A 57,671-nucleotide genomic window follows, 5' to 3' on the forward strand; every position below is an offset into this window, starting at 1 on the left:
TTGATAATCGCTGCTGAAATATTCTCTGGATATTTTTGTAGAAACGAATAGAAATCCTTCTGAAAAGTATCTACTAAAAACTCTTTGGGAGTCAAATAATTATGTAATGCTTTTACAAGATTTGTTTCTTCCGGAAAGAACATGCGTACACATTCGCCAGCTTCTCCCATTACATAACTATAATTTGGCGGAATTCCTTGATCAACAAATTTGAGCATATCTACATACGAAATTGTACCTAAACCACCTGAAATATTCGCTATTTCATAAGCATAGTGCATAAACTCTTCTTCATCACACAAAGTAGTATGTTGATACGCTACTTCCAAATTTACAGCGATTTCTTTTCCTTGTACGACATCGGCAGAGTAAACTTTTCCGAAGTTTCCCGTTTTCACATTTGGAGCGTGTTTTTCTACCTGACTCAGTAATGCTAAGCTATCTTTTCCTGCAGTAGCACCAAAAAATAGTTGACTGGCAACATGTATTCCTTGTTTAAGCGAAAGAGAAGGTGTTTCTTCTGAAAATTGTATCGAAAGTTGTGTAGCATTGTATACTAAACTCGAATTGAATTCGTGTAGCGTACCTCCATGAAGTCGCACAATATTCTTATACGGGAGAGAGAAAGGCTTCACTTGATATCCAAATGCAAAATGTGCTTGCAATCCGTTGTAATCAAATTCTAATGGCACATTAAATACTTCAAAATTTTGAAAGTTTAGGAAGAAATGAAGTGTATCGTTCAATCGTAAACTAAAACTTCCATTAACGCCATATAAGTCACTAATAACTATTAAGTTGTTTTTATTTTTATCATAAATAAATAATTCAAAAGCTCCTCCTAAAAGATTATATATATTGGCAAGTGTCTCTTCTTCATGATAGTGTAATTTTTCTAAGAAATTAAGGATTTTCTCTCTGCTATGATCTGAAGAATACCAAATGATTTCTCGCTGTGCATCTTCAAACCAATACAATGTACTTCCTTGTTTTTCTTTTTGAAAAAGTTGCACTTTAAAACTGTTTCCATCAAAGGAAATATGAAAATTAGTGATGCTATGTTTTTCTAGTCTCACAAATGAAGTGTTTTAGCTAGTTTTTCGGCTTGCTGCCAATCTTCTAGGGTATCTATGTTTACATAATAAGCAATGTCAGATACAATATACGAAATCGATTGACCATATAAAGAATTTTGAGATTCAATTACATTTGTTTTTGTAATATAGATACTTCCATCTCTATGGTATGCTTTTGGTAATTCTTGTCGTCTTGAGATAATTTGTTTTTCTCCTGTTGCAATATGTAATATCCCTTTTTCATTGGCTTCAAATGTCCAATGAGGATTGTATTGATGTGGTACTTCTAACACTGAAACCAGCGAATCTGTCTGTTTTTCTTGAAATGTTTTCAAGGCTTTATCTAAAAAACCTTTGGGACGAAACGGACTAGTTGGTTGTAATAGACAAATAGCGTCAAACTCTTTTCCTTCTTCTTTTAAAAAAGCGATTGCATGTTGTAATACAGGCAAGGTAGGTGTGGTATCTTCTGCTAAATGTTCTGGTCTTTTAAAAGGAACATTGGCTCCCAATGATTTCGAAATTTTTATAATTTCATCATCATCTGTAGTTACTAAAACTTCAGAAATATATTTGCATTGCAATGCAGCGTCAATACTATAGTGAATTAAAGGTTTTCCATTGAGTAATTTTTTGTTTTTCCCTGGAACACCTTTGCTTCCTCCTCTTGCTGGTATAACGGCTAGAATTTTCATTAATACATAATCGTTTTGTGTGCTATCAATTCTGTATTGGCTAGAGCTTCTGCAATTTGTTTTCCAGAATTTCCATTACCATAAATATGTTCCGAAAGCCTTCCTTTTTGAGTAATTCGCTCTTTAATTGCTAATTTGATAGCTTCCGTATTATATGGAACATCGACCACATTTTTTCCTCGCTGACGACGGTTTTGACGTGTTCCAATGTTTACTGTTGGTACTCCTATGAATGAACATTCGCGAATACCAACACTTGAATTTCCTACCAAACAATCACTATTTTTTAATAAATGTAAAAAGTCATTCGGCTCCATATTTTTAAAGAAGCGAATATTTGAAGGTGCAAAATTTTCTCTGTAATACCGTATTCCGTTAGATGTTCCGTCCGAACCTGCATCTACATTTGGCCAAAACCAAAATGTAGGGATATTCAATTCATGAACAGCTTTTAAAGTGCATAAAACATCTTCTCGTGCCGATTCATATCGATTGGTTTCTGGATGTTGCATTACAACTAAGTAACCGTTAGAGATATCTATATTTGCCCCAACACCACCGTATTTTTTAATTGGATCAAATTGATATTCATTATTTTCTAAGACCTCTTTGGCGATATCGATTGATGGACACCCTGTATTGATTACATATTTCGGATCTTCTCCCAATTTGATGACACGGTTTTTAGCATCTGCGGAAGCGACTAAGTGCAAATCTGCCAATTTTGTATTAGCATGACGTACTTTTTCGTCAATATTTCCGGTGACTTCACCGCCTTGAATGTGAACGAGTGGAATGTTTTGATATGCGGCAGCAATACTAGTTGCAATGGTTTCAAAACGATCTGCAATGGTAATTACGGCATCTGGTTTTAGATTGTAAAATACGTTGGAAAGCTCCATCACGCCTAATCCTGTAGTTTTTGCCATTGCTGTTGGATTTTCACCTTCCAATACCATAAATACCTTTTCATTGATTTTGAAACCATCTTTTTCAATGACATTCACAGCATTTCCATAACGACCTAACAACGCAGAACCTGCCACGACGAGTTGTAGCTCCAAGTTTGGATGTTCTTGAATGGCTTTGAGCGCAGTTTTAATTCTACTATAGGAAGGTCGTGCAGTAACAACAGCACATATTTTTCGTTTGTTCATTTTTTTTAATTCAATAGTTGAATGATTTCATGCACCATACGCATTAATTTTCATAAAAATTCGTAATTATAGTACTTATTTTCTCTACTTCCTGCAATGAAAGTTCATAAAACAATGGCAATCGTAAAAGTCTATCTGAGAATTTTTCAACATTTTCCAATGTTCTTCCATCATGTTGATCCTTGAAATAGTTACTTTTATGCAAGGATTGGTAGTGAAAAACCGCATGTACATTGTGTTCTCGTAAATGTTTGATGAGCTGCATACGCTCTTCTAAGCTTTTACAAACTATATAGAATAAATGTCCATTGGAAGTAGTATTCTTTAGTTCGAACAATTGTATATATCCATTTGTTTCTAGTGATTGTAATTTTTTATAATAGGTATTCCAAATTGCTTTTCGCTTGTTTTGAATTTTTTCTAGATTTTCAAGTTGAGCAAACAGAAATGCTGCATTTAATTCTGACGGTAAAAATGAAGATCCAATATCTACCCAACCATATTTGTCAATTTCACCTCGAAAAAAAGCAGCTCTATTTGTTCCTTTTTCCCAGATTATTTCAGCGCGAGCTTTAAATTGTTCGTCATTAATGAGCAACATACCACCTTCTCCACATTGAATATTTTTTGTTTCATGAAAGGAATAAGTTCCTAAATGCCCAATACTTCCTAAAGCTTTGCCGTTATAAAACGAATCAATGGCTTGAGCCGCGTCTTCAATAACGTACAAATTATGCTTGGTTGCCAAGTTCATAATATAATCCATATTACATGGCATTCCTGCATAATGAACAACTACGACAGCTTTGGTTTTTTTTGTGATTACGGCTTCAATTTTCGTTTCGTCTATGTTGGGATCATTGTCTTTACTATCAACAAATACAATTTTCGCTCCGCGTAATATAAATGCATTTGCTGTTGACACAAATGTAAATGCAGGCATGATAACCTCATCCCCTGGTTGAATTTCTAAGAGAATTGCCGCCATTTCTAATGCATCCGTACACGAAGTTGTCATTAGACATTTTTTAAACCCGTATATTTTTTCTAAGAATTCTTGGCAGCGTTTGGTATATTTTCCATTTCCTGAAATTTTCCCATATTGAACTGCATCTGCTATATATGAAAGCTCATTTCCAATGATGTATGGCTTATTGAATGGTATTAGTTTATCTTGTTCCAAAATACTGTATCGAATTTTTGAGCGTTATAGTGTAAAGCCGGATTATATAAGCATTCCGCCTTATTTTGATTAAAAAGAATCTCTTTTTCTTTAGAGTCTTCAGTGATAATGTATAGTGCATTTAATAGCGTTATACAAGCATTTTTAAATACTATATCATAAATTTCAGTGATTTCTTGTTTCCAATCAACAGGAAACACAAATTGCGATATTATTTTACCAGCATCTACTTCTTCATTTACATAATGTGCTGTAGCACCAATAAGTTGAACGTGTTGTTTTTTTGCTTCTTGAACAGTCCGCATGCCAATGAGTCCTTTAAATGCTGGAAGCAACGAGTAATGTAAGTTTATGAACCCATTAGGGATTGTATCTAATATAAATTTTGGAATGATTTTATGAATGGTCGTTATGACAATATCTGGCTTTTGATTTTGTAAAAGTTGATGTAAATCGTTCCAACCATCATTTTTTAAGTTTAAGATTGTTGTGTTTATTTTTTTAGACATTGCATAGGTAGCAGCACCACATTCTCTATCGGCTACCACAGCGATTACTTCAAAAGGTGCTTGTAATGTTTGAATCGCTTCTGCCATGAATTTGAGCGTTCCACCGTTCCCAGATACTAAAAAAACAATCTTTTTCATCGCTATTTTTTTATGGTATAATTAGGTCGTTTTGTCGTTTTAAGATTGATTCTATATAGATATTCACCCACAATACCTAAGCCAAGTAACAAGGCGCTCATTCCTAATCCTATTGCGATGATTAACGTTGGAAATCCCGCAATTAAATCATCATATAATAATTTTCTAACCACAATGTATATGCTATATACAAGTGTTACGAGAAAAATAATAATCGATGAATATGATAGAATACGTATAGGAATGTTTGAAAATGTAAATAGAATATTGATTGAATGTTCTATGAGTTTTTTCATTGTGTAAGAACTCTCTCCTGCAAAGCGCTCTTTGTGTTCTACCGTAGTACTTGACACATTATTTGTAATCCAGCTTAAGTATCCATCCAAAAAGGTGTATGAATTTCGCATCTCAATAAGTTGCAATGCAATATCTTTTTTAATTAGTCGAAACGCAGAATAATCTTTGTGCAGGTTTTCAATTGCGTACGAAAGAACTTTTTTCATGATTCGGGACGTAATATTCCGAAATTTAGAATGCTCCAATGTTGCATTGACTCCATACACTACATCATAGTCTCCTTCTTGTTGTTTTTCTAATAGTTTTTGAATGTCTTTTGGTTGATGCTGTAAATCTTCATCCATTGTTACAATCAAGTCTCCTTCACATACTGAAAAACCAGCTATAATGGCATTGTGTTGCCCGTAATTACGTGTAAGTTCAATGAGTTTTATCTGCTCTGGAAACGATTTTTGTAACTTTTTTAAAACCGTTATTGAATTATCTGGCCCGCAATCATTTACAAATACAATTTCGTATTTGAGTTGAGCTTCATTACAGTACGAAACAATTTCAGAGTGTAAGGCTTCTAAGGTTTTCTCACCATTATATACAGGTATGACAATCGATATGTCCATATTAGAAACTTTTCATGAATTTTGGGGCATTGGGACCTTCGTTAAAAAGTAAGTCCAATATAGTTACACCATGTTCAAATGGCAAATATTTTTGCTGATATTCTGGGTATCCTGAATAATTTGCCCATTCTACCTCGATATTATTTTTTGAAAACAGGTGCATATCCATATAACTTTTTGCTGCAGGGCCTGATATATACGTTGTCGCTTTTAAGGTATTCAATATTTCTATCAATCGTTGATTTCGATCTCCTGCAAATGAAAGTTCCTTGCTCAAAATTATTTCGGTTTGAATCCCTAATAATTCATTAATAATTTTAATGAACTGTACATTTATGTGAGACAAATTGGTTTCAGTTGTTCCTAGATAAGCTTCTTCAAACACCTCTTTATACATAGGAAAGAAAGGTGTTTTACCATAATTTTGAACGATGGTTTTCCAATGTTTTTTTCGCCAAACATTTTTAAACGTTTCTGTCTCGTTAATTTTTTGTCCAAACTTACCACTTACAACTACAGGAATTGTAAGCCATTGTGTTCCGTTTGGAGTTTTTATGATATTTCGATTGCGCCAATCATTTTTAGTATATTGCATTTCGTCATACACTACAAAAACGTCTGCGGCATTAATCATATCAAAGTAGCCTTTCCAAGGAATATAGTTGGATTGAATAATTGTGGCTTTTTTAGCTTTCATGTATATCTTCTTCATTTAAAAAATCCCACTGTTGCATACTTCTCGTTAGCTTTTTACCTATGACTTCTTGAAATTTTGAAGCTACAATCCCGTAATTCTTTGGTTTTTTTGCCTCCAAATCGTTAAAAGTTAGCACATGTCCTTTCGGCAGATTTTTATTGATTGCTAATGATTTTTCGAAAATTTGTTTGAGCGATGTGTATTGCGAATTGTCTTTTTTATTGATTGGATGATTTATGGCTTCATCAATATTTCGAACAGCTTGTACCAATTGTGTTGTTTCTGAAAACGTTAATGATGATTGTGCATCTGGTCCAAACATGTTTTTATCAAATACTACGTGAAATTCCAAAATTTCTGCTCCAAGTGTTACCGCTGCAATTCCGGCCTCAATAGTAGACGAGTGATCAGAAAACCCAACAGGTACATGATAGCGTTCTTTCAATTCTTGGAGCACATTCAATCCAAATTGTTTGGGAACTGTTGGATAAGAAGTTGTGCATTGTAAAATTGAAAATTCACATTTTTTTTCTTGCAGAAATGCAACAGTTTCGTCTAATTCTTCAAAAGAGCTCATTCCCGAAGAAATGATGATTGGTTTTCCTGTACGGGTTATTTTTTCAAGGAGCAAAAAATTATTGACTTCTCCTGAACCAATTTTATAATACTTTACTCCTACTTTTTCTAACAAATCTACTGCGGCATTACTAAAGGGAGATGATAAAAAATCAATCCCAACTTCATCACAATGTGCTTTGAGTCCTTTCCATTGGTCTAAAGTAAACTCCATTCGTTGCCAGTATTCATAACGTGTAGCATCTTGTTGAGAAAATTTTACTCGAAAGGGTTCATGAATACTACTTTCTGCAGCAGCAATGTGAGTTTGGAATTTAATTGCATTTGCTCCTGTTTTTGCCACAGCATCAATATATGCATGTGCCATTCCTAAACTTCCGTCATGTGCTTGTCCAATTTCTGCTATGATGTAGGTACTTTTCATTGATGTAGTATTTGATTTTTGACGTGTGAAAGGTATTATGTTTTATAAGATTAGATTCGTTATTAAGCCATTCTTTATAATACTACTTTATAAATGGGTTAAAAACGATTGTAATTTTTTTATTTGTTGTTCAACTGTAAAATTGTTTAGAAATGTTTGTTGCGCATTGTCGCCTATAAATATCCGTTTTTCCTTGTTGCTATACAAATCAATGATTTGATCTGTCATTTGAGTCAAATCATTACTCAAAATACTATTTTCTTCATGTACAACTTCCGGATAACAACTAGCAGCAGCTTTAGTACTTACCAACACTTGAGCATACTTAAAAACCAAAGGAATCCGAGTTCGTGTTCCGGTATTATATTCCCAAGGAATAATATGTATATCATAAGATGTAAGAACTGTATGTAAATCTTCTACAAATCCGAGACATTCTATTTGAGCATCGTTGAGTCGTTCTTCTAACTCTTTTGAGGCATATTTTAAGTTCCCAATAACTTTTAGTTTGCAATTGGGTATTTTTTCTTTAATCGTTTGCCAACACACTTCTAAGAATCGTTCCAGACCAATACGGTTTGCGGTAGTTCCCATGCCTCCTAAATGTACAATCGATACCGCTTCTGTATAATTTTTATGGGGCGTAACTTGAGGATAGGTCAACGGAATATACAATGCTTTATTAGCTCCAAATGTTTTTAATTCGTCTGTTTCTGTATAGGATGCAGACACACAAGCATTAACTTTACGAATCAAATCCATTTCTACACGCTTTTTTTGATATACGTGAAATTTATGTTTTAGGTTTTGGTTTTTCTTCCGAAGTTTCCCCAGCTTGTATTCCCAATCGTGATGTGCATAGATTACAGGTATCTTTGTACTGCTATATGCTGCGAGTAAAGCTGTCCAGCGCCATTCTGCCCAAATCACATCAATTTGCTTTTCTGTACAATATTTATCTAAAAGCGAACTGTTTTGAGCATTTATAAAATGATATTCAAACATTTCGGGAGCAAATACTGCGTTGTATAGATGTTTTATGGAAGCTTTTGGCACTTCATAGGCTACTTCAAATAGAGCCACTGAATTATAAAAATCTGACACTTCCGTTAGATAGTCAGTTTCAACTTTTTCAGAAATTTTTGCTTGTCCACTCTCATATTTCCAATCCACCAATAGTAAATGCACAGTATATCCTATTTTACTCAATAGTTCTAAGTGACTATAATATACCGAAGCACCGCCATTGGCGTTGGGTGATATTTTGGTGTTATTGACTAGAAAAAGAATGTTCATGTTTATTTATCAGTATTTAAAATACTATCTATTTTTTTTGTGTATGTGTGAGCGCCCAATACGTTCAAATGATCTGAGTCTGTATAGTAAGTATCTTTTGTCAGGTTTAAAGATTTACCATCGATGTATAGTACATTTTTATTTTCTGAGGCAATATTCATTAATAATTCGCTAAGATATGTATGGTAATTAGCGTCAGAATTTGCATAATAATCGGGATGATATGGAGGCGTTATGTAAACAATTTTATACGTATGATTTTGTTGCAAAGAAGCGAAATCATTCAGCAATTGTACATTTTTTTGTAATAGTTTTTTTTGTTCAGTGGGTTTTCCTTCTAATTGTTCTATTCGGGCTTGTACTATTTCTATTGGATCTTTATAGTTTTTTCTACTTGGATGCCAGCCTAAGTCAGAAACCTCTTGATTGTGATTTTGTTTGTTTCCAAATAACATATTATCCACCAACTCTCTAAAAGGTTCATTACACAATAGGTAATTTTTAAATCCATTTTGCTTGTAAGCATCCAATCTAAAAAAGCGATAATACAATCGTTTTTCTTGAGTATCAATTGTATCTGATAATAAGCTGTATTGAGAAATTGGCACAATTACATATTGTAAGTTGGGCAATTGCGATTGATAAGCTTTCAATAATTCATAATCCGTTGATAGTTTTCTTCCTTTGTTAGCTACATTTATCATTCTGTATTGAGATACTTCTGGGTTGATTCCGAAGAATGAATGTGAGTTTCCTAACACCAGTATTTCTGTATCTTTTTTGTGTAATAAATCATATTTTAACCCCATTTGATTGTTATTGTATGGAAATACAAAAAACTCAAAAATGACCGCCAATGCTATAAAGATGGTTGCAAATATGATTATTTTTTTGATAAATTTTTTCATGGTCAGAATTGAAAGTATATAAAGGACGTTTGTTCTGCAGCCGACGCAAAATATACAATAATGATGGTTAATAGCACATAAAAGAAATGCCTGTATTTACCTTGTAATAAAATCATCACTTCTTCTTTTCTGGAAATCCATTCTAGCAACATAAAAATAGCTAAAAATAGAATGACTTTTTTATGTTGAATTGCAGTCCCAAAATTAGAAATATCAAAGAGTCTATAAGCAAATTTAAAAGAATCTGTAACTGATTCTGCTCTAAAGAAAATCCACGTTAGCGTTACAATTCCAAATGTCGCTAACATTTGCAGAGTTTCTTTGATTGTTGGAAACCATGAGTTTTCTGCCACAATGGTTGTTCGGTTACGTCCGCTTCCGTACACAACGATGGGCAATATGAATACAGCATTTAAAGCGCCCCATAAAATATATGTCCAATTAGCTCCATGCCAAAACCCACTTACTAAAAATATAATACAAACATTTCTAACTTTTAGATATTTTCCTCCTCTCGATCCTCCAAGCGGAATGTATAAATAATCTCTAAACCATGTTGTTAATGAAATATGCCAACGTCGCCAAAACTCAGCAATATCTCTTGAAAAATACGGATACATAAAATTTCGCATCAAATCAAAACCAAACAATCGAGCTACACCTATAGCAATGTTTGAATACCCACTAAAGTCACCATATATTTGAAATCCAAAGAAAATTAGTCCTAATAATAATGTGCTTCCCGACGCCGTTTCGTAGTTTTCGAAAATGTTATTTACTATAAGTGCACAGTTATCAGCAACGACAATTTTTTTAAAAAATCCCCAAATCATGAGTCGTATTCCTGAGGCCGCTTTTTCGTAATCGAAAACACAATTTTTATGAAATTGCGGTAACAGATTGCTAGCGCGTTCAATAGGACCAGCCACTAATTGTGGAAAGAATGAAACAAACGAAGCAAATGCAATTAAATCTTTTGTTGGCTCTAGTTTTTTCTTGTACACATCAATCGTATAGCTTAATGTTTGAAAGGTATAGAAAGAGATTCCAACAGGTAAAATGATATGCAATGAGCTTTGCTCTGCCTGAATTCCTAAACTATTCAACAATTCAATCCAGTTAGCCATGAAAAAATTATAGTACTTGAATACTCCAAGCATTCCTAAATTCATCAAAATACTGATCCACAATAATTGTTTTCTTTTCTTAGCAACTTCGTTTTTTTGTAATTGTATCCCAATAAGATAATCAACCAAAGTACTCAATATGATTAAAGATAAAAATCGCCAATCCCAACAGCCATAAAAGTAATAGCTCGCTATCAAAATAACGATATTCTGTGCTTTTCGTTGCTTGAATACAAACCAATACGCTATAAAGACAATTGGTAAAAATACTAAGAATGCTATGGAATTAAAGAGCATGTGCTGATCTAAAAGGTTTGTAATAGGCTTGAGTAGCAATTGCTAACATTTCGGAATCTCCTGAACTGTCTCCAAAAGCAATGATTTCATCATAAGCTGTTATGTCTACTTCTTGTTGGATGCGGTATACTTTTTCTGCTCCTTTACAATTTTTCCCTAAAAAGTGACCGGCAAATGTTCCATTAGTGCAGTATGCTAATTGTGTTGAAATAAGTTTTAAATGAAACTCATCGGCAAAATTTTGTAACCAAATATCAACAGAAGCTGATACAAGATACATTTCTGCATGTTCATTTTTTAATTTCTTCAAATATGCGAGAGCTTTGGGACGAATGATTTTGTGTAATTTTTGTTCTGAATACGTTTTTCCTAATAATTGCAATTCTTCTTTGGTTTTTCCTTTGCATAAAACCGCAATTATCGCTTCTTTTATTTTCCCCTTATCTCTCTTGATTACAATAGCTTTACTAATTTTTCCAATGCCTAACAACAATAACCAAGCTATTTTTTTAATTCCGTACATGGTACAGAAAAAATCTTTGAACGAATCCTTATAAGTGAGCGTTCCATCAAAATCAAATAGATATAATTTTTTACTCATTTAGCTGTAATTCGTTGTTTTCAATAATTACAATATTATTTATTTTCAATGGTTTTTTAAAGCTTTCAGCATCGGCTTCAATAAATTTTATTCCATATTCTTTAAATAATGCTTTATTTCCCAAATAATTATCAAAATCAATTGTAACCGGTTGTGGTAATTGTGACAATTCAGCAAGTGTTTCCTTTAATTGACTAGCATCTTTGTATTTTAATCCTAAACTTACTACCAATGTTAGTGCAGCATTGATGATAACCATGCCAAATAATCCTTTCAAAAAGAGGGTTCGTCCTTTATATCTTTCTAATGAAAAATATAAAAGTAATGGCGCTAGCCAAAAATAAGGTGTGTAACGTAGCCACCAACCTGCTTTGTTAAGAAGTATTAATCCGATGATTATACCTATAATGGCTTCAAATTTTGAAAGCCTGAATTTCGTTCCTATTCGAATCACATGATATATATAATACAATAATGAAAAGAGTAATATTCCACTCCACCACACACCAAAACTTCCTGTGCGTGGTGCTCCATTTCTATTTTTTTGTAGCTCGTTCTGTGTGAATGTGAACGGAATTTTGATATAGGAATCGCCTTTATTGCCAATAGAAGCCAAATTGCTTAGAACGAATTTTGATACACGATTTTTAGTATGTATAAGTGCAGGTTCATAATTATCAATAAAATCAATTTGTCGCTTTCCCATAACAGGATGCATTGGATGTCCTTCATGATACAAATTCACAATGTACGGCCCAATTAAAAAAGGGATTGATAGTATTAGAAATACGAATGTTTGTTTGATATGTATTCCTGCTTTTTCTTTTTGAAGGAAGATTCCATCTACCAAAAAGATTCCGTATATTACTGCTGCAAAGATAATTCCCGTAAATTTTATATTTATAAGCAACATGATACCTATAAAAACTTCCCAACGGTATTTTTTTTCTTTTTTACTTAATAGATACGCAAAAAAGGTAATGATTGTTGTTGCGTATAAAAAGCCATCAATTAAATTGGTCATTAACTGAATTAACATCACTGGATTGAGTGCAATAATTGACGCTATTATGAATGAATGTTGTACCGATCTTTTTTTCTTGAAATAGAGAAACGGATAGAGAAAACTAAGTATTAAAAAAAGAGTGTTAAGTGCTTTGACAAATGTGATTTTTTGAAAAGTGCTATATATGATAGCACCAATACTTTCATAAGCTTTAGGATAATGCTGTACCCAAACATAAATTGGGCTATCTTTTGGAAACGTTTCATAGATTGGATTCCATCCGTTTGCCATTTGTATGGTCATTTCTTGATGATAGGATTGGCCATCATATGTTAAATCCAAATATAAACTAGCCGTTCCCAATAGGAAAACCCAAAAAAGTAAAAAAAATAGATTGAGAAGAATTGAGCTCTTATTTATCCCAATTTCTTTATTAGCCATAACCCAAGCTGTCAATGCTATGAACAAACTCCCATAAAAAGTAAGGGAGATTCCTATTACAAATATAATGGTGAGCAATAGAAACATGTTTCCCACGAAAAGGAAAGTTAAGCGAGTAAATTTGGGTATGAATTGGGTAAAATTCATTGTTATTTTTTACAAATAATTGTGTAATGTGGGTATACAGCAATGGTTTGTTTTGATACATCAAGAATAGAGAAACCAATATCTTTTAAAATTCTTTGGGCGCTTTCACAAGTTATTTCACGGCCAATTTCTTGAGAAAATACAAGGTCGTGTAGTTTATTGCAATATACTAATATACTTGCTGCATCAATATCTTTTAAAACAAATACAGTTCCTTCAGAGATACTGTCATATATTTTTTGCAGAAAGTGTATTTGTTGATCTTTTGGAACATGATGCAATACATCATTTAAGAAAACCTTGTTATAATTTTTCATGCTGTCTGGAAAGTGAACTCCGTCGTATACAGAAAAATGATACTCTGCCTTAGGCGCATGTTTGGCAAACAATGCATTGGCGTTTTCTACTAACTCTTGTTTTATCTCAACACCGCTAATTTTTTGCACCTTTTTAAAATGCTGTACTAGCAATGCAAATTGACCTGAACCGCAACCAATATCAAAAAAATGATCCGTTTCATCAATATGACTCAATAAAGTATCTACAGGAAATATCAACGGGCGAAATTTTATCTTCAACCGATTTATAAAAGATTCATCTTTTGCTTTATCACTTAAATATGTAAGGTATTTATTTGATCCCATTAGAAATAAATTAAGAAATAAAATGAACTCAACCACATCAGTATAATAAATAGAATCAATGTGTCTTTTAGTAAGTATTTTACAGGCGATTCGGTATTATTATACACAAAAGTTTGCTGCAAATGTCGCAGCATTGCCAAAACAACAAAGATTGTTGTAATATAAATTTTGTCTGTCTTAAAGCGTGTGATTACTTGTTCATCAACCGTGTACATGATGTATGTTACAATACTAACTCCAAGAACTAAAATCATCGCTGCGCTAAGATATTGTTCATTGTAAGCTGCCAAAACCGTTCGGGTTTTATGAGGATCAGCATGAAGCAATTCACCTCTTCTTTTTGCAATGATAACATACAGCGCCATGAAAAAGGTGAGCATTATAATCCATTTAGAAGGCACTACTGCTACAGCCAAACCACCAATGACTATTCTAAAAACAAATCCTAAAGAGATAATAAATAGCTCAATAATAGCCATTTGTTTTAGCCAAAATGTATACATAAGATTTAGCAGTAAATATGTAAGCGTAACATATACAACTTCTATAGGAAGGTATATTGAAGTGATTACTAGCGCCATTACTAACACCGCCATGATAGCATATGCTTGTGATTTTGAAATGGCTCCACTAACCAAGGGACGATTTTTCTTGTCTGGATGCAACCTATCCTGTTCAACATCCTTTACATCGTTAACGACATATACCAAGCTCGCTGTGAGTGAAAAGTATAGAAATACAATTGAAAGTATGCTCAAATTGGATAATTGCAACAACTCGCCACCAAAAAATGCCGTAAAAAAGATGAGCAAATTTTTAATCCAATGCTTGATTCTTAAAAGATGTAGTACCTGAATCATGGAGCGTAAGTTACGTAGTTTTTTAGTTATCGTGGTTATTTTTGAGATTTTGTTGAATCTTTTGATATGCTTCTAGTACTTTTTGCTGTATACATTGATAACTTAAAGAAGTTCTATACTTTTTATTGTTTTCAAAAGCCGTAAGAAGCAATTCCTTATTTGTTAGGCTTTCTTTGATGGCAGTAGTAATCTCATGAATGTTTTCCGCATCATTGATTAACCAACCATTGATTTGATGTGTAATGTATTCTTCTGAAACATTTCCTGGATTGGTTTGAATAGGAAATGCTCCATATAACATTGCTTCTAGCATAGTATTCGGTATTCCATCTGTGATGCTAATACCAATAGCAATTTTTGCTGCTCCAAACTTTTTCATTAAAGAAGTATGTGATTCTTCAAAACCTCGTTTTGTATATGTAATTTGAAGTTGATATTCGCTTTGCAAACGTTCAATTTCTGTAACAACAACAGGATGTGCCGCATACACATGAATATGATATTCCTTTACCAAATGGATTGTGTTTTCCAATGCTTTTAATGCGTGTAAAGCACATCCTGCCCAATGATGGTATCCTTTTACTAGAATCAATTTTCTATTTTCAACAGGTGTTATCATTTCCTCATCCACCAAAAATCCGCCTCCTCCTGGATAACTTCCCAAAGCTTTTCCTAAAAAACCATACTGTTGTGCCAACGCAATATCTCGAACGTTGTCAGTAAATAAATAATCAATTTGCGCTAACAGTGTTTTGATTTTTTCTTTGTGAAAAGAATCATTGTAAAAATGATAGATATCACTTCCCCAAGTAGAACAAACCCATTTAAAGTGAATTTTTTTTCGAACTGAAATCAACGGATAACTTTCTGTTTGAAGTTCCATTGAATGCACAATATCTGGTTTTATTTCTTCAATTAATTCTTGTAATTTTTCGCTAGCTGTTACTTTTAAAAGCGGTTCTACTTTTTCATTAAGTCTAGGGAATTTTTTTTTTAGAAAAGTTTCTCCTTTCAAGCGACGTATTTTTCGCTTCTTCCAACCTGTAACATAATTTGTCCATTGTAACTCTTCGTGAATGGGTCTATCCAAACAATCAAACACATACACATCATGAGAAGAATCTTTTAATTGATTAATCCATCTCACTGCGTGTATGTATTGCATGGCTACAAATAGAATTTTCATGCGATTAGGTTATTTTTTCCGCAATATTAAAATGACAGATTCTCCAAATGGATATTTTCCTTCTTTGACACGCTTTACCAAACCTACTTTAGTAATTAACTTACGTATAATTTTTTCAACTTTATGCGCAAACGTATCGTTTACAAATATGTGCTTTTTTGTATAGAAAAGATTCAACACTCTTTCTGTAAGTCTGTTAGTCAAAAGGTTTTTATGTAATTTTTTAGGAACAGGTTCATTGTGTATGTCTACAACTTCTACATTAAAAATTGTTTCAAAATGATAACATGTATCATTAAACCAACGTGTTATATGATGAGGCGGAAAGTTCAATACATGATTTTTGTTGTTGGTCAAAATTGAATTTGCTGAAGGAATTCCGATAATGAGCAGTCCTCCTTTTTTTAATGTTTCTAAGCAAGCATTGATAAACTCGTTCGGATTAGGCACATGTTCCAATACTTGAAAATTACACACTACATCAAACTCTTCTTGATGTGTTTTTGCAAAATCTTGTATGCTTTGATTGATTAATGTAACATTTCGCTTTGCAGCATTCTCAATTGCTTTATCATTATATTCTAGACCTGTGTAATTTTTTGTAGCAAGCAAATCTGCAAAATAACCACTTCCCGCACCAATTTCGAGCACATGATGCGAAGGATCTATAAAATTTTTAGCAAAAAAGAACTCATATCTGTTACTATTGTAGTAAAAATCTTGTTTTTCCTGAAGTAACTCATAAAATGCGGAACTTCCATTACATATAGGTGTAAAAAAATGAAGATTACACGAATTGCATTTTACATACTGAATTGTTTTATGTGAGTGAAATTCGCTTGCAATAGAAATCCCCAGTCGATCTTTATACAAAGTACTGATTGCTTCCGTTTCAATTTCTTGAACAGTTTCTACTGTGTTCTCTTTACATAAAATGCAAGCTGTATTTTCTAGTATTCCCATGATGTACTTCCAAATGTTGATCCCCAATTTTTTGAAGGAGGTAAAATGTGTTCATTTTCCCAAAAAACAGGAAATGTGATTGCATCTTCTATAATATCAATATCATATTTTCCATTCCCTAAAAATAGTGAAACTGAATACGAAGCTGGTGCTAATGGAAGTGCTTTAATCACAATTGTGACTGTATTTTTCTCTTTCTTCGTTATTAGCTTGGTTCCGTATTGATTGGTATTAGAGGCCATGATAACTTGCCCTTTTTCATTTTTGAACAGGTAGCCAATCGAAAATTCTTTTAACGTATCCAGTGTAAGTTTTACGTGCATTTGAAACTCTTTCCCTGTAATGACTTTAGCATTTCCATCTCCAATTGTTACTTTTTGCATGATGGCTTGCATGCCTTTTTTACGATTTTTATGCGCTTCTAAGCTTTTGACATACGTTTCTTCAGAACCTTGTAAATAATGTTTAATCACATTCACAGTGTCTCCTTGCAAGACCATTTTACCATTTTCTAGTAATATTGATCTCGTACATAAATTTTGAATATTGGTCATGTCATGACTTACAAATAACACTGTTCTTCCTTCTCCTTTTGAGATGTCCTGCATTTTGCCAATTGCCTTTTTTTGAAATTCGGCGTCTCCTACTGCTAAGACTTCATCTACAACCAAAATTTCTGGTTCTAAATGTGCTGCTACTGCAAAAGCCAAACGTACTTTCATCCCTGAAGAATATCTTTTGACAGGTGTATTTACATATCGTTGTACTCCTGCAAATTCTACTATTTCATCAAATTTAGATTTGATCTCTGCCTTTGTCATCCCTAAAATTGCTCCATTGAGAAAAATATTTTCCTTCCCTGTCAATTCTGGATGAAAACCAGTTCCTACTTCCAATAAGGAAGCGATTCTTCCTTTCGAACGAATAACACCACTTGTTGGCATAGTAACTTTAGAAAGAATTTTAAGAAGTGTAGATTTTCCTGCACCATTTTTACCAATAATCCCTAACACTTCTCCTCTATGCACATCAAAACTGATATCTTTGATTGCCCAAACATAATCAGATTTTCCCGTTGTAGAGCGTTTATTTTCTTCTCCTATTCGTTTATACGGATCTTCTTTTCCTCTGATTTTATGCCACCAACGATTCAAATCGTGACTAATTGTTCCTGTACCAATTACCCCTAAACGGTATTGTTTAGACACATTTTCTACACGCAATATGACTTCCTTCTCCTTCATTATACAGTGTCTATAAAATTACGTTCTGTTTTGTTGAAAATGATAAGCCCAATTAAGAATATGAACAACGAAATTCCCAAAGTTGATAGCACATATTGAATAGAAAATTCACCTTCTGTAAATACCATATATCGAAACGATTCTACCACACGAGCTAACGGATTGTATTCTACTATCCATGAAATAGATGTTGGCAATTTTTGAATTACAATCGCCATTGGATACATGACTGCCGATACATACATTAAGAGTTGGATTCCAAACTGTACTAAGAAAGTCAAGTCCCTATATTTGGTAACCATTGATGAGATAATCATCCCTAGACCTAAACCTAACAACCCCATAATCAATACAATTACAGGCAGTAATATTAAATTTGAAGAAATAGTTCCTGCTTCATTATAGTATGCAAAATAGCCGTAAAAAGCTATAAATATTCCTATTTGAATTCCAAATTTTAGCAAATTGGACACTGTGATTGATAATGGCATAATCACTCTCGGAAAATACACTTTCCCAAAAATATTTTCATTTTTTTTAAATGTATCGGAAGTGGCTTTTAAACATTCTGCAAAATAGTTCCAGATGGTAATTCCTGCTAGATTGAATAGAAAAGCATTTACATTTCCTGTTTTAATATCAGCAATTCCATTGAAAACTAAAGTAAAGATTACAGAGGTTAGCAAAGGTTGAATTAAATACCACAACGGACCTAATATAGTTTGCTTATATAAAGTAACTACGTCGCGACGCACGAAAAGCATGAGTAAATCTCTATATTGCCAGATTTCTTTGAATTTGAAATCTAAGAGATTACTTTTTGAAGATATTTCAAATAACCAGTTTGTATTTTTTTGGGGCGTATCCAAACGTAGTTTTTTTTAGTTTACCAAATGTTTTCTAAGTCTTTTTTCGTGTACGTATGATTTCGTTCGACAAATGTAGTATCTGAATCATGCTTTAATTTAAGATTGCTTCCTTTAGAAAAAATTCTAGAAAGAATCCCAAAAGGTGTCAAAAAGATAAAGAAGACCAATGATAGAATAATCTTTGTGTTAATCCATCCTAAAACCATCGCAATTTTACCCCATATCCAAACAATTAAGCGTTCTAAAGGAGGTAAAAATGAAGCCGCACCAATTGCTAAAGCAACATAACGTATATAATCTGCTGTTTTTTGGTTTTCTAGTTTAAATTCAAAAAAAGCAGAAATTATTAGAAAACCAGCAACAATAACTAATATGACTTTTGAGTTATCTTCTTTCATTTTTTTAGAATAGTGTATAGATAAATGGCGCTATTGCTGATCCTCCACCTAAAACCAAGATTACTCCTAATAATAGTAATACAATAATCATTGGCAACAGCCAGAATTTTTTTCGTTCTTTTAAGAAATTGAACATGTCTTTCAAAAACTCCATAGTCTACTTATTTAATGCCTTCATAAATGTTGCTAATTCGTTGCCCATTTTTTTACTTCCTTCTGGATTAAAATGGCAATCATCATACAGATAGTCACTTGTTTTGGGAATAATAGAATCTGTTCTAAACACAGGTATTTCAAATGACGCAGCTTCTTGAATAGTGATAGCGTTAATACTATCTACTTTTTGTTGTAATCGCTCTGCATTGTATCGAACGCCTCCACGAGATGTCATCCAATGCCAGTTTTTTAGCGTCTCATCATTCGTATCCCAACTCACTACTTGCGTCGCAAATATAAGCTTTATATTATTCGCCTGACAAATACCTATCAATGATTTTATTTTATTTGTATAATTCCCATAATCAGTTTCAGGCAACTGATTTACTACAGGACGAGCTTGTGTTTTTTTGACCTTTTTTTTATAACTAGAAGTTATACTAATTGTTTCTAAATCACTTTCTTCATTTTTGAAAACATAGTATAAGCGTCTTGGAATTTGAAACTCATATAGAAACATGCCTAACATTTGTGTAAAACTAGTTTCTTTTTTTTCGTTCTTTATCACATTTAGTTTTAATGGATTTTTATCTAAGAGCAAGCGTGTTACATCATTAATTCCGCAAAAAACAATTATTTCATCAGGTTGCAAATGAATAATTCGATGAACCAACATCGAGATATGATCCTGAATATTATCTCCTGATTTACCCGCGTTATACACTTTGACGGTTTTATTTTGGTATGCAACTTGGTTTAGGTCATTTTCTAAAACCTTTGTCCATACATCTTCATCATCTATATATAAACTTTCTGTAGAACTTCCTCCAATAGCAAAAATTCTATATTCGTTAGCTGGCTTAGGCATTTTTAGTTCTTCTCCTCGAAATCCTATATTATTGACTGTGAATTTTGTTTTTTGCTTATAGCTCTCAAAACCTAAAAGGCCCTCTTCGGCAGCAAATTCTAATTGCAAATTCGGGTCAAATTGCGATTCAATATACATGTTTCCTATTGGCGGAAAAAACATGTTCTTTTTGGCGTTTTCATACGGATCAGGCACTGGAAAAAACCACAGAATTCCTTCTACTAATACCAAAAGTACTAGTAATATAATTAGGTTATATTTAATTGTTTTCCACACAGATTTAGTCTAATAAAAATTCTTCTTTCCAATCGTCTTTATCTTCCCAACTTGGCTGCTCCTCTTTTTTATATACATAATTTCCAATAACTAAATAATCCATTTCTGTTCGCATAAAACAACGGTAGGCATCATCGGGAGTACATACAATAGGCTCGCCACGCACGTTGAAACTTGTATTTACTACAACACCAACTCCTGTAATTTTTTTAAACTCATGAATTAATTCCCAATATTCAGGATTGGTTTCTTTGTGAACAGTTTGAATACGTCCAGAGAAATCGATATGTGTAATAGCTGGTAATGAAGAACGCTGCACATATAGTTTTTCTCGAATTGGCAATTCGTGATAGTTTGCAGGAACATCGCGTTGAATATTTGGGTGTACTTTGTGTACCAATAACATATACGGAGAAATTCCATCATAATCAAAAAACTCAGTAACATCTTCTGCCAAAACTGAAGGTGCAAAAGGTCTGAAAGATTCTCTGTATTTGATTTTCAAGTTAAGTTTTTTTTGCATTTCAGGATTTCTAGCATCGCCTAAAATACTTCTTCTCCCCAATGCACGCGGACCAAATTCCATACGACCTTGCATCCAACCCACAGCATTTCCTTTTGATATATAACCTGCTACTTCTTTGGTTAGCGCACTAAAGTCTGAAAAGTGGGTCGCTTTTGCTCCGTATTTTCTATTTATATTTTCCACATCAAGAGATGAAAATTCAGGTCCGAGATAAGAACCTTTCATTGCATCATTAGATTCAATTTCACGTTCTTGATCAAAATACGTATGGTATGCTGTTAACGCTGCTCCTAATGCTCCACCAGCATCTCCCGCAGCGGGTTGTATAAATATTTCTTTAAAAATGTGTTCGTCTTGTAACTTTCCATTTGCTACACAATTCAATGCAACTCCTCCAGCCATACAGAGATAATCTGCTCCCGTAATTTCTTTAGCATGTTTTGCTAATTTGATAATAATTTCTTCGGTAACTTCTTGAATTGCCAAGCCTAAATCTGAATGTTGTTGTTCAAATTCCGACTCAGAAGTTCTTCTTGGAAAACCGAACAATTCTTCCCACTTATCATCATATACCATGCGCAATCCTACCGCATAATTGAAATAGTTTTGATCTAACCAAATTGATCCATCATCATTGATCTTGATTAGTTTGGTTGTAATAATTTCTTTGAATCTGTGTACACGTTCCGAATTTGGATTTCCGTAGGGAGCTAATCCCATAAGTTTATATTCGCCAGAATTGACTTTAAAACCAAGAAAATAAGTAAATGCTGAATACAACAATCCTACAGAGTGAGGAAATTGTAATTCTTTAAGCATTGTTATATTTTTTCCTTCTCCAACACTTATGGAAGCTGTTGCCCATTCTCCTACTCCATCAAGTGTAAGAATCGCAGCTTTTTGATAAGGTGATGGATAAAAAGCACTCGCAGCATGCGATAAATGATGCTCTGGGAATAATAGTGTAAGTTTCCGTTTGTTGAATGATTGAATTTGTTTCAATTCATCTTTAATCAATTTTTTAAGAAACATTTTTTCTTTTAGCCACACTGGAATTGCTGTAATAAACGACGATACTCCTTTGGGAGAAAAACCGTAATAGGTTTCTAATAAGCGTTCAAACTTAAGCAATGGCTTGTCATAAAATACAACCGCATCTAGTTGATCTATTGTAGTGCCTGCATATTCCAAACAGTATTTTACTGCATTTGTGGGAAAAGCAGGATCGTGTTTTTTTCGTGTGAAACGTTCTTCTTGAGCAGCTGCGAGAATTTTTCCATCTCGAATGATTGCTGCTGCAGAATCGTGGTAAAATGCAGATATTCCTAATATCGTCATAATCGCTTTATTATGAAACACAGTACCTGTGCCTCATTTTGATAGTTTTTATCTTTTCTTAAAAGGGCGTAATAATCTAGACATAAATGATTGTCTTTCTTCTTCATGATATCCATTTCCATAATTTCCATAGCCATAACCGTAGCCATAGCCATAACCGTAGCCGTAACCATAGCCATATTTGGTTTTTTGGCGGTAATCATTGAATACAAAACTGATATTCTTTACTTCTCCTTTTTTATATTTTTCATTAATGATATTCAACATGGCTTTTTTAGAGTAATCCTGTCGAATCATATATACTGTAGCATCTACATGTCGAATCAAATCTAACGCATCAGATACTAATCCCAAAGGAGGCGTATCTAAAATGATGTAATCATAACGTTGTTTCAGTTGAGACATCAATTCATCCAACTGTTCACTTATTAACAATTCTGAAGGATTGGGCGGCACAGGTCCTGAAGTAATTACATCCAAATTGTCATATGGTGTGTTTTGAATGACTTCATCCATACTTTTTTGACCGATTAAATAGTTTACTACACCTACATCATTGCTAATTCCAAAGTCTCCAAAAATTTTAGGCTTGCGCAAGTCCAATCCAACCAATACTGTTTTTCTTCCAGTTAAAGAAAATACAGACGCCACATTGATAGAACAGAAAGTCTTTCCTTCTCCACTAACAGATGAAGTAATTAGTACTGTTTTTGAAGTGTCTTTATCAAGGTTTTTATATATGTATTGCAAACTTGATCGAATTCCTCTAAAAGCTTCAGCAACTGATGATTTTGGGCTTTCAAACACAGCTAAATTTGAACTGGATCGACTACGACTTACAATCCCTAACAATGGAATATTAGATAGTTTTTTAATGTCTTCTGGAGTGTTTATATTGTTATCTAACAAGGTAACTAAGAAAACAAAAGCTAGCGGAATCAATAATCCAATAAAGAATGCTATGGAATAGTTTTTCTTTGTGTTAGGAAGAATTGAAGTCTGTCCTAAATCACGTGCATTGTCAATCACTTTTACATCCGACACATTTGCCGCTTTAACAATTCCAGCTTCGTTCTTCTTTTCAAGTAACATTGTGTACGAAGCTTCGCTAATTTTGTAACTGCGTTCTATATTGAATAATTGTTGTTCTTCTTCTGGTAATTTTCTAAATTCTGCATTCGCTCTAGCAGTTCTTCGTTCGACATTATCAATATCAATATTGGTAGACGCGCGAGCGGTTTTAATATTTTCAAGCAATACACGTTTGGTCGCTTCAATATCTTGATCAATTTCTTTAAAGAAAATATCATTTTTAACCGTTTCTCCAAGTTTGGCTCTACGAATAGACAATCCGACAATTTTAGACACATTGTTCATTATATTCGGATCATCAATGCCTGAAGATGCTGGAGCAGGCAATGCTCTGTAATCAGAACTATTGTTTAAATAATCTTCTAATAATTTGTAGTACTCAAGTTTTAATAAATAATTATTTTTTTCAATACTATATTGATTGAGCTTTGCAAATACTTCTTCTCCTTTTGCTGAAGGATTAAACACTTTATTTTCTTGCTTATATCTTTTAAGCTTCTGCTCATCTTTTCGCAAAGAATCTTCAACTCCATCAATCATTTTATCAATAAATTCCAACGTATTCGTTGCAAATTGATTTTTCTCTTCAAGTTGCTTTCTCTTTAAAATCTCTGTTGTTAAGTTCAAATAATCTGCTAAAATAGCTCGATTAGGCCCTGTAAGACTCAGCACCAACATAGAAGCTCCTTGTATTTTTAGATTTACTCCAATAGAGCGATACTTAGAAATTTCAGAATTTAAACTTGTAAAATAGACAAAGTATTCTTTTCCAATTTCAATCTTTGTATCTCTTCTAGCTGTCAAAGCAAATTTGAAATAGTTTGTAGAAGCTTCTTCATTTAAAACAAACTCACCTGTGTAAGGCGTCTCTCCATGAGCGATCTTTGCTATTTTGTTCAATTTATAATTGAGTCCACTAAAACTTTCTGCTGTTGAAAAATCAATACTAGCCGTATATTTTTGATCGCTGCTAAAAACAATTTTAATTGGCGTATTGAGAATTTGCGGAAAACTTTCATCTATACTAACAATAAAGGGAGCTTCAGTATGAATGTCTTCCAAACGATATTCACCTTGCACTTTGTAGTGTATATATGATTCGAGCATTCGTACTACATCTTCATTATGTGCTCTCGATTTTAATGTAGTTTTAATGGTTTCTACTTTATCACTCGCACCACCCCAATTGAACGTAAGGTTCATACTCGAAGAAAAAAATGGATTTTGCTCTTCTTTGATTGATATTAAACTCTCTATTCGGTATATGCGCTGTAATCGTTTATTATAAAAGTATGTTGCAACGAAAGCGATTCCTAACGTAATCACAAAAAGATACCAATAATTCAATGCTCGAAACGCAAGCGCTTTGATATCAAAAGAATTCTGTGATTTTAATTCTTCAAATTCCTCTTCCATGCTTCCTATAAATTTCTAGACAAAACTAACACACTGGTTACCAACGACAAAACAGTGACTACTGTAGTAATTGATTCTAATAAAGTAGTTCCCGTTCCAAGCGATTTTTGCTTCAATGGCTTTACATAAATCATATCGTTTGGCTGAATGTAATAATACGGGGAGTTAAATGCATTTTCGTCTGTTAAATCAATATGATGTATTTTTTGTCCTTGTGGATATTGACGAATAATTAACACATCTTTTCTATTTCCCACCAAGTTAATATCTCCTGCACTTGCTAATGCTTCAATAATATTTACGCGATCTTGAAATAAAGTAAAAATTCCAGTGTTTCCTACTTCTCCTGTTACAGTAAATCGCAATCCTGCTAATCGTACAACAATAAAAAGATCTTCGGCTTTTTTAAAATATTCGTTTAATAATTTCTCTTTAATTGCCTCTTCAATCTCATCTGTTGTATACGCAAGCACATTCATTTCTCCTAAAATTGGAATCTCGATATTTCCATGCTTACTTACTGTAAATCCATTAAAATATAAACCTTGTTCTGTTTGAGATATATTCCCTGCTTCGGCAGATACTGGTTGAAACATTGCGGCTAGTCGTTGATCCGTAGATTTTATACTGATGGATAATAAGTCGCCAATTTGAATTCTATAAGGCTTTTCATTGAGTTTAATAGATTTGTCTATCAACTCTTTTTCACTATTCTGCGTCCCGAAATAGGTCATTTCTTTATTGGAAACACAAGAAGTCAACAAAAAGAATATGACAAGGATTGCTATTGGGGCTTTCAATTTCATTAGGTACACTGTTGTTGAATAAGCAAATATAAGTTTTACACAGTAATAATAAAATTCTATGCAATATATCTGATCTTTTTATTTTTAATTTGTAAAAAATATCTACGAAGTGAATTATTTATCTGTCGAAAACATCTCAAAGTCTTATGGCGAGCGTGTATTGTTTGATGCAATTTCTTTTGGAATCAATAAAGATCAAAAAGTGGCTTTGATTGCTAAAAATGGTACAGGAAAAACCTCTTTACTTAATATTATTGCAGGAATTGAAGAACCAGATAGTGGGCAGATTGTTTCTCGTAAAGGAATACACATTGCTTTTTTGTCGCAAGACGAAAATTTAGATCCTCATCTGACGATTGAAGAAACCATTTTTGCTTCTGATAACCCGATTCTAGAAATCATTGCCAATTACGAACGAGCACTATTACATCCAGACGACACAGAAGCATATCAAAAAGCATTTGAAAAAATGGATCTTCATAATGCTTGGGATTTCGAAACACAATACAAACAAATTCTTTTCAAGTTAAAACTTGAAGATTTGACTCAAAAAGTGAGTAACTTGTCTGGAGGACAGAAAAAACGATTAGGTCTAGCCACAATATTAATCAATAAGCCAGACTTATTAATTCTTGATGAGCCTACAAATCATTTAGATCTAGAAATGATTGAATGGCTTGAAGAATACTTTAAAAAAGAAAACATCACACTGTTCATGGTTACTCACGATCGGTATTTTTTGGAACGTGTTTGCAATGAAATCCTCGAACTAGAAAACGGTCAATTATACAATTACAAAGGTAGCTACTCTTACTATTTGGATAAAAAAGAAGCGCGAATACAATCCGAACAAGCTTCTGTAGAAAAAGCGAAGAACCTTTATAAAAAAGAGCTTGATTGGATGCGTCGCCAACCTAAAGCACGTACAACCAAATCTAAGTCTCGAATTGATGATTTTTATGTAATCAAAGAAAAAGCACACCAACGAAGAAAAGAGCACGAAGTTCAATTGGAAATTAATATGGAACGTATGGGAAGTAAAATTCTCGAATTGCATAATGTTTCCAAATCATTTCAAGACAAAACTCTGCTCAATAAATTTGAATATGTGTTCAAAAAAGGAGAACGCATTGGAATTATTGGGAAAAATGGTACTGGAAAATCTACCTTTTTAAATTTGGTTACAGGAAATATAAAACCTGATGCTGGCAAAATTATTGTTGGAGAAACCATCAAATTTGGATATTATACGCAAAGTGGAATTCAACCCAAAGAAGGACAAAAAGTAATCGATGTTATCAAAGAATATGGCGAATATATTCCTCTCAAAAAAGGACGTTTAATTTCTGCCGCACAATTACTTGAACGCTTTTTATTTGATCGTAAAAAACAATATGATTATGTTGAAAAATTATCGGGTGGTGAATTGAAACGTTTATACCTATGTACGGTTTTAATTCAAAACCCTAATTTTCTTATTCTTGATGAACCTACAAACGACTTGGATATTGTAACGCTCAATGTATTGGAAAGTTTTCTGCTAGATTTCCCTGGTTGTTTACTAGTTGTTTCTCACGATCGCTACTTTATGGACAAAATTGTAGATCATTTATTTGTTTTTCGAGGGAATGCAGTCGTAGAAGATTTTCCTGGAAATTACACCGATTATAGAGTATATGAAGACAGTATTGAGCCTGAAACCAAATCTCCTGAAAAGAAAGAAAAAAAATCATGGCGTCAAGACGAAAGTGACAAATTAACCTATAATGAACAAAAAGAGTACAAACGATTGGAAAAAGACATTCAACGTTTGGAAGAAGAAAAAGAAGCCATTGAGCAATTGTTTGTTGCAGGTGAATTAACTCAAGAAGAAATTCAAGAAAAGTCACTAGAATTACAAAAGATTATTGACGAATCGGAAGAAAAAACAGAACGTTGGTTTGAATTGGCTTCAAAAATAGAAGAATAGACATGTGGTATCAGATCTTTGCATATTTTAGATTCTTTTTCAAATCCACCAATCAGCACGGAATTCATTCGCCATTTGTGTATGATCTAGTTACCAAGTGCTTTTATGACACATCTTCAAAAGAGATTTACAAGACCATTCAACAGTATCGCAAAGAATTATTGCAAAATGATACTGAAATTGAAATCAAAGATTTTGGTGCAGGAAGCAGAGTATTTTCGTCCAACCAAAGAAAAGTTTCCGCTATTGCGAAAAATGCAGGTATTATCCAAAAAAGAGCGCAATTATTAGCACGACTTGTCTCCTATTTATCAATTCAAAATAGTTTGGAACTGGGAACTTCTTTAGGAATGGCAACCATTGCCATGAAACATGCTGGCGAAATTTTTTCAATTGAAGGTTGCCCACAAACAGCAGCAATTGCAAAAAAATACTTGCAAAAATTCAACATAGAACACGCTTCAATAAGTGTTGCTCCTTTTGAAAAGATAGTACCGCAATTTGTGAATAAAAAATTTGATCTCGTCTATTTTGATGGAAATCATCAAAAAGAAGCTACAGTAAACTATTTTGAGCAATTAGTAGGGACTGCCCATAATGATTCAGTCTTCATCTTTGATGACATTCACTGGAGTAAAGGCATGACAGAAGCTTGGAACATCATAAAAGCTCATCCAAAAGTCACAGTTACGATAGATACCTTTTTTTGGGGATTTGTATTTTTTCGTAAAGAACAAGCAAAAGAACACTTCATTGTACGCTTATAACTTGCAATCAAAAAGATTCGGCTTAAAATTTCATTAATATTCACGAGAAATAAAGTAAATTCGTAGTAATTTTTATATTTAGCCCTGAAAAACCTATTATAGTGAGCAATCAACGTTTAGAAGAAGTATTAGAAGTCAATAAAAAGCAGAAGGAATTCTACAACGTAAAAAAGAAAAATGCAGCAACAAAGCTTTGGTCTTTTATGCGAAATAAATTGCTGTCTGACTTCCGAAAAGAATTAAAAATCAACGAACAAGTATACGAAAAACACAAATCGTGGTTAGGCGATCTTTCTAATAAAAAGGTTTTAGACTTAGGTTGTTATGCGGGCAACCATTTAAGTTTATATTTGGCCGAAAATGCCAAAAGTTATTTAGGAATAGATCTTAGTGATAAAGCTATTGGACAATTGAACGAGCGCTTAAAAGACATTCCTTCTGCCAAAGCTGAAGCTATAGATTTTTTATCCCCCGATTTTACTGAAACCGATTTTGACATTATTTATGCTTACGGAGTTTTGCATCACTTTGAAAGTTTAGACCTTTTATTTGGAAAACTAAAAGAAAAACTAGCGAAAAATGGAAAACTCATTTCATATGACCCGCTTAAAACAAGTTTACCTTTACGTATCATTCGTGGTTTGTACAGACCGTTTCAATCGGATGCCGATTGGGAATGGCCATTTACAAAGAAAACTGTGCAACGCTTCCACAGTGAATTTAACGTAGTTGAACGTAGAGCTATTTTAGGAAGTTCTAAATGGGCATTTTTCCTAAACTTGATTCCCATGAGCGCAGAAAAAAAGTTGAATTACATTAAAAAATTACATCAAAAAGACTGGGAACAATCACTTACAAATGATACTCATCTGTATAAATGCATGCACCTTACTATGCTAATGGAACAAAACACTAACTCATGAGCCTAGAATTAATCATTATTATTGTTATCGTGGCAATATTAGCACCTTTGCTATTAATCAACACACGAAAAAACAAAAAGCAAAATCAAGGGCGAAAAAGCCGTTCGTTTATGGGCAATTATTTAGAAGAAAAGAAGAGAAACCAAAAATGAAGACCAATTGGCTAGTTCCTGTAGCAATAATCATAGGTTTTATATTTGTATTCATATCAAATAAAAAAACTAAAAAAAATTGATGGAAAATCCAAAAGAAGAAAAAGAAGATGAAAATATATACAAAAACAGGTGACAAAGGAACAACAGCGCTTTTTGGCGGCACACGTGTTCCCAAACACCACATTCGTATAGACAGCTACGGAACTGTAGATGAGCTCAATTCGTATATAGGTCTGATTCGTGATCAAAAAATTGATTCCCATTATCAACATGTTTTAATGGAAATTCAGGAATTACTATTTACAGTAGGTGCAGTGTTGGCTACTGATCCTGAAAAGGCAACTCTCAAAAACGGAAAAGACCGTTTAAACATTCCGCAAATCTCCGAAAATAACATTACTGTTTTAGAAAGAGAAATGGATGCTATGAATGATGCTTTGCCACCTATGACACATTTTGTCTTACCTGGCGGTCACCAAACTGTGTCATTCTGTCATATTGCTCGATGTGTATGCAGAAGAGCTGAACGCTTAGCATCAGCACTTTACGAATCAGAACCTTTTGATGAGTATACACTAAAATACTTAAACCGACTTTCTGACTACCTTTTTGTATTGGCACGAAAGTTGTCGCATGACCTACAAGCAAATGAGATAAAATGGATTCCTCAAAAAAATTCATAATTATCTGAAAATTAAAGGAGTAATCCTATTAAAAAAAACGTTCTTAAAAATAATGAGTAAATAATGATTTTTTTACTTGACTTTCTCATTTAAAAATTTATTTTTGCAAAAAATATAATAAAATACAAATATTATGTATTGGACATTAGAACTTGCATCTCACCTGAGTGATGCGCCTTGGCCAGCTACAAAAGACGAGTTGATCGATTATGCAATCAGGACAGGAGCTCCATTGGAAGTTGTAGAAAACTTACAATCTATTGAAGATGAAGGAGATTCATACGAGTCTATTGAAGAAATATGGCCAGATTATCCAACAGAGGAAGATTACCTCTGGAACGAAGATGAATATTAAAATAAACTAAAACAAGGAAAAAAGTCTCCATACCAGAGGCTTTTTTTTTGCTTAAATACAAAACCACATACACCATGAGTTTTTTAAATTCTGTGTTGAAGATCTTTGTTGGAGACAAATCCAAAAAAGACATCAAAGGCATTCAACCTATTGTTACTAAAATTAAAGAATACGAGCAACAATTATCTGCATTGACGCTTGACGAACTAAGAGCAAAAACTACCCATTTTAAATCGCTGATTACTGAAGCGTGTAAAGAAGTAAATGCGCAAATAACTTCCTTAAAACAAGAAGCCGAGCAAATTTCTGACATTGAGCGTAAAGAAGAAATCTATCAAGAAATTGATAGACTTCGTGATGAAGAGTATAGCATTTCAGAAAATGTATTGAATGATATTTTACCTGAAGCATTTGCTGTAGTTAAAGAAACAGCGAAACGCTTTGCTAATAATAGCGAACTCTCTGTGACTGCAACTCCATATGACAGAGAACTCTCTGGCATTCATGAATATGTAACTTTAAATGGTGACAACGCTGTTTGGCAAAACTCTTGGGACGCTGCAGGAAAGCAGGTTACTTGGGACATGATTCACTATGACGTGCAGTTAATTGGTGGTATTACAATGCACCAAGGAAAAATTGCCGAAATGCAAACAGGAGAAGGTAAAACTTTAGTAGCCACATTGCCTGTATATTTGAATGCATTGACAGGTAAAGGGGTGCATCTTGTAACAGTGAATGATTACTTAGCCAAACGTGATAGCGCATGGATGGCTCCATTATTTCAATTTCATGGTCTTTCTGTAGATTGTATCGATTATCATCAACCTAACTCTGAAGCGCGAAGAAAAGCCTATATGGCAGATATCACTTATGGAACTAATAATGAATTTGGTTTTGACTATTTACGTGATAACATGTCACATGCGCCTAACGATCTTGTACAACGTCCGCACAACTATGCAATTGTAGATGAGGTCGATTCTGTATTAATTGATGACGCACGTACTCCTTTAATTATTTCTGGACCAATTCCGCAAGGAGATCGTCATGAATTCAACGAGCTAAAACCAAAAGTATCTGACCTAGTTCAAAAACAACGTCAATATTTGACAGGTGTTCTTGCAGAAGCTAAAAAATTAATCAAAGAAGGTGACACCAAAGAAGGTGGATTTTTACTCTTAAGAGTATATCGAGGTTTACCTAAAAACAAAGCATTAATTAAGTTTTTAAGTGAAGAAGGAGTTAAACAACTACTTCAAAAAACTGAAAACTACTATATGCAAGATAACAATCGTGAAATGCACAAAGTAGATGCAGAATTGTTATTTGTCATTGAAGAAAAAAACAATCAAATTGATTTAACAGATAAAGGAATTGAATATCTATCTGCGGGAAGCAACGACAAAGATTTCTTTGTAATGCCTGATATTGGTGGTGAGATTGCTAAAATCGAAGCACAAGAATTGGAAAAAGAAAAAGAAATTGACCTCAAAGAAGAATTATTCCGAGAGTTTGGTATCAAAAGTGAACGTATTCATACATTGAGCCAATTACTTAAAGCCTATACTCTTTTTGAAAAAGATGTAGAATATGTCGTAATGGACAATAAAGTGAAAATCGTTGATGAGCAAACAGGACGTATTATGGATGGGCGTCGTTACTCAGATGGTTTACACCAAGCGATTGAAGCAAAAGAAAACGTAAAAATTGAAGATGCTACGCAAACCTTTGCTACAATTACATTACAAAATTACTTCAGAATGTACCGCAAACTATCTGGTATGACAGGTACTGCTGTCACGGAAGCTGGAGAATTCTGGGAAATCTACAAGTTGGATGTAGTGGAAATTCCGACCAACCGACCAATTGCACGTCACGATCGTGAAGACTTAATCTACAAAACAAAACGTGAAAAATATAATGCCATTATTGATGAGGTTACCGAACTTTCTAAGCAAGGAAGACCTGTATTGATTGGTACAACATCTGTTGAAATTTCTGAATTGTTAGGTAGAATGCTTTCAATTCGTAAAATTCCACACAACGTACTGAACGCAAAATTGCACCAACGAGAAGCAGATATTGTGGCTGAAGCAGGTCGTCCTGGTCAAGTTACGATTGCTACAAACATGGCAGGTCGTGGTACAGACATTAAGCTAAGTGATGAAGTAAAAGCTGCTGGCGGATTGGCAATTATTGGTACAGAACGTCACGATTCAAGACGTGTTGACCGACAGCTACGCGGTCGTTCTGGTCGTCAAGGAGATCCTGGAAGTTCACAGTTTTATGTGTCACTAGAAGATAATTTAATGCGTTTGTTTGGCTCTGACCGTGTTGCAAAAATGATGGATCGAATGGGACTCAAAGAAGGAGAAGTAATTCAACATTCAATGATGACCAAATCTATTGAACGTGCACAGAAAAAAGTAGAAGAAAACAACTTCGGAATCCGTAAGCGTTTATTAGAATATGATGATGTCATGAATGCACAACGTGAAGTAGTCTATAAACGTCGTAGACACGCTTTACATGGAGAACGCTTAAAGGTAGACATCTCAAATATGGTGTACGATACCACAGAAATTATTGTACAAACCAATAAAGCTGCGAATGATTTCAAGAACTTTGAATTTGAACTAATTCGCTACTTCTCTATCGCAAGTCCAATCACAGAAGCTGAATTTACAAGTCTATCAGAAGAAATGATTATTGGCAAAGTGTACACTGCTACTTTTAAAAGTTATAATGAAAAAATGGATAAAAATGCCGAAATGGTATATCCAGTTATCAAGCAAGTGTATGAAAATCCAGAAAATAAATATGAACGTATTGTTGTAAAATTTACAGATGGCACCAAAGAATTGAATGTTATTAGTGATTTAAAAGAAGCATACGAAACGGAAGGAAAGCAATTAGTCAATGATTTTGAAAAGAATATTTCTTTAGCAATCATTGATGATGCATGGAAAACTCATTTACGTAAAATGGATGAATTAAAGCAATCAGTACAATTGGCAGTACACGAACAAAAAGATCCATTGCTCATCTATAAGTTTGAAGCATTCGAGCTATTTAAAGAGGTAATTGATAAAGTAAATCGCGAAATCTTATCCTTCCTATTTAAAGGAGAATTGGCTGACAATAATCCTAACAGAGTACAAGAAGCACGCGAGCAAAAGCGTAAAAAAGATAACTATACCACTTCGAAAGAAGAAGTTTTGAACAGCGACGAAAAAGAAGCAGCGCAGCGTGCAGCAATGCAACAGTCACAACAACGCCCACAAGTCACTGAAACCATTGTTCGTGACAAGCCAAAAATTGGTCGTAATGATCGCGTTACCATCAAAAATATCATGACAGGCGAAAACAAAACAGTGAAATACAAACAGGCAGAACCCTTGATTGCCCAAGGGCAATGGGTATTGATTGAAGAGTAATACTTCTACTCTAATTAGTATTCTTTTTAATGAGCTAAAAGGGTAAATTAATTAGAATCAAAATGTACTTTCAAAATAAAAAAAACTCTCATGTTTTTCATGAGAGTTTTTTTTATGCCTTCCAATAAATAATATACTATGCATGCATTACTTTTTAAGAAAAAAATGTAATTTTAAACAAAATCATTATTCATGGAAGCCTACGCCAATGCTTTACTTTATGCCATTCCTTTCTTTTTTGTGTTAATGCTTATTGAGATTGCGTATGGTTATTTTGTTAAAAATCAAACACACAGTGTTAATGATACGATATCAAGTGTAAGTTCTGGATTAACAAGTATTATTAAAGACTCACTAGGTCTTGCCGTAATTTTAGTCTCCTACCCTTTTCTACTTGAATATCTAGCATTAATCACCATACCAGAAACTTGGTATACCTATCTTTTGGCATTTATTGCTATTGATTTTGCTAGTTATTGGAATCATCGATTGAGTCATAAAATTAATTTCTTTTGGAACCAACATGTTATTCATCACAGTAGCGAAGAATTTAACTTAGCTTGTGCTTTACGACAATCCATTTCTAATATTCTTGGATATTTTCCATTATTATTAATCCCTGCTGCATTAATAGGTATTCCGTATAAAATTATCGCTATTTTAACACCTATACATTTATTTGCTCAATTTTGGTATCACACAAAACATATAGGAAAATTAGGCTTTTTAGAATACATCTTCGTAACACCCTCACAGCATCGTGTGCATCATGCAATCAATCCTGAGTATATTGATAAAAATTTGGCAGCTGTTTTTTCTGTTTGGGATCGAATGTTTGGTACATTTCAGGAAGAACTTGACGAAATCCCTCCCGTTTTTGGTGTCCTAAAACCCGCATCAACATGGAATCCTGTATTGATTAATTTTCAGCATGTATGGCGTTTAATTAAAGATGCTTGGCGTACCAATAGTTACTATGACAAGTTTCGTATTTGGTTTATGCCTACAGGTTGGCGTCCAAAGGATGTTAAAGAAAAATATCCTATACCAATTATTGAAGATGTCTATAACTTTCAAAAATACAATACTCCTACGTCAACTGCTTTACAAATTTGGTCTGCTTTTCAATTACTTATGACAATTGCTTTGATGCTGTTTTTATTTTACAATTTTGGGAATGTTTTAAAAACAGGAGGGTATAGTATGTTGCTACTATATGGAGCAATCGTTTTTATTAGTATTTATAGTTATACAAGTTTGATGGATCGATATAAATACACTCTAATATTTGAAACTATAAAGGTTGTGTTGGCTCTTTTTGTGATTTTTTATTTTAAAGATTGGTACGGAATAAATTCCTATTTTCAATACGGAAGTATTGCAATGGCAATCTATTTTGTAATGAGTTTTTTGGCGACTATTTACTTTTCGTATATAGAAAAAATGGAAGTTTCATCTAAAAAGTTAGCGATCTAAACTCTTAGAAAAACGCTTACTAAATAAATATACTTGAATAATTACAAAGACGAGCAAAAATGCAAAACTATACGCATAAGTTGTAGGAATGGAAAAGGTAATTTTATACTTTTCTACCCATAAACTTGTCAGATTCCAATTGCCGAAAAAAGAAAACCCTAGTGAAAAGCGTGTCAAAACATAGGTAAAAACTACAAACAAGCTACCAATAAGCATCCAACCTACTTTAGAGATTAGCGGTTTGTATACCTTTTTCGTCACTTTTTCTTTGGAAACTTCTGCCATTACATGCTTCAAAAAATCTTCAGAAGGCACCTGTAATCCAGCATCTTGAATAATTTCTTTGGTAAAGGCATTTAGTTTTTCATCTTTTGCTTCCATGATTCAAATATATAGGTTCTACAACATTTTTTAAAATATGATACAACTTCTTCCTACTTCTATGCAGTTTAATTTTCACATTTTCATAGGAAACTCCAACAATTTCTGCCACTTCTTTCAAAGAAAGCTCTTCAAAGTAAAATAATGTCAAGAGTACACGTTCATCTTCTGGTAATTTTGCCAAAGCTTTCTCAATAGTTTGCTTTTTTTCTTCAGCTTCTAAATAACTCATAGCATCCTGCATTTTACCAATATCTGCTTCATTAACCTCGTCAATATGTGTTGAAAGAACGACTCTAGTTCGTTTTTTAAGATAATCTAAACTCGTATTATACACTATTCGATACAACCAGGTAGAAAACTTAGAACTTCCTTTAAAACTTCCTAAGGCTCTATATGCTTTTATAAAAGAATCTTGGGCGACTTCTTCTGCATCTTCTTTATTTTTAATGAGTCGAAACGCTAACGTAAATACCATATTTTTATATCTGGACACAAGCATAGCATAGGCATGTACATTGCCAGCCTGAATTTGCTCAATATAATCTAGGTCAGTTTTTGGTATCATTTATCAGTAAGACGACTACTTCAAATAAATGGTTACACTTTTTTTTAGTTCTTTTTAAAAAACTTGCTGTTTTCTACTCAACTTAAAGTTTATAAAAATGCATTTCTAAAAAAAAGTGCTTTTTTCTGTAACCGATTTAAAAAAGGCTTCGTCATAATGGGCAAATACAAAAACTAAACTTTAAAAATTTTTATTATGGGATCAGAAGTAATTATTATGCCTGCTATTTTCGGAGTAATCTTTGGAATTTATTATTTATACATCACTTCCAGAAACAAAGAGCGCTTAGCATTGATTGAAAAAGGTGCGGAAGCTTCCATTTTCTTTAGCTCTAAAAAATCGTTAACTCCAACATGGAAAGTAGTTGTATTAAACATTGCTGTATTAATGATAGGTATTGGCTTAGGAATCTTTATTGGTAATATACTACATCAAGTAGTTGGTTTACCTGAAGAAGTAGCTTATCCAGGAACCATTTTTACTATTGGCGGAATTGCGCTATTCTCAGGTTTCTTTGTGACAAAGAAATTAGTAGAAAAAGAATAAATTTTAGCATCAATCAAAAAATACAGTTAGTTCATCACAATTAAACGATTGTTTTTCAAATGAAAAGCAATCGTTTTGTTATTTATATACCAATAATCGTTCATTTCTAGAATCAAATACTTTAAAGTTTCATTAAGAAAGGAAGACTTTTATAATTTGTATTTTTATATGCAGAAATCAAAAAAATCATTCCGCTTTATCAACTAAAAAACTGTAAGTTTTCCCTATACTTTCGACTAAACCAAAAAATAAAAAACTATGAAGTCTATTTATATCACATTATTTGCCTTCGCATTTTTCACTTTAAGTTGTAACTCAAATACAACAGCCTCAAAAACAGTTCAACAAGTAAAACTCTCACACGAACAATTAGAAACCTATGAAACCGCTTATTTTGCAAGTGGTTGTTTTTGGTGTGTTGAAGCAATTTTTGAAAGTGTAAAAGGTGTAAAAGAAGTAGTGTCTGGGTACGCAGGCGGAAAAGCAGAAACAGCCAATTATCAAATGGTCAGTGCTGGAAAAACCAATCATGCAGAAGCTGTAAAAGTATATTACGATTCTAAAGTAGTTTCGTATGAAACATTAGTGAAAGTCTTTTTTGGCTCACACGACCCTACAACATTAAACCGACAAGGCCCTGATTACGGACGACAGTATCGTTCAGCTATCTTTTACAAAAATAGTCACGAAAAAAAAGTGATAGATCAGTATATTTCCCAATTACAAAAAGACCAGGTTTTTAATGGACGTATCACGACAGAAGTAACACCGTATACAGCTTTTTATGACGCAGAAGAGTATCACCAAGATTATGAAGCAAACAATCCAAACAATCCTTACATTCGTAATGTTTCGATTCCAAGATTAAAGCGTTTTCAAAAGAAATTCCCTGAATTATTAAAGAAAGAAGCGCATTAATTTCAGATTTAAGACAAGTCAAATAAAGTTATAAATTCCTAAGACTGATGGCAAAAGTTATCAGTCTTTTTATATTTCTTACTTTTAAGTAAGTAGTATCTCCCAGTTATCAAAGTAAAATTTCAAGCATCTTTTTTATTCGAGAAAAAACGTTGTTGTTTATCGTTATCACAACAAAAAATAAACGCTTATACAATAAAATCAACGTTTATACATTATTAGTATTTTTTTAAGATTTTAAATGTATCTTCATAAAGTAATTACGCACAAAAGCGCTTTTAATTTTATTATAAACGAATTAAAACTTTATACTTATGAAGAAAAAAATGATTTCATTTGCTTCTTTAGGGCTTTTATGTGCTACATTTTTCCTAAGCTGTGTAACCAAAGACCAAGCCACTGAAGAACAATTAGAAAACGAACTGGCAACACCTGCTAAAATTATCTCAAATACGCAGGCTGCAACTTTATTTCAGAACGATCAAAATACACGCTTGTCACAAATTGGTAAATCAAATACACGTTTTGAAGACAAAGTGATTCGCTTTGATCTTTCAACATTAGAAGACTATATCAGTCGCTTGGAAACGATTAAAACTGCTAAAAACATTCCAATCACAGGCGCAAATTTTATATTTGGCGTAGATACTGATGGAAAAAGAACCGCAATTTTAATGCCTTCCACACGAAATGCTAAGTTGGATTATCAAGAATCATTCACCATTGAAAATGGTCAGTTTCAAACCTTCAAACATGTAGATTCTTTGTTACAACCAATACAGAATTCTCAAAATGACGAAAACCTGATACTTTCAACAACAGGATATCTTTCTTATAACCAAGCTACTGAGATGTTTAATAATTATCAAACGCAGTACATCCAACCGTTTGCAAAGAAAGTAACCAAAGAGTATTATACCAAAGCGGTATGGTACTCATTGGATGAGTTTAAAGGATATATCAACTATTTAAAGAAAAAATCCAATCAACATAACTTAGCAATTACAGGTGTTGATGTTTTCTTTGGTGTCTATAATAATGATCCGAGTTTGGAGCTAAAGTCAAATGCGCAAACAGTTTTCATGGCTGCTAGTACACAACAACACACAATTGTGAGTACGACTGGTAAATCACTACAATCTATCACTACTGATGAATTCATATTTAAGGAAAATGACAGTGCTGACGGAAGTCTAACTTACAACATGGGACAATTATCTCCTCCTCCTCCAAGAGGCTAACATTTAAAAGACCGATTAAAAAACTTAATCGGTCTTTTTTAACATTTCATTAAGATAGCTGACAGTTATACAGAAAAAAACGACAGGTATACATCTTCCCTTTACTGACTGGTCTTTTTATTTATTTTTGATTGTGTAATTACATTTCAAGTCGACGTTACAATTTATCAACGTAAAACTATTACCATGAAGAAAAAAACTACCATGTTTGTTTCTTTAGGACTGATGTGTATTACATTTTTCCTAAGTTGTGAAGCAAATCATGAAACCGAGGAAACAACATTAAATGCTATGTTGGAAGTACCAGAAAAGGTTATTTCAAATGCAGATGCTGCACAACTTTTCCAAAACGATCACAGAACTAGACTTTCTGTTATAGGAAAGAAAGAAAGCTCTTTTGAAGACAAAGCTATTCATTACAACCTAAACACTCTTATACAATACATTCAGCATTTAGAGACTATTGCCACTTCTAAAACCATTCCTATTACTGGAATCAGTTTTATTTTTGGGGCAAATAATGAAGGGAAACGAACTAATTTCATTATGCCATCTACGAGAAATGCTGAATTGGATTATCAAGAATCATTCACCATTGAAAACGGGCAATTCTTAACTTTTAAGCATATTGAACCTAATTTAACTAAGAAAGATGCTTCCTTCAACGATGAAAACTTGATTCTTTCACCAAAAGGATACTTATCTTACAATGAAGCAGTTACACTGTTCAATGAGTATCAAACACAGTATATTGGTCCATTTGCGGCAAAAGTCAAGAGAGATTATTACACTAAAGCTGTTTGGTATTCTTTGAGTGAGATTAAAGAATACGTAGCCTATTTAAAAAAAAGAAATCAGGACTATAATTTAGCTATTACAGGTATTGATGTGTTTTTTGGTGTATATAATGAAGATGAGAGGTTAGAATTAAAATCCAACGCACAGACTGTATTTTTAACAGCTAGTACGCAACAGCAAACAATCATCAACACGAAAGGAACGTTCCTAAAAAACTTCATACAAAATGGCTTCTTTGCTAAGGAAAGTGATAATGACACTAATGAAAGTTTAACTTTTAATTTAGGTCATCTATCTCCTCCACCAAACAATAATTAAGGACACCCCAAACCTATCTTCTTTTTTCTTGAATTATTTACTGACTAAACTACTATTCCTAAAATCGTAGTCTTTTTCTTTACTCTATCAATTTTACACTTTTTGCAAAAAGGGAAAAACACCCAATTTTTAATTTCTGATTTTTTTTCTAAAAAGATTGGCTAATTTTAGACTATTAAATAAAAGACTAACAAAACTACAATCTTATGGAAAAATCAGTACTACTCATTTTGGCATTGCTTGTCGGAATAGTAATTGGCTATTTTATTTGCAAAAAACTACATGGTGGAGATTCACCTGGCAATGGCAATCCACCAACCAACACTCCAGATGGAATCATTTCTGTGTACGATGCCATTAATTTACATGAAACGTATAAAAACACACGCTACCAATTAATCAATGATGCTATTGGTGGAACGGATTCAAACTTTTTAGATACCCAATTTGTATGGTTTGAATACGAAAGAATGAAAAATTACATGCAGTATTTAGCTACTGTAGAAGAGAAAAACCCAAATAATCCGAAAATTTCAGGGGTACGTGTATACTTTGGTGCTTACAATCAGCATAACCAATATCCACAGCAACAAACAGTTTTCTTTAACCCAACTATAGAAACAACGTTGGACGAAAAACATAGCAATATGAAAAATTTACCTTTTTATATTGTGCCAAACGCTACAACAGAACCTTTGGTGGGACAATACAAAGTAATTGAAAGGTTATTAATTGACGAATACAATGCTACTGAAAGAGCTTTTATGGCTAATAATAGTTTAGGACATAAACAATCATCTAAAGAGAAGCTTGCAAAAGAATCAAATCCTGAGAATGGAGATGATGGAACAAGTTTGTCATTTAACATAGGGCATTTAAGTCCTCCTCCTCCAAGAGGATAAATTACATTTTTAATAAATGAACGATTTTTTATATGAAGCTACTATTTATATTGAAACCTTGACTGCTATAGTAGCTTCTATTTATTATTATAAATATAGATATAGTAAGTTGAAATATTTTTTAATATTTCTTTGGTATATAGTTATAAATGAATCTATAGGTAAATTCTACATTGATATTAAAGGAATTCAACTATTCGAAATATACAATATCTATATTTTTATAAAGTTCAATTTTTTATTTTTTATTTATTGGAATTTTTTAAAGAAGAAGAGACATATAAGCCTAACCAAACTATTTGCTTTAATATTCTCAATTATCTATTTCATAGATTTTTTGTATTTAGAAAATTTTAATCAAGAATTGCTAGCCTATTCTTTTATGATTGGCTCTTCTTTTTTAATGATAGTAATTTTTTTCTATTACATTGAAATTTTAAACTCTGAAAAAGTCTTTGACATTACTAAAGACATTTTATTTTGGATAAGTTTTGGAGTTTTACTATTTAATCTTGGAAATATACCTTGGTATATAGTTAGAAAATACTTTTTAGAGATATTTATAGAAAATACATCCATATTAATAATCTTGTCAAGATGTTTATTATTTATTTTTAATTTTTGTTTTATCATCGGTTTTATATGGGGACAGAAAATCCAGAGGCACCAGCAATCATAGCTACTTTTGTTTTTATTCTATTAGTAGTGGTAATTTTTGTGCTCTTCTTGGTATTTATCAAGCGGAAAAATAATCTCTTGACCGAAAAACAACAAGCGCAACGTGAGTTTGAAAATGCTATTGCGGAAACACAAATAGAGATCAGAGAACAAACGTTACGCAATATTAGTTGGGAATTACATGACAATATTGGACAATTGTTAACTCTTGCCAAAATACAATTGCATCAATTGTCAAATACAAGTGAAGATGTTTCAGAAGTAAGTGATACCATTTCAAAAAGTTTGACAGAATTACGTGCATTGTCCAAACTCATTAATCCTGATGCTCTTAAAAATATTATGCTTCCTGAAGCATTGAGTCTAGAAGTAGCACGTTTTAATCGTTTGAATTTTATAGAAGCAACTCTTGTTATAAAAGGAGAAGAACAAGTAATAGATGATAAAGCAGAAATCATTTTGTTTCGCATTTTACAAGAGTTTTTTTCAAATACCATCAAACATGCAAAAGCGTCTAAACTTGATGTTACTCTTACTTATGCTAACAGTAAACTTACCATTGTTGCCAAGGATAATGGAAAAGGGTTTGACGAATCTATAGAGAAGCTCAATAAAGGGATTGGATTACAAAATATGAAAAGTAGAGGAAAACTAATTGGTGCAGAAATTGAACTTGAATCCGCTCACGAAAAAGGAACAAAACTGACGATTATTCATTATCTTTAAAGACCAAAAAAACACTACCAAAAAATATAAATTACTAACCAAAACCCACATTTTGAAAACATATTCTGTTGTTATTGTAGAAGATCATGTGTTATTATCGCAAGCCATTGGCGGTTTAGTCGATTCTTTTGATCGTTTTAAAGTGAGCTATTTATGTAAGAATGGCGAAGAACTCATTACACGATTGAACGAAAACTCAAATACACCCGATATCATATTGATGGATATCAACATGCCATTGATGAATGGTATTGAAACTACTACCTATATTACAGAACATTTTCCTAATATTGATGTGATAGGGCTTTCTATTGAAGAAGACGAACGTACTATTATTCAAATGTTGCGTGCTGGCGCCAAAGGATATTTAATGAAAGATGTTGAAAAAAGTGTGCTTGAAATGGCGCTCAATGAAGTAGTAACAAACGGTTTTTATCATTCAAAACATGTTACAAATATTTTAATTGGATCGCTGAACGGAAAAGGAGGTTCTGGTAAAAAATTGAAAGAAAACGAACTCGAATTCATGCGACTGGTTTGTACTGAAATGACGTATAAGGAGATCGCTGATAAAATGTGTTTGAGTCCTAAAACTATAGATGGTTACCGAGATGCTTTATTTGAAAAGTTAAATGTAAAGAATCGCATAGGTTTGGTAATTTATGCTATAAAAAATAAAATTTATTTACCTTAATAATTTTCCCTTATTTCATAGACTTTAATAAAAGAATAATGATTGTTGCTAATTGAGAGTTAAGACTTTCTTTGTAGCATTACATCACTATACTTAGCATTGATGTTAATTTCTTTGTCTGTTTGACTATTTGTTTGATATCCCCGTACAATAGTATTGAATTGCGTTTTGTTTTCAATGCCTTTGACAGTTTCTGGATATGAGATTTCAGAGCTTGAACCGATATAATATAGCTTAAACGCTGTTTTTGGCAACTGAATACGTGCATCTGTATTTTCAAGAATGATATCAAGTGTAGAAAAATTTTCTCCAATATTGTGAATCAGTAGATTCCCAAAGGTTCCGCTAATAATTCCCTTCTCTCCTAGCGTACCAACATTTACTTTTGAGGAGTTAGACATTAAATTAATATCGTTTACAAGTTGTAAGTCTACATTTTCCACAAAGTTTACTTTTAATGCGCCACGATTCCAAGTAGTAACATGAATAGGCGCATACGACGATTCAATCGTCGTATGCGCACCATCTATAACATTTGCATACAAAGCTGCGTGAGACAGCTTTGCATTTAGGTTTTCGCTTACAGCCGCCATAGTTACCTCTCCATGACGTACGTTTAACTTTAACTTTGCCTTTTTAGGCATTTTTATTTTTATTTTCTTTGTAACCTTATATTTTTTGTTCCCTGAAAAAATGTAAAATAGATTGTTTTCGCCATTGCCTAAGTTGAAAACCTGTCCTTGTACATGTTTGTTTTTTTCTAGTCTTTCAACTAAAAGACGTTGTTGTTTTTCTAACTGTTTTTGATATTTTTTTGCTTGCTTTTCTACTTTTTCTTGAATTTTGGTCAAATCTTCCTGTTTTTCAAGATATTTTTTAAGTAATTCTTCTCGTTTTTCTTGAGTTTTTGCAAATTCTTCTTTCCACTTTTCCATTCCTTCTTGAAACTTCTTTTCATCAAAGTTTTCTTTCCATTGTTTTTGCCATTTTTTCATGTAAGCTTCACCATCTTTTTGATATGCTTCGTAATCAAACTTAATGTCATTTAATGATTCCATTACATGTATAGGAAATTCAGGAATCTCTGCAAGTTGCTCTACTTCTACCAATTTTTCAAGTTCAGGAATTTCAAAAACTATGGGCTCAGCTATCGTAAATTGTCCTACATTTCCAAATAAAGCATGACTTCCTTTAGAAGAAATTGTTATTTTTTCACTATTTCCCACAGCTGAAAAATTCCACTTTTTGAAATAAGCTTTTATTTCTTCTTCGGTAGCATTTTCCACCTCAATAGTCGCCTCTATCTCTACTTTATTTTTGTTCCATGTATCAAATTCCACATCTGCATGAGATGTATTAATCTCTAAGGTAATATCTTTATTTACTGTAAAAACCTCCTTTTTTGTTCGTTTTTTTGATTGTGAATATCCAAATGTGATGACTAATAATAATAACCATACACAATACTGGGTTTGCTTTTTATACTTCATTTTCTGATTGTTTTAATTCGTTTAATTTTTCCTTTAATTGGTATAGCAATTTGAGTCGAAATTGTAAATTATCAATCATTGCATTAATAGTTTGTTCGTTAGGACCAATATCTGTTAGCTCTTGTTGTAACACTTTTTGCTCTTCATTCAATTGTGACAGTTTTTCCATATAACTATCAAACAATTGCTTTCCAGCTTGGGAGACTTCCACTTGTGTTAATTCGTAATTAATATTGGCAACATAATAATCTTCAATCTTTTTTAAATCTGGAGAAATATCTCCCAAACTTTTCAAAGATGAACTTTTTTTATTGTTCGTTTCTGTGTCTACGATTGTAGTATTGGTAACTTGTGCTTTTTCTTGTAATTGCTGAAACATCAAAGCTCCAATAGTTACTAAAATAATTACAGCCGCAGCCACTTTGAAATTAAAAAAGGAACCTTTTTTCGTTGTTTTGTTCGGTGAGACTATTGGTAATGCCTCCTCTAACCATTGTAAAAAACGTGCTTCGTGCTCATCAGGTAAGCCTTTTTGAATATGCAATTGGTCATTTTTCAACAAATCTTTAATATCCTGTCCCATGACTTTTCTTTTTTAATGCGTGTTGTAATTTCTTTTTCCCACGTAACAATTGGGTGCGTGATGCGGTCGTAGAAATATTTAATATTTCTGAAATTTCTTGATGATCGTATCCTTCTAAGAGAAATAAGATTAATACAATCCTATACTTTTCCGGTAAATTTTCAATTTCAGTTTTAACGTCTTCCACTGTTGTCTCATCACTTGTTTGCCAATTGTTTTCGTCGGCTACTACTTCTAATTGTGCTTCTTCAATAGTCATATAATACTGTTGTTTAGCACGTAATTTGTCTAGACTTTTATTAATCACAATTTTTTTCAACCAAGCTCCAAAGCTAACTTCAGCAGTATATTGATGGATTTTTTGAAAAGCGTTAATAAACGCTTCTTGCATGGCATCTTCTGCATCTTGCGTATGCTTCAAAAATCGATTGGCTACAATAAACATTCCTTCACAATACTGCCTGTACAGATGCAGCTGTGCTTTCCTGTTATTTTGTTTGCATTGTTCGATGAGCTCGGTTTGAGACATACGCGTCAGTTGCTTTTTTGGGTGTTGCTAATTGCTATACATGATTAAATACGTAGCAACTTTTTGAATGTGACAATAAATTAAAAAAAACGTACCAAATGATACGTTTTTTGAATTTATATTTTGTTCTATTGCCCATTTACATTACATACAAACGATACCGAGCTTTAATTTATTTTTTTAGTCAAGGTGTAAAAGTGTTACAAATCCATGAGTAATATCGAGCTTGAACATGTTTTTTCGGTATTCAGTAGTATCTTCTCCTCGTGTAAACATATTTGTTTTTTCATGATTCCGATTGGGTTGAATGATTACTTTGATATCACCATCTTTTAACACAGCATTATGTCCAATTGCTTTCAAGTAATACTTTTGGTTTTTATTTGTATATAATTTGATGTCTGAATATTCACATTCCATAGTTATAGAAGTGAAATTTTCTCCCAATTTATGGATGAAGAAATTACTTTTAAAATCTCTAAAAGCAACATCTTTTACAATTTCGCCAATTGTAAGTTTCGAAAATTCCGTTTGTATTCGAGCTGCTTCCAATTGACCAAACAATCCATTCGTAACATTTTTAAAGGCATAACTGCCTCCCGTAATTTTTTTGATTTTTACAGTTCCGTTCATTACACTGATTTGATTTTTCTCGTGTATTAATTCATCTGCTTTTAATGTGCTTTCTACTAAAGAAGCTTTTATAGGATTTATAAATTTTCCTTCAAGATCCACATTCGCATTAGCCGCAGTAATTCGCAGCATCATATAGTTAGGAATATATACATTGTATGCAGAACGAATACGTTGAATACTTGTATGTTTGCTTTTATCAATATCTGCAAGAGGAATGCTATCTTTCTTTGTGATGATATAACCAGACATTTCCTTAATTCCTACACCTCTGGATGCTATTTCTTTGTTAATTTCAGCAACTGATTTATACGAATTCTTTTCTTTAGATTCATCTCCTAAGTTTGTAATCGAAATATAATTGTCTTCTTTTAATTGATACGAAAGTCTCCCAATTGAAGTTATAGATGCCGTTCGAATATGTAAATATTGTTCGTCATTCAGTCGAGATTCCATTTGAGTAGAAGTCACAATTCCATTTGAGATTTCTTTAATTTCTTTTTCTGAGTAGTTATCAAATTCTACGATAAAATCAAGTTTTACTTCATCTTTGTCCCATGTTTTAAAGACTACATCTACATTTTGTGTTTCAAAGTTTAATTGTGTGTCTTTGTTAACTTTAAAAGATTTTTGATAAGTCTTTTTTGATTGAGCAAAGAGTCCGAAAGTGCTAAAAAAACAAATCAGCACTAGATTACATATTTTGTTGTTCATCTTGTAAACGTTTTAAATGTTGTTGAATTTCCTGCAAAAGAGTTAATCGTAATTGCAAGTTTTGAATCATTTTATTCAATACAGTCAAGCTATTTTGTTGTATCAAAAACTCTTGTTTCAATTCTTGATAAGCTAAGTCTAAGCTTTGTAAGCGCTCTTTGTACTTATATACTAAATATTCATCATTTGCTGTTAATTGAAATGATTTCCATTCGGAAGCAATATGTGTTAGATATTCACTCTCTATGGCTTTCATTTCTACCAACAAAGGAGATTCGTTCTTGGTTTTCTTCGAATACGTTGTATATATAAAAGCGCTCATTCCAAAAAGAAATACACAAGCTGCAGCTATGCTTTTCCATGAAAAATGTATTTCTTTTTTAGAAGTAACTGTATTTTTCTTTGTGAGTTTTTCAAAAAACTCAGCTCGATGTCCTTCAGGTAGTTTGGGTATTTCCAAAAGTGCATCTTGTTCGTTTATTATTTTTTTGATATTCCGTCTCATAATACCGTATGTTTATAACGAGATTGTAATTTTTTTTTCAATTTTTCTTTCCCTCTCATTAGATGTGTTCGTGAGGTTTGTATAGGAATTTCTAAGATTTCTGAAATTTCCTGATGATCATATCCTTCTAATAAGTACAACTGTACTACATATTTATATGGATTGGATAATGATTCAATAGCCTGTATTATTTCCTGTTTGGATACCTCTACTGTAATATCCCATGATGCTTCATCGTCAATAATTACTAGACTTTTATCATCAATTTCTTCATAAAAAAGAGAACGTTTTTTTAACACATCCAAACATTGATTAATCACAATACGTTTTAACCACGCACCAAAAGTCACTTCTCCTTTATACTGTTCCAATCGCATGAAAGCCTTTAAAAAAGCTTCTTGCATGACATCTTTAGCATCTTCACGATTCAAAATGTAGCGACAAGCAATTATATACATCGCATCAGCATACAAATCATATAGCTTCATTTGAGCTTTTTGATCTCCTTGTTTACATTTTTTTAAAATTCCTAAATGCGATTGCTTCATGTGTTATTTTAGTCTACTATTGAAAAGACGACACTTTGTTAAGGGCGTTTCATTTTTTTTCTTCCTTTCTATGAATGTTTTTAAAAGAAAAATATATTGTATTTTCGTTTTTAAAGATAAAACATACCGTTCATTTGAGTTCAAAACCCAAACATAGTTCTGCGTTACACGAAAAAGATGGAATCAATCCTCCAGAGATTATCAATAAGTCTTCGTTGGATTCTATCAAAAAAAGACGAAAAAAACAACCTTCTGTCGATGAGTTGGTTGCAGGAATTTTGGCTCACGACAAAGTAGCATTGAGTCGTGCTATTACACTAATTGAAAGTAAAAACACAGAACATTTAGCAAAAGCAACTGCTATTATTGAAAAATGTTTGCCACATGCCAATACTTCTATCCGTATAGGAATAACGGGAGTTCCTGGTGCTGGTAAAAGTACTTTTATTGAAGCATTTGGAACGCATTTGACCAGTTTGGGTAAAAAAGTAGCAGTTTTGGCTGTAGATCCTAGTAGTTCTATATCTAGTGGAAGTATTTTAGGAGATAAAACACGCATGGAAGAGTTAGTTAAAGACGAGAACGCGTTTATTCGTCCTTCTGCTTCTGGTGATTCGCTTGGCGGAGTAGCTCGAAAAACTCGTGAAACCATCATTTTATGCGAAGCCTGTGGTTTTGATACAATTATTATTGAAACTGTCGGTGTTGGACAAAGCGAAACCGCTGTTCATAGCATGGTCGATTTCTTCTTATTATTGAAGTTAGCAGGAGCTGGAGATGAATTGCAAGGCATCAAACGAGGAATCATTGAAATGGCAGATGCGATAGTTATAAATAAAGCAGATGGAGACAATATAAAACGTGCTCAAATGGCTCGAACAGAGTTTAAAAGAGCCTTACATTTGTATCCTCAAAAAGCTTCAAAATGGCAACCAAAAGTTGTAACTGCTTCTGCTATTCAGAAAGAAGGAATTGATACAATTTGGCAAATGGTTGAAGAGTTTCAAAAAAGTACACATGCCAATGGATATTTTGAAGATCATCGGAAACAGCAGAATCGTTTTTGGTTACTCCAAACTATCGAAGAACGTTTAAAACATAATTTTTACACAAATGAAAATGTAAAAAAAGTACTAAACTCATACTTAGAAGCTACTGAAAACAGTGCAATTTCTCCGTTTCATGCAGCACAACAATTACTTGAATTATTAAAATCATAAAAAAAGCAACCTAAGTTTGCCTCATTTTTTAACAATTGCTTTTACAATTCACAATCCCAAACTGTATTACATTCTATATCTGTACAATCTCTTTCGGTTGAACAATCTCACCACAAATCTTCCGCCACAAGGTAGCCTTTCTTCCTTTATAAAAGTTTTCTATCAAGCTTGAAATTGATTTTTTGTTAAGCTGTAATGATTTTACATTTCTTTGTTTATGATATGAAACTCAAATTTTTGATTATATCATAAAAATAGTGAATTCAATATGGCTTCGCTTCTACTTTCCAGTTTCTTAACAGCTTTTACCAATTATTGAAAATATTAGTTTAGACATTGTTTCCTTTTGAGGTAATGTGTACACTATTGACCTTTCCAATTTTAATTTTTAAGAGCAAAACACAATTGACCTTTTATAAAAGGTCAAGTAAGTTCCTTTGTATATAGCTGTTGGCGCGTTTTCTTTGAGCCAAAATTAATTCAAAACTTTTATTATGAAAACACAAACGTACTTACTTTTAGCAATGTACTTACTTTTAACAAATTTTACTTTTGCTCAATCAAATACATTTCCATCTAATGGCAATGTGGGCATTGGAACTTCTGTACCAACAGCAAAAACAGATATCTATATACCTGATTTCGCTACGATGGAATCTGGGTTGCGTGTAACGAGTCCTTTCTCCTTTCAATCTGGAAGTACAATCAATACTATATTTCACTTAAGAAAAATAGGAAGAACCAAAAATGAATTCTTCAGTCAATTCGTAGTAAAAACCAATGGAAATGTTGGTGTAGGAATCAATTACAACGATCCATTATTAAATGATAAAAAAATGGTTATTACAGACAATAACCCTAATGCTGTAGACTTGAACGTGAGAGGATTTGCACTGATTGATGGTCAAAATGCTTCTCTTTTATTTGGAGCAACAGGAGGAGAATCGCTCGGACAATGGGGAATTGAGTATAATGAATATGCAACGGTAAAAGGATTGAATTTCTGGAAACCTGCTGGCAGCAATAATTTTGGAAATTACTATATGTTTTTGACAGATACTGGTAAAGTAAGTATTGGACTTGATCCGAACGCAGCAGGTACTTATAATGGCGATTTTAAATTATATGTTTCAGAAGGCATCATGACGGAAAAAGTGAAAGTCACTTTGCGTAGTTCTAGTGATTGGTCTGATTATGTATTTGAAGATGATTATAAATTATTACCCCTAGAAGAGGTCGAAGCGCATATTGAAAAAAATGGTCACTTACCGAATGTGCCAAGTGCCGAAGAAGTAGCCAAAGAAGGAATTGATTTAGCAAAAATGGATGCAAAACTCTTAGAGAAAATTGAAGAGCTCACATTGTATGTGATTGAACAACAAAAGCAAATAAAAGAATTACAGGAACAATTGAAAACTAAATCATAAGCAATGAGAAAAATTATAATTGTATGTTTCTTCTTTATTGCTTTCTCGAATATTGCTTTTCCACAAGAAAATCTCATTCCTAATGGCCATTTTGATGAGAATACTTCACAATATAATGGCGGCTTAGACCCTAGAGATTATTATACCGCAGGGCAAGATTGTAGTCTAGGTAGAGAACGATTTGAATCGGAAATAACATCTTGGTATGTTGCTACGTCAGATGCTCCATCAAGCGAACTGGAAAATCCTTTTGTCAGAAGATGTTCTCCAGATTGGATCGCAGGTTATACGTATGATACAGGAGCTCCGGATTGTACCAATACAGAAGACTCGTTTTATTTAGCACATGGATTGAACACGGAAAGTGTTATGGTTGAATTGAAAAATGGTTATAAATTAATCAAAGGGCAATCATATAAATTTCGAGTTAAGGTAAGATCCGCTAGAGGTGCAGGAAGTTTTCAATTAGTATTTTCAACAAAAATTGAAGGCTTACGAGTGCAGCCTCATAAAAAATGGGTGGCAGGAGATTTTTATTTCAATCCTGATTGTGAATGGCAAAATATAGAATACTACTTCACGGTTCCAACTGATGATGAGAATGATTATGCTGAAATGAAGTATCTAATTTTACAATTCAACCATGAAAAGAATAAAGATGATTACGGTCATAAAATTGCAATGCATTATGACGATGTATTCCTCGCCGAAGGTGAAAAATGTGAAGACATAAAGTATATTCAAGATTGGCAATATCATAATATTCATAAAATTGAACAAGCCAATTTGGAAATTCATGCTGGTGCCAATGTGAGTCCGTATGCTTGGGACGAAAACAGTCCTGTTATAGTAAAAAGTACCGCAAAAGTAATTTACAGAGCGCCTACTGTGTATTTAGAGCCTGGCTTTTTTATAGAAGAACCTGGAAGCTATTTTGAAACACAAGTCGGAACTTGTGTAGAAGATCCATGTCCGTCAATTGAAGCTTTTACACCAACATCAACAACAGTTTGTTCGAGTTCAGCAACATTAGGAGAAAATATTTCTGCACAACCAGGCGTTTTTTACAGTTGGTCTCCAGCAGAATATTTTTCAAATCCATGGTCTAGAATTACTGACTTTAACCCACCTACGGGTTCAGGTTGTGTAAATGCCAAATTGGTAATTTGGACCATTTGTGGAGAAAGTCAAGCGTTTCCGTTTACCATGAGTTATTTTGATACAGCACCATCTATTACTGTCAATAATACGACTCCTGGAACGAATAATTTAAACCTTGACTTGGACATTTCCAATGCCAACTCCTACACTGTTACAGCAGTAAATGTTGCAAATGGAGCAGTATTGTATACGGATACGCAAAGTTCAAGTTGTGACAATTTAAACATAAACAACGTACTTTTAGATTTGAACTCATGTCTTTTAGATATGTGTGATGATGTTGAAATAACAATCACTGCTTCTAATCCTTGTTTTAATGATGTACAGGAAGTTTTTACTTGGACAGCACCAATACCAGTGGCACCTGTAATTGGGATATCAAATATAGTAAGTACTGATTTCGATTATCAATTTGACCTAGCACTTCCGTCTAGTTATGAATATGTAGTAATTGAAACATGGGATGAACAAGAAACTACATTAATCTGTTCTCAAACTGTGGAAGCTTGTAGCAATCCAACGATTGACACATATCATTTTGATGTTACGAGTTGTCTAACGGGTTGTGTTTCACAATGTCATAATTATAAGATCAAAGTAAGAATGAAGAATTTCTGTTATCCAACTGAGGCAGTTTCAATACTATCGTGGAATAAATCGAATACTACATTTTCAATGCCTTCAAGCTATCCAAATGTCATTACGGCAAATGGCGATGGTATTAATGACACCTTATGTTTTAGCCCTCAAGGAGCCGATTTTTATCACCTAGTTGTCGTAAATAGAGCAGGAAATATAATGTTTGAATCATCAGGTTGTGTTACAGAAAACCCTGTGTGTATTTGGACTCCACCAACCAACATTATGGATGATACTTATTTTTATACCATAGATTTTAGCAATCAGTGTGGACAATCTGGAAGTAATCATGGCCCTGTTCAAGTTTTCAATGCTTATAGAACCACAATAGACGAACCTGATAAATTTGATCCAATAACTACGACAGAAATTTCAGTATATCCCAATCCTTCTAAAGGAATATTTAATGTGAACTTAGGCGCAATGTCTGAAGCCAATATGACTGTTTTGGATATTACAGGGAAGACTGTGTATACTAAAAATACAACAAGCACTGTTGAAACTCTTAATCTTAGCAAATATGCAAAAGGTATTTACTTTTTAAAGATTGAAAACAAAGAGCGCACAGTCACTAAAAAGTTAATTATTGAATAGACATCGTTTTTAACAGGGTACAAATGCTATTCTTTAGTTTTTTACTGGCATTGATATAATATCAATGCCAGTATTTTTTTCTAAAATAATTTATATTCTGATTAGAAGTAATCACGCGTATTTTTTAATCAAGAATTGACGAAAGCTAAAGATTAATCCTCCGTATAAACCACCTACTATAAATCCAGTAATCACATCTCCAGGAAAGTGTACACCGATATAAATTCGGCTATATCCTACCAATGCCGCCCAAAACAATAATATGAAAATGAGCTGTTTGTAATGATTTCGTAATACCAATCCAATAAATGTAGCTAAAGCCATTGCATTAGACGCGTGTCCTGAAAAATATCCAAACTGTCCACCACAATAGGATTTAACCAAACGCATGTGATCCATAAGATCTGCTGTGTGGCAAGGCCGTGGACGTAAAAAAAGTGTTTTCTTAAAAAGATTTGCGGTTTGATCTGTCAAAGTAATTAATACTGCAACCAATACTAGTGTGAAAAAAAGTTCCTTTTTTTTATGTGTTTTTAATATCAGAATCAACAAAAAAGCATATAGAGGAATTGCATAATATTTGTTCGTAATAAACATCCAAAAACCATCCCATGTTGGCGTTCCGAGTCCGTTGAGAAAAAGAAAAAGCTCTTTATCGTATTGTATAAGTTGTTCAATCATAAGTTTTATTACTCTTCGTAGCGAGCTAATTCACGATCATAAAAATCATTTGCAGCTTGAAATAAGTTCTCAGCTTCGGCAGCAAGTTCTTTTTCATCTTCTTTTTCAAACTCTTCTAACCATTCTACTTCATCATTTTCTAGATTGATGATAAAACGAGGAAATTCAGTATGAATGATGAAAATAGCATTCGGATAATCAGTGTTGTCACCCAATAAAAATTTAGGAAGTTCCATAAGCGGCTTGCGTATTAATAAGTTTTTTTGACAAATAGTTAAATCTAATATACAATAATATAGCGGAAACAGTTAATCCTGCCAATAATCCAATCCAAATTCCTGAGCTTCCAAAATCTGTGTAAAGTCCTAAATAATATGATATAGGAAATCCTACAACCCAATAAGCAATAAAGGTAATTCCCGTTGGAATTTTCACGTCTTGTAACCCGCGTAAAATCCCCAATCCTACAACCTGAATTCCATCTGATATTTGAAAAAAAGCGGAAACTAATAAGAGTTCTGCTGCAATTAAGATTACTTCTTGGTTATCAGTAAAATTGGCAACATCTGATTCATTGACATATAATGTAGGAAACCATGTGTTTAACAGCATAAACATGATTGCAAATATAATGTCTATAAGCAATACAAGTAATAAAAGAGATAAAGCAATTCGGCGAAGTTCAGAAAAGTGCTTCAGTCCTTTTTGATTTCCCACCCGAATCGTAGCAGCAACACTTAATCCCATTGCAACCATAAATGTCATAGATGATAAGTTTAATGCAATTTGATTGGCTGCCTGAGCATTTTTACCTAAAATACCTGATAACCAAATAGCCGCAGTAAAAATGGCAACTTCAAACAACATTTGCAACGAAGAAGGAAATCCGAGAGATATAATTTTTTTAAGTACTGTTTTTTTGATAATCGTAAAGTTAAAATTGGTTACATACTCTCTAAACTTCTTTTTATAACGTAATAATAACCATATAAATATAAGCATCACAACACGAGAAACTAAAGTACCAATAGCAGCTCCAATAATTCCCCATTTAGGGAAAATCCAAATACCGAAAATTAAAAAGTAATTGATAACCACATTTACAACATTTGCTAATAATGTAGCCCACATTGCATATTTGGTTTGTGACAAACCATCTGCAAATTGCTTAAATGCTTGAAACATAATTAACGGAATCAACGATGCCGCTACTAAATTAAGATATGGCATAGCCAAATCAACAACTTCTTTAGGCTGATCCATGACATACATCAGTGGTTTTGCCAATAAAACACCAAAAAACACACTTATCCCAATTAGAGTACACAAAAGCAGACCGTGTTTAAGAGCACTTTTTACTTTTTGTGTATCGCCTGCTGCATCTGCCTCTGCAACCAATGTTGTAATTGCTGTAGAAAAACCAATTCCCAAAGACATGGCGATAAAAAGAAAACTATTACCCAAAGATACAGCCGCAAGTTCAGCTGTTCCTAATTGCCCAACCATGGCATTGTCTACAAAACTCACAAAAGTGTGTCCTAGCATACCTAATATGATTGGGGAAGCTAGTTTTAAATTGTAAGCAAATTCTTTGGTGTAATTTTGTAAGATCACTCGTAGTATTTTGACGTGCAAATATAGAACTCTTCTAGCGTTTATAACTACTGTTTTTAATGAATTTACTCTTTCTATTTTATAAATTGAACAGTCTATTTTTTTAAAATGAAAAGAAGACTTCTTTGTAAACAATACCTATACAACTACTTTAGTGTCATGAAAAGAATGAGTGGCTTACACATTTAATCAACTTAATTATTAATTATTAACTTTTACAATCATGAAGAAAAACATTTTAAACATTAAGGGAGTTTCTGCGATTTCAAAAGAACAACAAAGTCAAATCAACGGAGGAGCAGGATACGACTTCTCAAAATGTGGATGTGACTGTGCTGGACGCGTTACAGGTCCAAAATATTGTGAGTGGTTTATCGCTTGTCCACAAGTATACACTTGCAACGATACTATTTAAGATTATACTTATTTTGGGCAGTGCTCAAACAAAATATAGTCAACTAAACTAAAATCTATATTTTAAAAGTAAAAGGCTTCGAAGGTAATGGTAGAAGCCTTTTAACACTTTTCAAAGTATTCAAATCAAACGATATCCTTTAAACGCTTCAACCTAAAACTTAAAAATTTATTATATCATGAAAAAAACCATTTTAAACATTCAAGGAGCAACAAAGATTTCAAAAGCTGCACAAAGTGAAATTAACGGAGGTGCACGTTGGAATCCTGGTGGTGGAAACAACGATTTATCAAAATGTGGGTGTGACTGTGCTGGACGTGTAACAGGTCCTTTTTACTGTCACTTAGAAATTGCTTGTCCACAAGTATATACTTGTGATGACGCGCAGACTATGTAAAGCAGTTTCATAATTTAAATCGTAAAAAAGGCTTCATAAATTTATGAAGCCTTTTATTTTTATCATTCTTTTTAAATATTAAATATCTGTATCTGGGCAATCATTGTCGTATGAAACTGTTTGAGTGCGTCCTCCTTTTGGTGTTCTTGATTCTTGAATAGTACAAGGTACTGTTGATTGTGGATCAGTTGTCCCTCTTCCCTTTATGGCAAAGGCATTTACTTTAGCGATTTGTATTTTTTTTAGGTGTAATGATTTCTTCTGCGTTTTCATGACTATGTATTTTATTTATTAGTTTTTATTCAAGATACTATTTGTGCGGTTTGCTTGTTATAAAAAGGCTTGCCAATTTATAAAATGAACACTCTTTTTAGCGTATTTTTTTTAAGTATGTTGAAGGGTTCTCGCCTGTTTTAGCTTTAAAAGCTCTTGAAAACGATCCGTGACTTTTATACCCAACTTCTTTCGCAATAGCTTTAATTGTATACATGCGGAATTTTTTATCTTTTTCTAATCGATCAAGTGTATATTGAATTCGTAAATTATTCAAATATTCGGTAAAGGTCATTTTTTTGTGTGAATTCAAAATACTCGATAAATATGTAGTATTCGTGTCAATTTTTTTAGCTGTTGCGTATAAATTGTATTTTGGATTAAGGTAAAACTCTTGTGCTTCTAAGTTGGCCAGTTTTTGAAGAAGTTCATCAACTGTTTTATCACTTTTGATTGTGTGTTGTATTTCTTTTTGAGGTTTGGCTATTTCTTCCGTTGCTACTTGCTCTATTACTTTTTCGCTAATGGTCATTTTCTTTTTTGAAAATTGTCTGTATAGAATAAAAGCAAACACACCAAACGCTACCACAGCAAATCCTAAAAACAAATACAGTCTGTTGGTATCCTTTTCGTGCAAAGCAGCATATTTATTCTTTATTTTTTCAATTTCGTACTGAGCCGCTGTTTGCAACACTATATCTTCATGATTGCTTGCTAAAAGACTATCATTAAAATCTTTAGCCCTTTGTCGAAAGAAAGATTCTTTTTCAAACTCTTTGATACTTTTATAAACATCTGCCTTTAATACCAGCGCTTCATAAAAATCTGTCAATAACATTTGTTGCTGATTGTAACGAGTTTCCAAAGAATCAAGTG

At 33.0% G+C, this 57,671-nt stretch carries 58 protein-coding genes (2 of these 58 cut by a window edge); 20 read left to right on the forward strand and 38 right to left on the reverse strand.

Annotation, left to right across the window (positions count from 1 at the left end):
• From AA088_RS12105 to AA088_RS12220, 25 genes are all read right to left on the reverse strand, one after another.
• Positions 1–1,076 carry the 5' portion of a hypothetical protein gene (locus AA088_RS12105; RefSeq protein ID WP_046745277.1) on the reverse strand. 499 nt of this gene lie to the left of the window's left edge, so only the first 1,076 of its 1,575 coding nucleotides appear in the window; its start codon is at positions 1,074–1,076; its stop codon lies off the left edge, out of view.
• Complete coding sequence (locus AA088_RS12110; protein WP_046745278.1) at positions 1,073–1,771, reverse strand: acylneuraminate cytidylyltransferase family protein; 699 nt, start codon at positions 1,769–1,771, stop codon at positions 1,073–1,075. The genes AA088_RS12105 and AA088_RS12110 overlap by 4 nt, the downstream gene beginning before the upstream one ends.
• Complete coding sequence (gene neuC, locus AA088_RS12115; protein WP_046745279.1) at positions 1,771–2,928, reverse strand: UDP-N-acetylglucosamine 2-epimerase; 1,158 nt, start codon at positions 2,926–2,928, stop codon at positions 1,771–1,773. Before neuC ends, AA088_RS12110 begins: the two co-directional genes overlap by 1 nt.
• Before the next feature lie 43 nt (positions 2,929–2,971).
• Positions 2,972–4,111 (reverse strand): dTDP-4-amino-4,6-dideoxygalactose transaminase, encoded by a 1,140-nt coding sequence (gene rffA / locus AA088_RS12120; protein ID WP_046745280.1) that lies wholly within the window; start codon positions 4,109–4,111, stop codon positions 2,972–2,974.
• Positions 4,093–4,758, reverse strand: a complete 666-nt coding sequence (gene purN, locus AA088_RS12125; protein ID WP_046745281.1) for a phosphoribosylglycinamide formyltransferase — start codon at positions 4,756–4,758, stop codon at positions 4,093–4,095. The genes rffA and purN overlap by 19 nt, the downstream gene beginning before the upstream one ends.
• Before the next feature lie 2 nt (positions 4,759–4,760).
• Positions 4,761–5,672, reverse strand: coding sequence for a glycosyltransferase family 2 protein (locus tag AA088_RS12130; RefSeq protein WP_046745282.1), 912 nt, complete (start codon positions 5,670–5,672; stop codon positions 4,761–4,763).
• A 1-nt stretch (position 5,673) separates the two neighbouring features.
• The gene (locus tag AA088_RS12135) at positions 5,674–6,369 is read right to left on the reverse strand and encodes a WbqC family protein (RefSeq protein WP_046745283.1); all 696 of its coding nucleotides are present in this window, start codon (positions 6,367–6,369) and stop codon (positions 5,674–5,676) included.
• Entirely contained in the window at positions 6,359–7,369 is a 1,011-nt protein-coding gene (locus AA088_RS12140; RefSeq protein WP_046745284.1) for an N-acetylneuraminate synthase family protein, read from the reverse strand. Before AA088_RS12140 ends, AA088_RS12135 begins: the two co-directional genes overlap by 11 nt.
• 87 nt (positions 7,370–7,456) lie before the next feature.
• Positions 7,457–8,665 carry a glycosyltransferase gene (locus AA088_RS12145; RefSeq protein ID WP_046745285.1) on the reverse strand — a complete coding sequence of 403 codons (1,209 nt, stop codon included), beginning with the start codon at positions 8,663–8,665 and terminating at the stop codon, positions 7,457–7,459.
• A gap of 2 nt (positions 8,666–8,667) precedes the next feature.
• Complete coding sequence (locus AA088_RS12150; RefSeq protein ID WP_046745286.1) at positions 8,668–9,573, reverse strand: hypothetical protein; 906 nt, start codon at positions 9,571–9,573, stop codon at positions 8,668–8,670.
• Positions 9,574–9,575: 2 nt separating this feature from the next.
• Positions 9,576–10,997: an MBOAT family O-acyltransferase gene (locus AA088_RS12155; protein WP_046745287.1), complete on the reverse strand. Its 1,422-nt coding sequence runs from the start codon at positions 10,995–10,997 to the stop codon at positions 9,576–9,578.
• On the reverse strand, positions 10,987–11,598 hold the full coding sequence (locus AA088_RS12160; RefSeq protein WP_046745288.1) for an HAD-IB family hydrolase: 612 nt from the start codon (positions 11,596–11,598) through the stop codon (positions 10,987–10,989). Before AA088_RS12160 ends, AA088_RS12155 begins: the two co-directional genes overlap by 11 nt.
• Positions 11,591–13,123 carry a hypothetical protein gene (locus tag AA088_RS12165; RefSeq protein WP_157547187.1) on the reverse strand — a complete coding sequence of 511 codons (1,533 nt, stop codon included), beginning with the start codon at positions 13,121–13,123 and terminating at the stop codon, positions 11,591–11,593. Before AA088_RS12165 ends, AA088_RS12160 begins: the two co-directional genes overlap by 8 nt.
• A gap of 71 nt (positions 13,124–13,194) precedes the next feature.
• The gene (locus AA088_RS12170; protein ID WP_046745290.1) at positions 13,195–13,836 is read right to left on the reverse strand and encodes a class I SAM-dependent methyltransferase; all 642 of its coding nucleotides are present in this window, start codon (positions 13,834–13,836) and stop codon (positions 13,195–13,197) included.
• Complete coding sequence (locus AA088_RS12175; RefSeq protein ID WP_046745291.1) at positions 13,836–14,696, reverse strand: UbiA prenyltransferase family protein; 861 nt, start codon at positions 14,694–14,696, stop codon at positions 13,836–13,838. The genes AA088_RS12170 and AA088_RS12175 overlap by 1 nt, the downstream gene beginning before the upstream one ends.
• Positions 14,697–14,718: 22 nt before the next feature.
• The gene (locus AA088_RS12180; protein WP_046745292.1) at positions 14,719–15,882 is read right to left on the reverse strand and encodes a glycosyltransferase; all 1,164 of its coding nucleotides are present in this window, start codon (positions 15,880–15,882) and stop codon (positions 14,719–14,721) included.
• Between the two features lie 9 nt (positions 15,883–15,891).
• Complete coding sequence (locus AA088_RS12185; RefSeq protein ID WP_046745293.1) at positions 15,892–16,845, reverse strand: class I SAM-dependent methyltransferase; 954 nt, start codon at positions 16,843–16,845, stop codon at positions 15,892–15,894.
• Complete coding sequence (locus AA088_RS12190) at positions 16,833–18,089, reverse strand: ABC transporter ATP-binding protein (RefSeq protein WP_046745294.1); 1,257 nt, start codon at positions 18,087–18,089, stop codon at positions 16,833–16,835. Before AA088_RS12190 ends, AA088_RS12185 begins: the two co-directional genes overlap by 13 nt.
• Positions 18,089–18,958, reverse strand: a complete 870-nt coding sequence (locus AA088_RS12195) for an ABC transporter permease (RefSeq protein ID WP_046745295.1) — start codon at positions 18,956–18,958, stop codon at positions 18,089–18,091. The genes AA088_RS12190 and AA088_RS12195 overlap by 1 nt, the downstream gene beginning before the upstream one ends.
• Before the next feature lie 17 nt (positions 18,959–18,975).
• Positions 18,976–19,356, reverse strand: a complete 381-nt coding sequence (locus AA088_RS12200; protein WP_046745296.1) for a hypothetical protein — start codon at positions 19,354–19,356, stop codon at positions 18,976–18,978.
• A gap of 4 nt (positions 19,357–19,360) precedes the next feature.
• On the reverse strand, positions 19,361–19,510 hold the full coding sequence (locus AA088_RS18635) for a DUF5989 family protein (protein WP_164484240.1): 150 nt from the start codon (positions 19,508–19,510) through the stop codon (positions 19,361–19,363).
• Between the two features lie 3 nt (positions 19,511–19,513).
• A complete protein-coding gene (locus tag AA088_RS12205) occupies positions 19,514–20,656 on the reverse strand; it encodes an SGNH/GDSL hydrolase family protein (protein WP_046745297.1) in 1,143 nt (380 codons plus the stop codon).
• Positions 20,657–20,660: 4 nt separating this feature from the next.
• Positions 20,661–22,520, reverse strand: coding sequence for a carbamoyltransferase family protein (locus AA088_RS12210; RefSeq protein WP_046745298.1), 1,860 nt, complete (start codon positions 22,518–22,520; stop codon positions 20,661–20,663).
• A gap of 48 nt (positions 22,521–22,568) precedes the next feature.
• Positions 22,569–25,028 (reverse strand): exopolysaccharide transport family protein, encoded by a 2,460-nt coding sequence (locus AA088_RS12215; protein WP_046745299.1) that lies wholly within the window; start codon positions 25,026–25,028, stop codon positions 22,569–22,571.
• A 5-nt stretch (positions 25,029–25,033) separates the two neighbouring features.
• Complete coding sequence (locus AA088_RS12220) at positions 25,034–25,834, reverse strand: polysaccharide biosynthesis/export family protein (protein WP_046745300.1); 801 nt, start codon at positions 25,832–25,834, stop codon at positions 25,034–25,036.
• A gap of 109 nt (positions 25,835–25,943) precedes the next feature.
• On the opposite strand from AA088_RS12220, the gene AA088_RS12225 reads away from it, so the two are divergent.
• The 8 genes from AA088_RS12225 to AA088_RS12255 all read left to right on the forward strand — a co-directional run bounded on the left by AA088_RS12225 (position 25,944) and on the right by AA088_RS12255 (position 35,602).
• Positions 25,944–27,803, forward strand: a complete 1,860-nt coding sequence (locus AA088_RS12225; RefSeq protein ID WP_046745301.1) for an ABC-F family ATP-binding cassette domain-containing protein — start codon at positions 25,944–25,946, stop codon at positions 27,801–27,803.
• A gap of 2 nt (positions 27,804–27,805) precedes the next feature.
• Positions 27,806–28,570 carry an O-methyltransferase gene (locus tag AA088_RS12230; protein WP_046745302.1) on the forward strand — a complete coding sequence of 255 codons (765 nt, stop codon included), beginning with the start codon at positions 27,806–27,808 and terminating at the stop codon, positions 28,568–28,570.
• A gap of 101 nt (positions 28,571–28,671) precedes the next feature.
• Positions 28,672–29,493: a class I SAM-dependent methyltransferase gene (locus AA088_RS12235; protein ID WP_052752886.1), complete on the forward strand. Its 822-nt coding sequence runs from the start codon at positions 28,672–28,674 to the stop codon at positions 29,491–29,493.
• Positions 29,490–29,645, forward strand: a complete 156-nt coding sequence (locus AA088_RS18375) for a hypothetical protein (protein WP_157547189.1) — start codon at positions 29,490–29,492, stop codon at positions 29,643–29,645. Before AA088_RS12235 ends, AA088_RS18375 begins: the two co-directional genes overlap by 4 nt.
• Positions 29,646–29,755: 110 nt before the next feature.
• Positions 29,756–30,331 (forward strand): cob(I)yrinic acid a,c-diamide adenosyltransferase, encoded by a 576-nt coding sequence (locus AA088_RS12240; RefSeq protein WP_046745303.1) that lies wholly within the window; start codon positions 29,756–29,758, stop codon positions 30,329–30,331.
• Positions 30,332–30,464: 133 nt separating this feature from the next.
• Complete coding sequence (locus AA088_RS12245) at positions 30,465–30,686, forward strand: DUF2795 domain-containing protein (protein ID WP_007093625.1); 222 nt, start codon at positions 30,465–30,467, stop codon at positions 30,684–30,686.
• A gap of 74 nt (positions 30,687–30,760) precedes the next feature.
• Complete coding sequence (gene secA / locus AA088_RS12250; protein WP_046745304.1) at positions 30,761–34,126, forward strand: preprotein translocase subunit SecA; 3,366 nt, start codon at positions 30,761–30,763, stop codon at positions 34,124–34,126.
• A gap of 192 nt (positions 34,127–34,318) precedes the next feature.
• Positions 34,319–35,602, forward strand: a complete 1,284-nt coding sequence (locus AA088_RS12255; RefSeq protein WP_046745305.1) for a sterol desaturase family protein — start codon at positions 34,319–34,321, stop codon at positions 35,600–35,602.
• Here AA088_RS12255 and AA088_RS12260 read toward each other — a convergent pair.
• Positions 35,591–35,983, reverse strand: a complete 393-nt coding sequence (locus AA088_RS12260) for a hypothetical protein (protein WP_046745306.1) — start codon at positions 35,981–35,983, stop codon at positions 35,591–35,593. The genes AA088_RS12255 and AA088_RS12260 overlap by 12 nt on opposite strands.
• Positions 35,967–36,551, reverse strand: a complete 585-nt coding sequence (locus AA088_RS12265) for an RNA polymerase sigma factor (protein WP_046745307.1) — start codon at positions 36,549–36,551, stop codon at positions 35,967–35,969. The genes AA088_RS12260 and AA088_RS12265 overlap by 17 nt, the downstream gene beginning before the upstream one ends.
• A 195-nt stretch (positions 36,552–36,746) precedes the next feature.
• Between AA088_RS12265 and AA088_RS12270 the strand changes: the two genes are divergently transcribed.
• From AA088_RS12270 to AA088_RS12305, 7 genes are all read left to right on the forward strand, one after another.
• On the forward strand, positions 36,747–37,097 hold the full coding sequence (locus AA088_RS12270; protein ID WP_046745308.1) for a DUF6249 domain-containing protein: 351 nt from the start codon (positions 36,747–36,749) through the stop codon (positions 37,095–37,097).
• 258 nt (positions 37,098–37,355) lie between these two features.
• Positions 37,356–38,015, forward strand: coding sequence for a peptide-methionine (S)-S-oxide reductase MsrA (gene msrA, locus AA088_RS12275; RefSeq protein ID WP_046745309.1), 660 nt, complete (start codon positions 37,356–37,358; stop codon positions 38,013–38,015).
• A gap of 314 nt (positions 38,016–38,329) precedes the next feature.
• Positions 38,330–39,256, forward strand: a complete 927-nt coding sequence (locus AA088_RS12280) for a hypothetical protein (RefSeq protein ID WP_046745310.1) — start codon at positions 38,330–38,332, stop codon at positions 39,254–39,256.
• Positions 39,257–39,442: 186 nt separating this feature from the next.
• Positions 39,443–40,372 carry a hypothetical protein gene (locus AA088_RS12285; RefSeq protein ID WP_046745311.1) on the forward strand — a complete coding sequence of 310 codons (930 nt, stop codon included), beginning with the start codon at positions 39,443–39,445 and terminating at the stop codon, positions 40,370–40,372.
• 206 nt (positions 40,373–40,578) lie between these two features.
• Positions 40,579–41,274 carry a hypothetical protein gene (locus AA088_RS12290; protein WP_046745312.1) on the forward strand — a complete coding sequence of 232 codons (696 nt, stop codon included), beginning with the start codon at positions 40,579–40,581 and terminating at the stop codon, positions 41,272–41,274.
• 642 nt (positions 41,275–41,916) lie between these two features.
• Positions 41,917–42,678 (forward strand): sensor histidine kinase, encoded by a 762-nt coding sequence (locus AA088_RS12300; RefSeq protein ID WP_046745314.1) that lies wholly within the window; start codon positions 41,917–41,919, stop codon positions 42,676–42,678.
• A 52-nt stretch (positions 42,679–42,730) separates the two neighbouring features.
• Positions 42,731–43,372, forward strand: a complete 642-nt coding sequence (locus AA088_RS12305) for a response regulator transcription factor (RefSeq protein ID WP_046745315.1) — start codon at positions 42,731–42,733, stop codon at positions 43,370–43,372.
• 59 nt (positions 43,373–43,431) lie between these two features.
• Here the strand turns inward: AA088_RS12305 and AA088_RS12310 are convergent, their stop codons facing one another.
• The 6 genes from AA088_RS12310 to AA088_RS12335 all read right to left on the reverse strand — a co-directional run bounded on the left by AA088_RS12310 (position 43,432) and on the right by AA088_RS12335 (position 48,374).
• A complete protein-coding gene (locus AA088_RS12310; RefSeq protein WP_046745316.1) occupies positions 43,432–44,862 on the reverse strand; it encodes a hypothetical protein in 1,431 nt (476 codons plus the stop codon).
• Positions 44,852–45,445, reverse strand: coding sequence for a hypothetical protein (locus tag AA088_RS12315; protein WP_046745317.1), 594 nt, complete (start codon positions 45,443–45,445; stop codon positions 44,852–44,854). The genes AA088_RS12310 and AA088_RS12315 overlap by 11 nt, the downstream gene beginning before the upstream one ends.
• On the reverse strand, positions 45,429–45,974 hold the full coding sequence (locus AA088_RS12320) for an RNA polymerase sigma factor (protein WP_046745318.1): 546 nt from the start codon (positions 45,972–45,974) through the stop codon (positions 45,429–45,431). The genes AA088_RS12315 and AA088_RS12320 overlap by 17 nt, the downstream gene beginning before the upstream one ends.
• Before the next feature lie 180 nt (positions 45,975–46,154).
• A complete protein-coding gene (locus AA088_RS12325; RefSeq protein ID WP_046745319.1) occupies positions 46,155–47,321 on the reverse strand; it encodes a hypothetical protein in 1,167 nt (388 codons plus the stop codon).
• A complete protein-coding gene (locus tag AA088_RS12330) occupies positions 47,302–47,826 on the reverse strand; it encodes a hypothetical protein (RefSeq protein ID WP_046745320.1) in 525 nt (174 codons plus the stop codon). Before AA088_RS12330 ends, AA088_RS12325 begins: the two co-directional genes overlap by 20 nt.
• Complete coding sequence (locus AA088_RS12335; RefSeq protein WP_046745321.1) at positions 47,823–48,374, reverse strand: RNA polymerase sigma factor; 552 nt, start codon at positions 48,372–48,374, stop codon at positions 47,823–47,825. Before AA088_RS12335 ends, AA088_RS12330 begins: the two co-directional genes overlap by 4 nt.
• A gap of 134 nt (positions 48,375–48,508) precedes the next feature.
• Between AA088_RS12335 and meaB the strand changes: the two genes are divergently transcribed.
• The 3 genes from meaB (at position 48,509) to AA088_RS12350 (ending at position 53,415) form a co-directional block, all read left to right on the forward strand.
• Complete coding sequence (gene meaB, locus AA088_RS12340) at positions 48,509–49,594, forward strand: methylmalonyl Co-A mutase-associated GTPase MeaB (protein WP_046745381.1); 1,086 nt, start codon at positions 48,509–48,511, stop codon at positions 49,592–49,594.
• 494 nt (positions 49,595–50,088) lie between these two features.
• Entirely contained in the window at positions 50,089–51,021 is a 933-nt protein-coding gene (locus AA088_RS17705) for a hypothetical protein (protein WP_052752887.1), read from the forward strand.
• Positions 51,022–51,024: 3 nt separating this feature from the next.
• Positions 51,025–53,415: a T9SS type A sorting domain-containing protein gene (locus AA088_RS12350; protein WP_046745322.1), complete on the forward strand. Its 2,391-nt coding sequence runs from the start codon at positions 51,025–51,027 to the stop codon at positions 53,413–53,415.
• A gap of 111 nt (positions 53,416–53,526) precedes the next feature.
• On the opposite strand, the gene AA088_RS12355 is transcribed toward AA088_RS12350, so the two are convergent.
• From AA088_RS12355 to AA088_RS12365, 3 genes are read right to left on the reverse strand one after another with little or no spacing between them, the layout of a single operon-like run.
• Complete coding sequence (locus AA088_RS12355; protein ID WP_046745323.1) at positions 53,527–54,096, reverse strand: phosphatase PAP2 family protein; 570 nt, start codon at positions 54,094–54,096, stop codon at positions 53,527–53,529.
• Positions 54,097–54,104: 8 nt separating this feature from the next.
• Positions 54,105–54,332 (reverse strand): hypothetical protein, encoded by a 228-nt coding sequence (locus tag AA088_RS12360; RefSeq protein ID WP_046745324.1) that lies wholly within the window; start codon positions 54,330–54,332, stop codon positions 54,105–54,107.
• A complete protein-coding gene (locus AA088_RS12365) occupies positions 54,319–55,710 on the reverse strand; it encodes an MATE family efflux transporter (RefSeq protein WP_082106733.1) in 1,392 nt (463 codons plus the stop codon). Before AA088_RS12365 ends, AA088_RS12360 begins: the two co-directional genes overlap by 14 nt.
• A 223-nt stretch (positions 55,711–55,933) precedes the next feature.
• Here AA088_RS12365 and AA088_RS12370 point away from each other — a divergent pair, with 223 nt between their 5' ends.
• A complete protein-coding gene (locus AA088_RS12370) occupies positions 55,934–56,125 on the forward strand; it encodes a hypothetical protein (protein WP_046745325.1) in 192 nt (63 codons plus the stop codon).
• A gap of 178 nt (positions 56,126–56,303) precedes the next feature.
• Positions 56,304–56,522: a hypothetical protein gene (locus tag AA088_RS12375; protein WP_046745326.1), complete on the forward strand. Its 219-nt coding sequence runs from the start codon at positions 56,304–56,306 to the stop codon at positions 56,520–56,522.
• 78 nt (positions 56,523–56,600) lie between these two features.
• Here AA088_RS12375 and AA088_RS12380 read toward each other — a convergent pair whose 3' ends face one another.
• Together AA088_RS12380 and AA088_RS12385 are read right to left on the reverse strand one after the other, a co-directional pair.
• Complete coding sequence (locus AA088_RS12380; RefSeq protein WP_046745327.1) at positions 56,601–56,795, reverse strand: hypothetical protein; 195 nt, start codon at positions 56,793–56,795, stop codon at positions 56,601–56,603.
• Positions 56,796–56,892: 97 nt separating this feature from the next.
• On the reverse strand, positions 56,893–57,671 hold the end of the coding sequence (locus AA088_RS12385; protein WP_046745328.1) for a helix-turn-helix domain-containing protein. It continues 907 nt past the right edge of the window; only the last 779 of its 1,686 coding nucleotides appear in the window; the start codon falls outside the window, past its right edge; the stop codon is at positions 56,893–56,895.

The sequence above is a fragment of the Kordia zhangzhouensis genome (assembly GCF_001005305.1).
In the GTDB taxonomy this organism is placed as follows: Bacteria; Bacteroidota; Bacteroidia; order Flavobacteriales; family Flavobacteriaceae; genus Kordia; species Kordia zhangzhouensis.

Bases quoted from the DNA above. Each gene is read 5' to 3' on its own strand.
- AA088_RS12110 (WP_046745278.1), bottom strand. From the start codon at position 1,771: ATGAAAATTCTAGCCGTTATACCAGCAAGAGGAGGAAGCAAAGGTGTT.
- neuC (WP_046745279.1), bottom strand. From the start codon at position 2,928: ATGAACAAACGAAAAATATGTGCTGTTGTTACTGCACGACCTTCCTAT.
- purN (WP_046745281.1), bottom strand. From the start codon at position 4,758: ATGAAAAAGATTGTTTTTTTAGTATCTGGGAACGGTGGAACGCTCAAA.
- AA088_RS12130 (WP_046745282.1), bottom strand. From the start codon at position 5,672: ATGGACATATCGATTGTCATACCTGTATATAATGGTGAGAAAACCTTA.
- AA088_RS12135 (WP_046745283.1), bottom strand. From the start codon at position 6,369: ATGAAAGCTAAAAAAGCCACAATTATTCAATCCAACTATATTCCTTGG.
- AA088_RS12140 (WP_046745284.1), bottom strand. From the start codon at position 7,369: ATGAAAAGTACCTACATCATAGCAGAAATTGGACAAGCACATGACGGA.
- AA088_RS12145 (WP_046745285.1), bottom strand. From the start codon at position 8,665: ATGAACATTCTTTTTCTAGTCAATAACACCAAAATATCACCCAACGCC.
- AA088_RS12150 (WP_046745286.1), bottom strand. From the start codon at position 9,573: ATGAAAAAATTTATCAAAAAAATAATCATATTTGCAACCATCTTTATA.
- AA088_RS12155 (WP_046745287.1), bottom strand. From the start codon at position 10,997: ATGCTCTTTAATTCCATAGCATTCTTAGTATTTTTACCAATTGTCTTT.
- AA088_RS12160 (WP_046745288.1), bottom strand. From the start codon at position 11,598: ATGAGTAAAAAATTATATCTATTTGATTTTGATGGAACGCTCACTTAT.
- AA088_RS12170 (WP_046745290.1), bottom strand. From the start codon at position 13,836: ATGGGATCAAATAAATACCTTACATATTTAAGTGATAAAGCAAAAGAT.
- AA088_RS12175 (WP_046745291.1), bottom strand. From the start codon at position 14,696: ATGATTCAGGTACTACATCTTTTAAGAATCAAGCATTGGATTAAAAAT.
- AA088_RS12180 (WP_046745292.1), bottom strand. From the start codon at position 15,882: ATGAAAATTCTATTTGTAGCCATGCAATACATACACGCAGTGAGATGG.
- AA088_RS12185 (WP_046745293.1), bottom strand. From the start codon at position 16,845: ATGGGAATACTAGAAAATACAGCTTGCATTTTATGTAAAGAGAACACA.
- AA088_RS12190 (WP_046745294.1), bottom strand. From the start codon at position 18,089: ATGAAGGAGAAGGAAGTCATATTGCGTGTAGAAAATGTGTCTAAACAA.
- AA088_RS12200 (WP_046745296.1), bottom strand. From the start codon at position 19,356: ATGAAAGAAGATAACTCAAAAGTCATATTAGTTATTGTTGCTGGTTTT.
- AA088_RS18635 (WP_164484240.1), bottom strand. From the start codon at position 19,510: ATGGAGTTTTTGAAAGACATGTTCAATTTCTTAAAAGAACGAAAAAAA.
- AA088_RS12210 (WP_046745298.1), bottom strand. From the start codon at position 22,520: ATGACGATATTAGGAATATCTGCATTTTACCACGATTCTGCAGCAGCA.
- AA088_RS12215 (WP_046745299.1), bottom strand. From the start codon at position 25,028: ATGGAAGAGGAATTTGAAGAATTAAAATCACAGAATTCTTTTGATATC.
- AA088_RS12220 (WP_046745300.1), bottom strand. From the start codon at position 25,834: ATGAAATTGAAAGCCCCAATAGCAATCCTTGTCATATTCTTTTTGTTG.
- AA088_RS12230 (WP_046745302.1), top strand. From the start codon at position 27,806: ATGTGGTATCAGATCTTTGCATATTTTAGATTCTTTTTCAAATCCACC.
- AA088_RS18375 (WP_157547189.1), top strand. From the start codon at position 29,490: ATGAGCCTAGAATTAATCATTATTATTGTTATCGTGGCAATATTAGCA.
- AA088_RS12240 (WP_046745303.1), top strand. From the start codon at position 29,756: ATGAAAATATATACAAAAACAGGTGACAAAGGAACAACAGCGCTTTTT.
- AA088_RS12245 (WP_007093625.1), top strand. From the start codon at position 30,465: ATGTATTGGACATTAGAACTTGCATCTCACCTGAGTGATGCGCCTTGG.
- secA (WP_046745304.1), top strand. From the start codon at position 30,761: ATGAGTTTTTTAAATTCTGTGTTGAAGATCTTTGTTGGAGACAAATCC.
- AA088_RS12255 (WP_046745305.1), top strand. From the start codon at position 34,319: ATGGAAGCCTACGCCAATGCTTTACTTTATGCCATTCCTTTCTTTTTT.
- AA088_RS12260 (WP_046745306.1), bottom strand. From the start codon at position 35,983: ATGGAAGCAAAAGATGAAAAACTAAATGCCTTTACCAAAGAAATTATT.
- AA088_RS12265 (WP_046745307.1), bottom strand. From the start codon at position 36,551: ATGATACCAAAAACTGACCTAGATTATATTGAGCAAATTCAGGCTGGC.
- AA088_RS12270 (WP_046745308.1), top strand. From the start codon at position 36,747: ATGGGATCAGAAGTAATTATTATGCCTGCTATTTTCGGAGTAATCTTT.
- msrA (WP_046745309.1), top strand. From the start codon at position 37,356: ATGAAGTCTATTTATATCACATTATTTGCCTTCGCATTTTTCACTTTA.
- AA088_RS12280 (WP_046745310.1), top strand. From the start codon at position 38,330: ATGAAGAAAAAAATGATTTCATTTGCTTCTTTAGGGCTTTTATGTGCT.
- AA088_RS12285 (WP_046745311.1), top strand. From the start codon at position 39,443: ATGAAGAAAAAAACTACCATGTTTGTTTCTTTAGGACTGATGTGTATT.
- AA088_RS12290 (WP_046745312.1), top strand. From the start codon at position 40,579: ATGGAAAAATCAGTACTACTCATTTTGGCATTGCTTGTCGGAATAGTA.
- AA088_RS12300 (WP_046745314.1), top strand. From the start codon at position 41,917: ATGGGGACAGAAAATCCAGAGGCACCAGCAATCATAGCTACTTTTGTT.
- AA088_RS12310 (WP_046745316.1), bottom strand. From the start codon at position 44,862: ATGAAGTATAAAAAGCAAACCCAGTATTGTGTATGGTTATTATTATTA.
- AA088_RS12315 (WP_046745317.1), bottom strand. From the start codon at position 45,445: ATGGGACAGGATATTAAAGATTTGTTGAAAAATGACCAATTGCATATT.
- AA088_RS12320 (WP_046745318.1), bottom strand. From the start codon at position 45,974: ATGTCTCAAACCGAGCTCATCGAACAATGCAAACAAAATAACAGGAAA.
- AA088_RS12325 (WP_046745319.1), bottom strand. From the start codon at position 47,321: ATGAACAACAAAATATGTAATCTAGTGCTGATTTGTTTTTTTAGCACT.
- AA088_RS12330 (WP_046745320.1), bottom strand. From the start codon at position 47,826: ATGAGACGGAATATCAAAAAAATAATAAACGAACAAGATGCACTTTTG.
- AA088_RS12335 (WP_046745321.1), bottom strand. From the start codon at position 48,374: ATGAAGCAATCGCATTTAGGAATTTTAAAAAAATGTAAACAAGGAGAT.
- AA088_RS17705 (WP_052752887.1), top strand. From the start codon at position 50,089: ATGAAAACACAAACGTACTTACTTTTAGCAATGTACTTACTTTTAACA.
- AA088_RS12350 (WP_046745322.1), top strand. From the start codon at position 51,025: ATGAGAAAAATTATAATTGTATGTTTCTTCTTTATTGCTTTCTCGAAT.
- AA088_RS12355 (WP_046745323.1), bottom strand. From the start codon at position 54,096: ATGATTGAACAACTTATACAATACGATAAAGAGCTTTTTCTTTTTCTC.
- AA088_RS12360 (WP_046745324.1), bottom strand. From the start codon at position 54,332: ATGGAACTTCCTAAATTTTTATTGGGTGACAACACTGATTATCCGAAT.
- AA088_RS12370 (WP_046745325.1), top strand. From the start codon at position 55,934: ATGAAGAAAAACATTTTAAACATTAAGGGAGTTTCTGCGATTTCAAAA.
- AA088_RS12375 (WP_046745326.1), top strand. From the start codon at position 56,304: ATGAAAAAAACCATTTTAAACATTCAAGGAGCAACAAAGATTTCAAAA.
- AA088_RS12380 (WP_046745327.1), bottom strand. From the start codon at position 56,795: ATGAAAACGCAGAAGAAATCATTACACCTAAAAAAAATACAAATCGCT.